Origin of the sequence: Hydrogenimonas sp. (assembly GCF_029932565.1) — a bacterium.
Classification (GTDB): Bacteria; Campylobacterota; Campylobacteria; order Campylobacterales; family Hydrogenimonadaceae; genus Hydrogenimonas.
This window is the reverse complement of sequence record NZ_JAOZPV010000006.1, coordinates 1-44,308: the sequence shown is the minus strand read 5'-3', so window position 1 is coordinate 44,308 and position 44,308 is coordinate 1. Positions and strand designations below refer to the sequence as shown.

General features: G+C 51.3%; 48 protein-coding genes and 1 pseudogene. 14 read left to right on the top strand and 35 right to left on the bottom strand.

All coding sequences use genetic code 11. From position 1 onward, the window contains the following. Positions 1 to 12 precede the first annotated feature (12 nt). From Q1K24_RS01900 to purL, 4 genes and pseudogenes are all read right to left on the bottom strand, one after another. Positions 13 to 225: a hypothetical protein gene (locus Q1K24_RS01900; protein WP_366903404.1), complete on the bottom strand. Its 213-nt coding sequence runs from the start codon at positions 223 to 225 to the stop codon at positions 13 to 15. A gap of 146 nt (positions 226 to 371) precedes the next feature. Continuing rightward, positions 372 to 479, bottom strand: a pseudogene (locus Q1K24_RS09755) (hypothetical protein); the annotation flags it as partial. A gap of 66 nt (positions 480 to 545) precedes the next feature. After that, complete coding sequence (locus Q1K24_RS01895; protein WP_300365108.1) at positions 546 to 1,364, bottom strand: hypothetical protein; 819 nt, start codon at positions 1,362 to 1,364, stop codon at positions 546 to 548. 46 nt (positions 1,365 to 1,410) lie between these two features. Beyond that, entirely contained in the window at positions 1,411 to 3,621 is a 2,211-nt protein-coding gene (purL, locus tag Q1K24_RS01890) for a phosphoribosylformylglycinamidine synthase subunit PurL (protein ID WP_300365105.1), read from the bottom strand. A 305-nt stretch (positions 3,622 to 3,926) separates the two neighbouring features. Between purL and Q1K24_RS01885 the strand changes: the two genes are divergently transcribed. After that, a complete protein-coding gene (locus Q1K24_RS01885) occupies positions 3,927 to 4,145 on the top strand; it encodes a cold-shock protein (protein ID WP_283242318.1) in 219 nt (72 codons plus the stop codon). A 48-nt stretch (positions 4,146 to 4,193) separates the two neighbouring features. Here Q1K24_RS01885 and Q1K24_RS01880 read toward each other — a convergent pair whose 3' ends face one another. The 9 genes from Q1K24_RS01880 to Q1K24_RS01840 all read right to left on the bottom strand — a co-directional run bounded on the left by Q1K24_RS01880 (position 4,194) and on the right by Q1K24_RS01840 (position 11,773). Then, positions 4,194 to 4,799 carry a hypothetical protein gene (locus Q1K24_RS01880; protein WP_300365102.1) on the bottom strand — a complete coding sequence of 202 codons (606 nt, stop codon included), beginning with the start codon at positions 4,797 to 4,799 and terminating at the stop codon, positions 4,194 to 4,196. Further along, complete coding sequence (glmS, locus tag Q1K24_RS01875) at positions 4,792 to 6,591, bottom strand: glutamine--fructose-6-phosphate transaminase (isomerizing) (RefSeq protein WP_300365099.1); 1,800 nt, start codon at positions 6,589 to 6,591, stop codon at positions 4,792 to 4,794. Before glmS ends, Q1K24_RS01880 begins: the two co-directional genes overlap by 8 nt. Before the next feature lie 68 nt (positions 6,592 to 6,659). After that, positions 6,660 to 8,003, bottom strand: a complete 1,344-nt coding sequence (mnmE, locus tag Q1K24_RS01870; protein ID WP_300365096.1) for a tRNA uridine-5-carboxymethylaminomethyl(34) synthesis GTPase MnmE — start codon at positions 8,001 to 8,003, stop codon at positions 6,660 to 6,662. Beyond that, the gene (locus Q1K24_RS01865) at positions 8,000 to 8,863 is read right to left on the bottom strand and encodes a Jag N-terminal domain-containing protein (RefSeq protein WP_300365093.1); all 864 of its coding nucleotides are present in this window, start codon (positions 8,861 to 8,863) and stop codon (positions 8,000 to 8,002) included. The genes mnmE and Q1K24_RS01865 overlap by 4 nt, the downstream gene beginning before the upstream one ends. Beyond that, positions 8,863 to 10,455, bottom strand: a complete 1,593-nt coding sequence (gene yidC / locus Q1K24_RS01860) for a membrane protein insertase YidC (protein WP_300365117.1) — start codon at positions 10,453 to 10,455, stop codon at positions 8,863 to 8,865. The genes Q1K24_RS01865 and yidC overlap by 1 nt, the downstream gene beginning before the upstream one ends. A gap of 5 nt (positions 10,456 to 10,460) precedes the next feature. Further along, positions 10,461 to 10,802 (bottom strand): membrane protein insertion efficiency factor YidD, encoded by a 342-nt coding sequence (gene yidD / locus Q1K24_RS01855; protein ID WP_300365090.1) that lies wholly within the window; start codon positions 10,800 to 10,802, stop codon positions 10,461 to 10,463. Positions 10,803 to 10,811: 9 nt separating this feature from the next. Beyond that, a complete protein-coding gene (gene rnpA / locus Q1K24_RS01850; RefSeq protein WP_300365114.1) occupies positions 10,812 to 11,138 on the bottom strand; it encodes a ribonuclease P protein component in 327 nt (108 codons plus the stop codon). Beyond that, positions 11,138 to 11,272, bottom strand: coding sequence for a 50S ribosomal protein L34 (gene rpmH, locus Q1K24_RS01845; RefSeq protein WP_201353057.1), 135 nt, complete (start codon positions 11,270 to 11,272; stop codon positions 11,138 to 11,140). Before rpmH ends, rnpA begins: the two co-directional genes overlap by 1 nt. A gap of 123 nt (positions 11,273 to 11,395) precedes the next feature. Beyond that, the gene (locus Q1K24_RS01840) at positions 11,396 to 11,773 is read right to left on the bottom strand and encodes a hypothetical protein (protein WP_300365087.1); all 378 of its coding nucleotides are present in this window, start codon (positions 11,771 to 11,773) and stop codon (positions 11,396 to 11,398) included. A gap of 162 nt (positions 11,774 to 11,935) precedes the next feature. On the opposite strand from Q1K24_RS01840, the gene Q1K24_RS01835 reads away from it, so the two are divergent. From Q1K24_RS01835 to Q1K24_RS01820, 4 genes are read left to right on the top strand one after another with little or no spacing between them, the layout of a single operon-like run. Further along, positions 11,936 to 12,631 (top strand): family 16 glycoside hydrolase, encoded by a 696-nt coding sequence (locus tag Q1K24_RS01835; protein WP_300365084.1) that lies wholly within the window; start codon positions 11,936 to 11,938, stop codon positions 12,629 to 12,631. Beyond that, positions 12,628 to 13,656, top strand: a complete 1,029-nt coding sequence (locus Q1K24_RS01830; RefSeq protein WP_300365081.1) for an extracellular solute-binding protein — start codon at positions 12,628 to 12,630, stop codon at positions 13,654 to 13,656. The genes Q1K24_RS01835 and Q1K24_RS01830 overlap by 4 nt, the downstream gene beginning before the upstream one ends. 1 nt (position 13,657) lies before the next feature. Continuing rightward, the gene (locus Q1K24_RS01825) at positions 13,658 to 15,190 is read left to right on the top strand and encodes an ABC transporter permease subunit (protein WP_300365078.1); all 1,533 of its coding nucleotides are present in this window, start codon (positions 13,658 to 13,660) and stop codon (positions 15,188 to 15,190) included. Then, entirely contained in the window at positions 15,187 to 15,825 is a 639-nt protein-coding gene (locus Q1K24_RS01820; RefSeq protein WP_300365075.1) for an ABC transporter ATP-binding protein, read from the top strand. The genes Q1K24_RS01825 and Q1K24_RS01820 overlap by 4 nt, the downstream gene beginning before the upstream one ends. A gap of 50 nt (positions 15,826 to 15,875) precedes the next feature. Here the strand turns inward: Q1K24_RS01820 and Q1K24_RS01815 are convergent, their stop codons facing one another. Both Q1K24_RS01815 and Q1K24_RS01810 read right to left on the bottom strand, forming a co-directional pair. Continuing rightward, complete coding sequence (locus Q1K24_RS01815; protein ID WP_300365072.1) at positions 15,876 to 16,604, bottom strand: hypothetical protein; 729 nt, start codon at positions 16,602 to 16,604, stop codon at positions 15,876 to 15,878. Between the two features lie 250 nt (positions 16,605 to 16,854). Further along, positions 16,855 to 19,431 carry an AAA family ATPase gene (locus Q1K24_RS01810; RefSeq protein ID WP_300365069.1) on the bottom strand — a complete coding sequence of 859 codons (2,577 nt, stop codon included), beginning with the start codon at positions 19,429 to 19,431 and terminating at the stop codon, positions 16,855 to 16,857. A gap of 309 nt (positions 19,432 to 19,740) precedes the next feature. Between Q1K24_RS01810 and Q1K24_RS01805 the strand changes: the two genes are divergently transcribed. From Q1K24_RS01805 to Q1K24_RS01780, 6 genes are all read left to right on the top strand, one after another. Then, positions 19,741 to 21,063, top strand: a complete 1,323-nt coding sequence (locus Q1K24_RS01805) for a S41 family peptidase (protein WP_300365067.1) — start codon at positions 19,741 to 19,743, stop codon at positions 21,061 to 21,063. Further along, positions 21,060 to 21,773, top strand: a complete 714-nt coding sequence (gene purC, locus Q1K24_RS01800) for a phosphoribosylaminoimidazolesuccinocarboxamide synthase (RefSeq protein WP_300365064.1) — start codon at positions 21,060 to 21,062, stop codon at positions 21,771 to 21,773. The genes Q1K24_RS01805 and purC overlap by 4 nt, the downstream gene beginning before the upstream one ends. A gap of 5 nt (positions 21,774 to 21,778) precedes the next feature. Then, positions 21,779 to 22,021, top strand: a complete 243-nt coding sequence (gene purS, locus Q1K24_RS01795) for a phosphoribosylformylglycinamidine synthase subunit PurS (RefSeq protein WP_300365061.1) — start codon at positions 21,779 to 21,781, stop codon at positions 22,019 to 22,021. A gap of 98 nt (positions 22,022 to 22,119) precedes the next feature. Continuing rightward, complete coding sequence (gene purQ / locus Q1K24_RS01790) at positions 22,120 to 22,791, top strand: phosphoribosylformylglycinamidine synthase subunit PurQ (protein ID WP_300365058.1); 672 nt, start codon at positions 22,120 to 22,122, stop codon at positions 22,789 to 22,791. Positions 22,792 to 22,794: 3 nt separating this feature from the next. Continuing rightward, the gene (locus tag Q1K24_RS01785; RefSeq protein ID WP_300365056.1) at positions 22,795 to 23,949 is read left to right on the top strand and encodes a hypothetical protein; all 1,155 of its coding nucleotides are present in this window, start codon (positions 22,795 to 22,797) and stop codon (positions 23,947 to 23,949) included. After that, positions 23,927 to 24,634 (top strand): lysophospholipid acyltransferase family protein, encoded by a 708-nt coding sequence (locus tag Q1K24_RS01780; protein ID WP_300365053.1) that lies wholly within the window; start codon positions 23,927 to 23,929, stop codon positions 24,632 to 24,634. Before Q1K24_RS01785 ends, Q1K24_RS01780 begins: the two co-directional genes overlap by 23 nt. A gap of 8 nt (positions 24,635 to 24,642) precedes the next feature. Here the strand turns inward: Q1K24_RS01780 and Q1K24_RS01775 are convergent, their stop codons facing one another. Further along, a complete protein-coding gene (locus Q1K24_RS01775; protein ID WP_300365050.1) occupies positions 24,643 to 25,227 on the bottom strand; it encodes an isochorismatase family protein in 585 nt (194 codons plus the stop codon). A gap of 65 nt (positions 25,228 to 25,292) precedes the next feature. Between Q1K24_RS01775 and Q1K24_RS01770 the strand changes: the two genes are divergently transcribed. After that, positions 25,293 to 26,633 carry a nicotinate phosphoribosyltransferase gene (locus tag Q1K24_RS01770; protein WP_300365047.1) on the top strand — a complete coding sequence of 447 codons (1,341 nt, stop codon included), beginning with the start codon at positions 25,293 to 25,295 and terminating at the stop codon, positions 26,631 to 26,633. Here Q1K24_RS01770 and Q1K24_RS01765 read toward each other — a convergent pair. The 19 genes from Q1K24_RS01765 to Q1K24_RS01675 all read right to left on the bottom strand — a co-directional run bounded on the left by Q1K24_RS01765 (position 26,622) and on the right by Q1K24_RS01675 (position 42,189). After that, entirely contained in the window at positions 26,622 to 27,509 is an 888-nt protein-coding gene (locus Q1K24_RS01765) for a translation initiation factor eIF-2B (RefSeq protein WP_300365111.1), read from the bottom strand. The genes Q1K24_RS01770 and Q1K24_RS01765 overlap by 12 nt on opposite strands. Positions 27,510 to 27,512: 3 nt before the next feature. Beyond that, positions 27,513 to 27,716 (bottom strand): hypothetical protein, encoded by a 204-nt coding sequence (locus Q1K24_RS01760; protein WP_300365044.1) that lies wholly within the window; start codon positions 27,714 to 27,716, stop codon positions 27,513 to 27,515. A 150-nt stretch (positions 27,717 to 27,866) separates the two neighbouring features. Continuing rightward, on the bottom strand, positions 27,867 to 28,814 hold the full coding sequence (locus tag Q1K24_RS01755) for a WD40 repeat domain-containing protein (RefSeq protein ID WP_300365041.1): 948 nt from the start codon (positions 28,812 to 28,814) through the stop codon (positions 27,867 to 27,869). A gap of 71 nt (positions 28,815 to 28,885) precedes the next feature. Continuing rightward, the gene (locus Q1K24_RS01750; RefSeq protein WP_300365039.1) at positions 28,886 to 29,593 is read right to left on the bottom strand and encodes a GGDEF domain-containing protein; all 708 of its coding nucleotides are present in this window, start codon (positions 29,591 to 29,593) and stop codon (positions 28,886 to 28,888) included. 89 nt (positions 29,594 to 29,682) lie between these two features. After that, positions 29,683 to 30,306: an ATP-binding cassette domain-containing protein gene (locus Q1K24_RS01745; protein ID WP_300365036.1), complete on the bottom strand. Its 624-nt coding sequence runs from the start codon at positions 30,304 to 30,306 to the stop codon at positions 29,683 to 29,685. A gap of 39 nt (positions 30,307 to 30,345) precedes the next feature. Beyond that, positions 30,346 to 31,581 carry a glutamate-5-semialdehyde dehydrogenase gene (locus tag Q1K24_RS01740; RefSeq protein WP_300365034.1) on the bottom strand — a complete coding sequence of 412 codons (1,236 nt, stop codon included), beginning with the start codon at positions 31,579 to 31,581 and terminating at the stop codon, positions 30,346 to 30,348. A gap of 1 nt (position 31,582) precedes the next feature. Continuing rightward, positions 31,583 to 32,485 carry an NAD(P)H-dependent glycerol-3-phosphate dehydrogenase gene (locus Q1K24_RS01735; protein ID WP_300365031.1) on the bottom strand — a complete coding sequence of 301 codons (903 nt, stop codon included), beginning with the start codon at positions 32,483 to 32,485 and terminating at the stop codon, positions 31,583 to 31,585. A 46-nt stretch (positions 32,486 to 32,531) separates the two neighbouring features. Beyond that, positions 32,532 to 33,242 (bottom strand): NAD-binding protein, encoded by a 711-nt coding sequence (locus tag Q1K24_RS01730; RefSeq protein WP_300365028.1) that lies wholly within the window; start codon positions 33,240 to 33,242, stop codon positions 32,532 to 32,534. Further along, entirely contained in the window at positions 33,214 to 34,809 is a 1,596-nt protein-coding gene (locus Q1K24_RS01725) for a potassium channel protein (RefSeq protein WP_300365025.1), read from the bottom strand. Before Q1K24_RS01725 ends, Q1K24_RS01730 begins: the two co-directional genes overlap by 29 nt. Then, the gene (gene gatB, locus Q1K24_RS01720; RefSeq protein WP_300365022.1) at positions 34,806 to 36,242 is read right to left on the bottom strand and encodes an Asp-tRNA(Asn)/Glu-tRNA(Gln) amidotransferase subunit GatB; all 1,437 of its coding nucleotides are present in this window, start codon (positions 36,240 to 36,242) and stop codon (positions 34,806 to 34,808) included. Before gatB ends, Q1K24_RS01725 begins: the two co-directional genes overlap by 4 nt. After that, positions 36,229 to 36,819, bottom strand: coding sequence for a thiamine phosphate synthase (locus Q1K24_RS01715; RefSeq protein WP_300365019.1), 591 nt, complete (start codon positions 36,817 to 36,819; stop codon positions 36,229 to 36,231). The genes gatB and Q1K24_RS01715 overlap by 14 nt, the downstream gene beginning before the upstream one ends. Then, positions 36,794 to 37,084 (bottom strand): hypothetical protein, encoded by a 291-nt coding sequence (locus tag Q1K24_RS01710; RefSeq protein WP_300365016.1) that lies wholly within the window; start codon positions 37,082 to 37,084, stop codon positions 36,794 to 36,796. Before Q1K24_RS01710 ends, Q1K24_RS01715 begins: the two co-directional genes overlap by 26 nt. A 12-nt stretch (positions 37,085 to 37,096) precedes the next feature. Further along, positions 37,097 to 37,777, bottom strand: a complete 681-nt coding sequence (locus Q1K24_RS01705; protein ID WP_300365013.1) for a F0F1 ATP synthase subunit A — start codon at positions 37,775 to 37,777, stop codon at positions 37,097 to 37,099. A 69-nt stretch (positions 37,778 to 37,846) separates the two neighbouring features. Then, complete coding sequence (locus Q1K24_RS01700) at positions 37,847 to 38,581, bottom strand: TIGR02757 family protein (protein WP_300365010.1); 735 nt, start codon at positions 38,579 to 38,581, stop codon at positions 37,847 to 37,849. Continuing rightward, positions 38,574 to 39,833 (bottom strand): RNA polymerase factor sigma-54, encoded by a 1,260-nt coding sequence (locus Q1K24_RS01695; RefSeq protein ID WP_300365007.1) that lies wholly within the window; start codon positions 39,831 to 39,833, stop codon positions 38,574 to 38,576. The genes Q1K24_RS01700 and Q1K24_RS01695 overlap by 8 nt, the downstream gene beginning before the upstream one ends. Beyond that, positions 39,830 to 40,552, bottom strand: coding sequence for an LPS export ABC transporter ATP-binding protein (lptB, locus tag Q1K24_RS01690; protein WP_300365004.1), 723 nt, complete (start codon positions 40,550 to 40,552; stop codon positions 39,830 to 39,832). Before lptB ends, Q1K24_RS01695 begins: the two co-directional genes overlap by 4 nt. Further along, entirely contained in the window at positions 40,545 to 40,964 is a 420-nt protein-coding gene (gene tsaE / locus Q1K24_RS01685) for a tRNA (adenosine(37)-N6)-threonylcarbamoyltransferase complex ATPase subunit type 1 TsaE (RefSeq protein WP_300365001.1), read from the bottom strand. Before tsaE ends, lptB begins: the two co-directional genes overlap by 8 nt. Then, complete coding sequence (gene trpD, locus Q1K24_RS01680; RefSeq protein ID WP_300364998.1) at positions 40,961 to 41,944, bottom strand: anthranilate phosphoribosyltransferase; 984 nt, start codon at positions 41,942 to 41,944, stop codon at positions 40,961 to 40,963. Before trpD ends, tsaE begins: the two co-directional genes overlap by 4 nt. After that, on the bottom strand, positions 41,941 to 42,189 hold the full coding sequence (locus tag Q1K24_RS01675; protein WP_300364996.1) for an RNA-binding S4 domain-containing protein: 249 nt from the start codon (positions 42,187 to 42,189) through the stop codon (positions 41,941 to 41,943). Before Q1K24_RS01675 ends, trpD begins: the two co-directional genes overlap by 4 nt. Before the next feature lie 134 nt (positions 42,190 to 42,323). Here Q1K24_RS01675 and Q1K24_RS01670 point away from each other — a divergent pair, with 134 nt between their 5' ends. Further along, positions 42,324 to 43,460, top strand: a complete 1,137-nt coding sequence (locus Q1K24_RS01670) for an ABC transporter permease (protein ID WP_300364993.1) — start codon at positions 42,324 to 42,326, stop codon at positions 43,458 to 43,460. After that, positions 43,457 to 44,242 carry an ATP-binding cassette domain-containing protein gene (locus tag Q1K24_RS01665; protein ID WP_300364990.1) on the top strand — a complete coding sequence of 262 codons (786 nt, stop codon included), beginning with the start codon at positions 43,457 to 43,459 and terminating at the stop codon, positions 44,240 to 44,242. Before Q1K24_RS01670 ends, Q1K24_RS01665 begins: the two co-directional genes overlap by 4 nt. Positions 44,243 to 44,308 lie beyond the last annotated feature (66 nt).

The following is a 44,308-nucleotide window of genomic DNA, read 5'->3' as shown; positions in this document are numbered from 1 at the left end:
CTGGATTTTTGATCATCTCTTGTCTTTCTGGCGTTCGAACAGCATGAGGCAGCTCACAATCTGCTTCTCTTTCTTTTTCCTTTGGTACTGCATCACCCACCTGGGATGCGGCAAAGCTTCGATAGCATCGAAAAAGTTGCAGCGTTCATTGAGCTTTTCGAGGTAGGCTTTGTTTTTGCCTTTGCCCACGCTGGCGATACGACGGTCGACATGGGGGTATGCCATCTGTTTTTCGATACTCTCGACGACGAGTCACGGCAGGCCGTCGGCTTCGAAGTGTACCAGTCGCAGGGCGTTGCTCTCGATCCCCTCGCGCCGGGCGAAAAAGTCCCGTTCGACCGGTTCGTCGCGCCAGCTGAGAATCGGGCGGCGATGGTGCTGTGGGGATTGACGAAGGCGGTGGCCATATACTCGCCCTGGTGCACCAAGGCTGCCACTTCATCGGGCTCGGTGTAAAGAGTGTCGGGAAGTTCGTTGCAGTAGAGCCACGGGGGAGCGCCGGGTCAGGAGCTTCCGGGCGGAGCGTTTGGAGAGGTCGACCTTTTTCATGGCGTCGGCTGCGAAGCGGTACCTAAGATTTCCGCTTCGATCGACTCCATATGTTCCCCGTTGAAGGGGCTTAACCCCACCCGCACCAGATAGTTGTCAAGCAGGATGAGCCCGTCCAGGAAATTGTCAAGTCGGCCTGTGTTGTTGAAATCTTCCGGTGCGAAAGCGGGGAACCTCTTCATCACCGCTTCGGGCGTCGCCTCCCCTTTTTTCCAGCCGCCCGCTTCCAGGAGGGTGTCCAGAAACCACAACACGCCCGCCGAAGCGTCGATGTCGCTCACTTTTTTGAACCCTACCGGATAGATCGCCATCCTTCCCATATCGGGCTCTTCCGACACCTCGAAACCGAGGCGTAGCCTGCGCATCCGTTGGGCCGGCTCGTAGTGGGAAAGTTTTTCGAGAGCTCTTCGGTAACGGTGTTCGAACTCCTCTTTCGAGACCTCTTCGATGCGTTCGGAAGCGTTCTGCTCTTCCACATAGAGTACTCCCTCCCCCAGAAAGTAGCTTCGATACAGCCATCCGTCGGCCACGACTTCCACCTCTTTGCTGCCGGGGTCGTATTTACCCACGAGCTTCAACCGGGTATGTTTCGCGCTGTAGGGGTAGATCTCATAGTAGCCGTCCACGCTGCCGTTGGCATCGAACCGAAGCACGACGAAGTCGTAACTGTTGAGTTTGTCGAAAGTTTTTTCGTCCATCAGATCGGGATCGAGGGGAAGAAAGGTTTCGTTGGCATAGTAGCGTATCTCCTCTCCTGCGGGGGTTTCGACCCGCAGGAGAGCCATGGCAAAGAGTGAGAGAAAAAAAAGACGCATAACTTTCATGGCTCGTTGAATGGGCGTCTCCAAGGGAGAGAGTCCCTCAGATATCCTGCTCGATGATGCGCTGGAAGGTGTTGAAGTAGATATCGTTCAATCTCTCCATCGGCATCGCGATATCGTTGACCTTGAGTGTATCGCCGCCGACGGTGCCCACCTTTTCGCACTTCAGACCACGCTCGGCCGCCATGTTCGCCACGGTTTCGACATTTTCGGGGGCCACCTCCAGCAATGCGCGGGAGAAGCTTTCGCTGAAGATATTGACAGCGTCACCCAGATCGGCTGCCACGCTCGCACCTTTGCCGCCCACGGCCGCCATTTTCGCGACGGCGATAGCGAGGCCACCCACATTGAGATCTTTGGCGGCTTTGAGGAGCCCTTTTTTGTTGGCTTCGATAACCAGATCCCACAGAGCCAGCTCTTTGTCGTAATCGATCGCCGGCAGCGTTCCGCCGGTCGTTTTGAAGAGCTCCTTGAGATAGATGCTGCCACCAAATTCCCTGCGGGTTTCCCCGATAAGCAGCAGCGCATCGCCCTCTTCCTGGAAAGCGGAAGGCAGTACCTTGTGCTGGTCATCGTTGACGCCGACCATTGCGATCGTCGGCGTCGGGAAGACGCTGACACCGTTCGTTTCGTTGTAGAGCGAGACGTTACCGCCCGTAACGGGAGTGTTGAGCTTCGCACACGCCTCCTTGATCCCTTCGCACCCCTGGGCGAACTGCCACATCACTTCGGGGTTTTCGGGGTTGCCGTAGTTGAGGCAGTCGGTGATCGCGAGCGGACGTGCACCTGTCATCGCCACATTCCGGCCCGACTCGATCACTGCAGCGGCCGCGCCCCCTTTCGGATCGATATAGCAGTAGCGCGGATTGCAGTCGGAACTCATCGCGATGGCCCGGCCGTTCTCCTTGACACGGATCACCGAACCGTCCAGGTCGCCGCCCTTTTTCACCGTATTGGTCTGGACCATCGAGTCATACTGCTCGTAGACCCACGCCTTGTCCACGACTTCGATCGACTTGACAATCGTTTCGAACGCCTCCTGGTTCGACGGAAGCTCATATTTGTCAATATCAATTTCCGCGATCTCGTCCAGATATTTCGGGCGAGCCGTCGGACGGTCAAGTACCGGAGCCTCCTCGCTAACCGGGTCGACGGGTACTTCCGCCACCTTGTCACCATGCCAGTAGAGCTCCATGAGCCCCGTATCGGTCACTTCGCCGATGACGGCACAGTCGAGCTCCCACTTCTCGAAGATTTCGATGATCTTCTCTTCGGTCCCTTTGCGTGCACAGATCAGCATACGCTCCTGCGACTCGGAGAGCATCAGTTCGTATGGGGTCATCCCCTCTTCCCGCATCGGGACTTTGTCCAGATCCATCCGCATGCCGCTGCCGCTTCGCCCCGCCATCTCGAAGGAGCTGGATGTCAGCCCTGCGGCACCCATATCCTGAATACCGACGACATAGTCGGTTTTGAAGAGTTCGAGACACGCCTCCAGCAGCAGTTTTTCGGTAAAGGGGTCGCCAACCTGAACCGTCGGACGCAGGCTCTTGGACTCTTCGGTGAAACTGTCGGAGCTCATCACTGCGCCGCCCAGACCGTCGCGGCCCGTCTTGGAGCCGACATAGATGACCGGGTTGCCGACACCCTCCGCTTTGCCATAGAAGATTTCATCTGCTCTGGCGATACCAAGCGTAAAGGCATTGACCAGGATATTGCCGTTGTAACTGTCGTCGAAAAAGGTTTCGCCACCCACCGTCGGGACACCCATGCAGTTGCCGTAACCGCCGATACCCGCGACGACACCCCGCACCAGGTGGCGCTGATAGGCGGCACTCTGGTCGTCGCCGCGTACACGCCCGAAGCGAAGCGCATTCAGATTCGCCACCGGCCGGGCACCCATCGTGAAGACGTCGCGCAGTATGCCGCCAACGCCGGTCGCCGCGCCCTGATAGGGTTCGATAAAACTGGGATGGTTGTGGCTCTCCATTTTGAAAACCGCAGCGTAACCGTCTCCGATATCGATGACTCCGGCATTCTCGCCCGGTCCCTGAATCACCCAAGGCGCTTCGGTCGGAAAACCGCGGAGATATTTTTTGCTCGATTTGTAGCTGCAGTGTTCGCTCCACATGGCACTGAAGATGCCGATCTCCACCATATTTGGAAGACGGCCGAGAATCTTCTGAATGTGCTCGAAATCCTCTTCGGAAAGTTTGTGCGCCTTCAATATTTCGGCAATATCCTGTTGCATACGGGTACCCTTGCAGATGAAATGTAAAAGTTGGTGTGATTATAGTCTAAGAGTGCTTGTTGTTTGATGAAAAAGATTGGGAGAAGAGGAAAATTTCAGAAATTCCGATGCGCCGCTCTCCTTCTGAAATGTATAATTTTGAAAAAGCTTGCTATTGGCAGATGTTTCAGCTATACTTCACCTCAAGAAAGATGATTTCGATTCTCGTCTTTGTGTGTGACCGTTCTACCTCGACCCTTCGAATTAGAGTTATAACCCGCAAAACAGCTTCAATCCTTTCGAATTTTTTATAAAAGGGGTATCTCATGGCAGATATTATCAACGGAACCGTCAAATGGTTCAATACGGAAAAAGGGTATGGTTTCATCCAGCCTGAAGATGGCGGCAAGGATGTTTTTGTACATTTCCGTCAAGTCAACCACACCGGTTTCGGCCGCGTCGAACTCAACGAAGGTCAGAAAGTGACGTTTTCAATCGGCCAGGGCGAAAAAGGTCCTCAGGCAGAGAACGTAACTCCGCTTTAATCGACAAAGGGGGCAGCGCCCCCTTTTCCTCCCCTCCCCCTCTTTCCGTCACATATCTTTATTGATCAAAATATCCAATTCGAACAGCTTTTGATCCCATCGGCTCAACGGCACCTCCGAATCGTCTTCTTTGACAACATGATTCAAAACTGTCGCCCCCTCGCTCGCTTTCCCTTCAATGAGACACTGCGTCACAATGTTCTGCAATGATTCATTCAGCGGATAGAGCAGCTCCAGGTCGCTTTTGCCTTTGAAAATTGCCAAAACACGAAGTGGAGCACCATTCGCCTGCACCCCTTCCAGAATCTCCATCTTGTCGTTTTTTGCAAGGCTCTCCACACTGCCGAGTCCGAATACCGCTCGCACCACGGCATCTGTCGCTTTGCCAAAGGTATAATTCTCCGGCATCGAAACCCTTTCATCCACAAGCGTATACCCATTAAACAGTGTCGCGAACGTCCGATCGATCGAAAGTGCATCGGCGGTACGGTGTCTCCTTTCGATCCGTTTCAACGGCAGTACGAGGCGGCAATCGCCATATCTCAGAAACATGCTGCTTTCCGTAAACGTGACGGGAGCGATGCTTCTGCTGCTGAGGCGCCACAGAATGGCAACCGCCAATACGACGAGAGCCAGTATGATCCACTTACTCAACAGTGACACTTTTTGCGAGGTTGCGGGGCATGTCGACATCGTTGCCCAGACGTATCGCGATCTCCATCGCGAGCAGCTGTTCGACAACCATCATTTCGAAAAATTCAAGCATCGGATGTTTGTGCGGATGGGTTAGGATGAAATCGTCCGCCAGATCGAACATTTCAGGAGATATCGAGAGTATCGTCGAATCGCGTGCACTGAGCTCTTCGACATTGCTTTTTGTTTTGTCGTAGAGCAGCGTTCTGGGCATCAGTGCGATCGTGAAAAGCTCGGCGTCCGCGAGGGCGATCGGGCCATGTTTCATTTCGCCTGCCGGATACCCTTCTGCGTGAAGATAACTGATCTCCTTGAGCTTCAACGCACCTTCCAGCGCCAACGGGAAAAAGATGTCGCGGCCGATAAAAAAGAAGCCGTGACCATGCAGATAGCGTTTTGAGAGGCGTTTGCACTTTTCGTGCACATCGAGAGACTTCTGAAGCACTTTGGGCACGTAACTCATGTATCGGAGCTCTTCGCGCATCGTATACTCCGCGATCGTTCCCTGTTTTTTGGCGAAGAAAAGCGTCAGCATCCAAAGCACCATGACCTGCGTCGCGAAGGCTTTCGTACTGGCAACCCCCTTTTCGATTCCGGCACGTGTCAGAATGGTCGCATCGGCAAGACGTACGATGGAGGAGTTGTCCACATTGCAGATGGCCAGTGTCCTCAGCCCCGCATCTTTTGCCATTCTGAGCGCTTCCAGTGTATCGGCCGTTTCACCACTCTGACTGATGACAATAAAGAGCGTGTCATCGGTCAGAAGGGGCTCTTTGTATCGGAATTCGCTGGCGATTTCGACATTGACCGGCATCTTTGCCTGCCGTTCGAAGAGATAGCTCGACGTCAGCGCCGCGTGGTAACTGGTCCCGCAGGCACAGATTTTGATCCGTGAAATATTTTCAAGGAACGTGTCGTCAAGTTCGTCGAATACGATGTCATTGTCCAGCACCCGCCCGATCATCGTATCGCTGACCACCTGATACTGTTCGTATATCTCTTTTTCCATGAAAAAGCGGTAGCCGCCCTTCTGGGCAGTCAGTTTGTCGCCCGAAAGGGGTACGAAGCCCAGAGCGATCGGTTCGGCATGGATCTCTCCGGACGTCGCATAGCCGATCGTACCGTCCTCCATATAGGCCACCTCTTCCGCCTCGCCGATCAGCGGTGCATCGGAGGATGCGAAAAAGACTTCGTTGCTGCTGTTTCGTCCGATAATCATCGGTGAGCCCTTCCGGGCGAAGAAAATCGTATCGGGAGCTTTCTGTGTAATGAGAAGGACGGCATAGGCACCGTCGAGCTGATCGATCGTCGCTTTGAATGCTACGAAAAGATCACTGTAGCGGTTCATCTCTCTTTCAAAAAGGTGGACGATCACCTCCGTATCGGTCTGGCTCAGAAAATTGACACCCAGATCCTCGAGCATCTCCTTGATTTCACGATAGTTTTCGATAATACCATTGTGAACGACATAGCTGTATTCACCCATATGGGGATGGGCATTGAGTTCGGTCGGCTTGCCGTGCGTCGCCCAGCGGGTATGCCCGATGCCGACACCGGGGCCCTCCGTTTTGAAATTTTTCGTCTTCTCATCAAGATTGGTCAGCTTTCCTACCGCTTTGAAGGATTGAATATGCCCCTCCTGCATCACCGCGATGCCAGCCGAGTCATATCCGCGATACTCCAGTTCGCGCAACCCTTCGATCAATTGGCTTTTAATCTCTCTTTTACCGATATATCCGACTATTCCACACATAAAATATCTCCTCTATTTTCTCAAGACACAATAGCATCGGCGAATATCTTCAAATGTTCATGATTTCGTTACTTGCCAAGGCAGAATTCACCAAACATTTTATCCATAATATCGTTAAAATCCACTGGTTTCGAAATCGAACTGATCGCCTTGATCGCATCGTTCAGATGGAAGGCGAACAGTTCGAGCTCTCCCATCTCAAGAGGTTGTTTCGCCTGGCTGATCGCCCTTCTGGCCTCTTTTACCGCTTCGATCTGCCGGCTGGAAATGAGAAGAATTTCATCGCCCTGCGCCATATGGGAGAGTCTCTTTTCGAGCGCATCGATCATCTCTTCCCCCTTTTTTTCGCGTGACAGAAAGAGCGGGCTGTACGTTTCAATTTTCGCGATATCCAGTTTGCGCGGCAAATCGGTTTTGTTGACGACGACAATCATCTCTTTCTCTTCGGCATATCGTTCGATAAGTGTGAGAATCTGCTCATCCTCTTCATCCCACTGCCTGCTGGCATCGAACATCGCGATCACGATATCACTCTGTTCGATCGCGGCCACCGATCGCGCGATGCCGATCTTTTCGATCGTATCGGCCGACTCACGAATGCCTGCCGTGTCGACGATTCGTACCAGATGGGTACCGATACGGATCTGCTCCTCTATCGTATCACGGGTTGTTCCCGCCACCTCGCTCACGATGGCACGTTCGTAATTGAGCAGTGCATTGAGCAGAGAACTCTTTCCGACATTCGGTTTGCCGATGATTGCAACCTTGAAGCCTTCGATCAGGCCGCGTCTTCGTTCACTCGATCGCACGATGGTTTCGATCTGCTCCTCCATCGTTTCGAGCTGATGCAGCAGATTGTCGACCAGATCCGCCGGAAGATCCTCTTCGGCATAGTCGATCGTGACCTCGGCAAATGCGACGGCACGAATCAGTTTGTCACGCATCGTATCGACAAATGTTTTGAGCTCTCCCTTCATCTGCCGTGCCAGAATTTTGGCGGCATCTTCGCTTTTGGCTTCGATCAGTTTGGCGATCGCTTCCGCCTCCGTCAGATCGATCCGACCGCCAACGAACGCACGTCTGGTAAACTCACCGGGTTCCGCCAGTCTTGCACCGTATGCCAACACCGTACGCAATATCTCCTCCGCCACGATCGATCCGCCGTGACACTGGAATTCGACGACATCTTCGGTAGTGAAACTGTGGGGAGCCTTGAACCAGATGACGATGGCTTCGTCGATCAGTTCATCATTGGAATCATACAGATTGCAAAGATGGGCATGACGGGGTATCAAAGAGGATTTGTTGGTAAGTTTCCGTGCAATATCGAGTGCACCGCCTCCGCTGAGACGCACGATAGCGACCGATCCCACCCCACTGGCGGTGGCAACGGCCGCTATGGTGTCGCTCACTTGCGCTCCATAAACTCGTTGACAATAATGTAACGGCCACCTTCGCGATTGGTTCGCACAGCCACATATTTGTCCGGGAAGTAATCCCGAAGCCGCGTCAATGCGATCTGGACGAGAATACCGTCAAGTACTTTGGTCTGCCCCCGTCCCTCGTTTTCAATACGCTCGATGACCGGCTGGAGATAGTTCTCGATCATCGCTTCCTGATTTTGCAAAAATTCCGCAATTTCGAGCCGAACCTTGTAGCCATATTTGCTGTGAATCCAGTTGTAGAGAAGATAGGCGAGCGCTTTGTAGCGATACCCCTCTTTGCCGATCAGCAGCGCCGCGTCGTTGCCGTGAAACTCCACAAGAACCGTTTCATCGTTGAAAACCGACACCCTGATGGGTTCGATATCGAAACAGGCGTGTTCGAAAAGATCGTTGATATCCGTTTCGATCTCGGCCACGACAGTCGTGATATCCGGGGTTTCCGTATAGAAATTTCCAAAAATCTCATCATCCCGCTTCAGTGAAAACTCTTTTTTCGGCTCCTTGTTTTCAACTCGCTCTGTTTCCTCGGCAACCGGTTTGGCAATTTTTTCTTCCGTCTCGGCACGGGTCTCTACAACATTTTTGACTCTCTCCCTGGGCTCGGAAGAGGCTTTCTGTTTTCGCCTTTTTGGCATCTCGCCTTTGTTTCTGTTTCTCTTTTTTGACGGCATTGCCGCAACGATGATGGCCGACTTCCGTCCAAATCCCAAAAACCCGCGGGAGGGGTTTTGCACGACCTGTATATCGAGTTCGGTAATCGAACAGGAAAACTCTTTGGCAGCCTCCGCATACGCCTCTTCAAGAGTCGAAGCTTCGAACCTTTTCATTACTCAGCCTTTGGCTGCTTCTCGAGCATGCGATTGATCATCAGCTGCTGTGCGACAGAGAAGATGTTGTTCGTAAGCCAGTAGAGTACGAGACCCGCCGGGAACGTGACGAAGAAGAAGGTAAAGACGATCGGAAGCCATTTGAAAATCTTCTCCTGCATCGGGTCGGTAAAGTTGCTCGGTGTCACCCGCTGATGCAGCCACATCGATGCACCCATCAGAATCGGCAGAACGTAATAGGGGTCCATCACGGAGAGATCCTGAATCCATAGAATCCATGGTGCCCCTTTGAGCTCGATCGCATTGAGGAGAACACGGTAGATGGCAAAGAAGACCGGGATTTGCAGAAGCATCGGCAGACAGCCACCCAGCGGATTCGCTTTGTGCTTCTTGTAGAGCTCCATCATATGCATGTTCATCTTCTGCGGATCGCCCTTGTATTTCGCCTGAATCTCCTTGATCTTCGGCTGCAGCTGTTTGAGACGGTGCATCGATACCATCCCTTTGTAGGTAAGCGGATAGAGAATCAGACGGATCAGCAGTGTCAGTGCTACGATCGTCCATCCCCAGTTGGGAATGGAACTGTGCAGCCACATCAGCACTTTGAACATTGGAGCGGCGATGAAGGTAAACCAGCCGAATTCGATAATTTTCGTCAGCTCCGGATGGATTTTCTGCAGAATCTTGTACTCTTTCGGACCGATATACCCATGCAGAGTCCTGGATGCACCCTCTCCCTTGATGAACAGAATCGGATTCTCTTCGGCATCTTTATTGACGACAACATCCATGCCGTTTTCAAAATCGTAAAATGCTGTCGCATAGTAGCGGTCGAACGCGACGGCGATGCGCGCTTTTCGGAACGCTTCGGTTCCCTTCGCATCCCCGTCGTCGATGATCGTCAGTGTACCGTCCGCCTCTTCGATCATGACACCGTGGACCGTGTAGTTGTCGATCCGAAGATCCGGGCGGTAACCCGGAGAGATGAAGTAGGGTTTCGGTTCGCTCATCGTGATCGCGACATCGTAATGGTGATCCGGATAGATCGTAATCTTTTTCTCGACAACGAATCCGTTCAGATTCTGGGTAAACGTGATGACTTCCGGCTTCTCGCCGCTGACATCGAGTTTCGAGACGGAAACCGCATAGGGCGTATTGAAAGCGAGTTCGTTGAGCTGCGGATCACTGAAGCGGATTTCAAGAGGTTTCGGAATACGGGGATTGTTGAAGAGTTTGAGCTCTTCCCCCTCTTCCGTGCGATATTGGATATCTTTCAGATAGATCTGCGATATCCGGCCGAGTGCATCGAACTCGATGGTCGCATTCGATGTTTCAACCGTCGCGACAACACCGCTGAGCAGGCCATTGACCGATTTTTTCTGTACTGCCGGTTTCGTCGGCTCGGGTTGAGTCACGGCAACAGGAGTTGCAGCTGTTTCATTTTCGGCAGATCTCTCTTTGACCGGAGCGGTCTGAACTGTTTTGTTCTGATCCGCCAAATGTTTCGGTTTGGGCATAAAAAAGTAGTCGTATCCGATAAAAACAAGCAGGGAGAGCACCGTTGCGATGACAACGCGTGTCTGGGTATTCATATTTTCTAACACGATGGGCCTTTCGAAAAAGTATTTTTGATAACTCTGCATCCATCCCGTTCCGGAACATACCAATAGGTGATGGTGGGTATAGTGCCGTCTGATCGGTTGGGTGAAAAATGTTTACAGGAGATTTTCGGATAGTCGATTCCGCCGTCGAAGAGCTGGTTGCATCGGAGTATCCGGAGGGTTGTGGAAAAAATCGCTTTGAAAATGTTTGGATTGGTTTCGATCTGCCATTTGGCATATTCGGAACAGGTCGGATAGTATCGGCAGCTTCCAAATCCCAGCAGTGTCAGATACTTCTGGTAAAACTTCAAAGATCCCGATAATGCCTCTCTGATCATCTCATAGCCTCATTGCCCAATATCCAATCGTTTGATGGCCCGCCTGAAAGCCTTTTCCAGTTCGCTGAAAGGGACGTTGAGTACCGGCGGCTTGGCCACCAGAACATACTCACCATCTTTCAGCAGCGGCACCATTTTTAAAAAAAGTGCCCGGAGCCTCCGTTTGGCCCGGGCCCGCTTGACGGCATTGCCGATCTTTTTGCTCGCGACAAAACCGACTCGGCATCTCTTGGAGTCCGGTACCGCAAACAGGACAAACGCTTTGTCGTGCCAGCGTTTGTCGGATTTGTAAACTCTGTTGAAGTCGGCGGTACGCTTGAGGGACTCGTAATGGATTAAACCGCCAATCGTTTACGACCTTTTGCACGGCGGGCGTTGATGATTTTGCGTCCATTCTTGGTTTTCATGCGTGCGCGGAAACCGTGTGTTCTTTTCCGCGGTGTGTTGTGCGGTTGATAGGTTCGTTTCATCTATCTGTCCTTCTATAAAATTTAGCCCGTAATTTTAATTAAATTTCGCTTAATAGGAGATTAGAAAAGTATCGCATATTGCGCCTTCAGCCAGATTGCACCCATGCTTTGCACGGCATCGGCTTACGAAAAGAGAAATATCAGACTTCCCGCAAAGACAAGCAGAATGTTCGCGATCGCATAGGTCCCCGCATATCCCAGAGCCGGCAACGGGGAATCGGCCTCCTTCAGAACGACACTGAGCGACGCCCCGCTCGTCATGGCTCCCGTCAATGCACCGAGAAGCGGGACGGCAAATATGAAAAAGAACCCGACGGCCTGGGCACTGGGACCGAAGCGGTAACCGTAATGGCCGAAAACAATGCCCACGAACAGTACGCCAGCAACCGGACCGAGTGAAAAACCCTTCACGCCCACTTTTCCCACGAGATAGCCGAACCCCAGAATTATGAAAAAAAGCAGTCCGTTATGACTCTGCAGCAGATCCGCGAACCAGTGCATTTGGCTCCTTCTTCCAAATTTCAACACATTTTCATATATAGTAGCATTAAAACCCGAAAATCTTTTTGATCTCATTATCTTACGGGAAGAAATTCTGCTATCATATTTACACTCCGGATGCACGATCAACACAGCGGATACCGGAGAGAAAGGAGATGCAAGATGGTCGGTAATGTTTTTCTCATTTTTCTGTCGTTGCTGTTTCTTTTTCACACTCCTGTGCTCGGTCAAGCCGACTCGCGAAAGAGGAGCGATCCGTTTCAACTTTTCGTTTCATTCGACGATATCCCGGCCGGGAAACTGCCGCAGGGCTGGAAAACCGGTGCGACCAATGCACGTGGTGGCACATCGGTATGGGAAGTCTCTGAAGAGCGGTATGCACCATCCGGCAACCACGTATTGACCATGAGAAGAGCGGCCCGTCTCTCTGGCAGCACTTTCAATCTCTGCTGGACCGACCACATCCCTTTTTTGAACGGTTCCATCGAAGTCCGTTTCAAAGCGGTTGCCGGAAAAGTCGACCAGGGCGGCGGCATCATCTGGCGGGTTCAGAACGATTCGAACTATTACATTGTACGGTTCAATCCTCTCGAAGAGAATTTTCGTCTCTATGTCGTCGAAAATGGCAGACGCTCGATGCTGGCGACTGCAGACATTCATCTGGCACCCGAAAAATGGCATCACATCCGCATCGTTCATCATGACGACGAAATATCATGCTATCTTGATGGAAAACCGTTGCTTACGAAAACCGACCGTCGCATCACGAAGGCCGGAGGCGTAGGACTCTGGACAAAAGCGGACGCCGTGACCAGTTTCGACAATTTTTCGCTGACCATGAAGAAGGAACGACCATGAAAACGCGGGATTTGATTATCGGTATCGTCATTCTCGTCGTCGCACTTCTGCTTTTCTGGAAGAGTGGACAGGAGATGACGGAAAAGAGGCCGGTCGTGGTGGTTTATGTCTCCGAAGACCGCGTTTTTTCCGAACCGATTCTGAAAGATTTTGAAAAGGAGACAGGCATTACTGTCAAAGCGGTCTACGATACGGAAGAGGCCAAAAGCACCGGCGTCATGAACCGTCTCATCGCCGAAAAGTCCAATCCCCAGGCAGATGTCTACTGGGCCAACGAGCCAATCCGTGCCGAAATACTCAAACAGAAAGGAGTATCAGCCCCCTACCTCTCTCCCAACGCGAAGGAAATTCCGAAGATATTCAAAGACCCCGACGGTTTCTGGACCGGTTTCTCCGCACGGGCGCGTGTTCTCATCGTCAACAGCGGTATCAACGAGAGGCCCGAAAGCATTCTCGCCTATACCGAAACCCGATGGCGCGGAAAAAGTGTCATCGCCAATCCGCTGTTCGGTACCACGACAGCCCATATCGCAGCGCTTTTCACATATTGGGGCGACGATAGAGCCGATGCGTTCATGCGCGCGATGAAGCGCAACGGCGTAGCACTATCCACCAGCAACGGAGAGAGTGCAGACTTCGTCGCTGCCGGCAGGTACGCCTTTTCCCTTGTCGACAGCGACGATGCCGTCAATCGGATACGGCAGGGGCGCCCCGTCACGATGGTCTATCCGGATCAGAAACCCGATGAACCGGGCTGCTTCATTGTCCCCAATGCGGTTCTGCTGATCAAAGGGGCACCCCATCCGAAGGAGGCCAGACGACTCGTCGACTACCTTCTTTCGAAGGAGACCGAGCACAAACTCGCCTTCGCCGATTGTGCGCAGATTCCACTGCATCCCGATGTCGAAATACCGGAAGAGTTGCAACCGATCGATACGATCCGTATCATGCAGGTCGATTACGCGAAGGTGGCGGCGAAACTGCTCGAAATCCAGCCCTACCTGAAACGATGGGTATCGGAGTGAAATGCGTCTCTTTTTAGCGTCCATCGTTTCGATTCTGTTGTTCATCGGCATCGTTCCGATCCTGGCGATGCTTATCAAAGCATTCATGCCGGATGATACGATCCCATCGCTCTTCGGTTCGATGCAGACATGGATGCTGATGCGCCACAGCGTCATCCTGGCGTCGTTGGTGACCGTATCGACCTTCCTGCTCGGCATTCCCCTGGGTATTTTTCTCGGAAAAACCGATCTGCCCTTTCGGAGATTTTTTATCTTTCTTTTTCTGATTCCCCTCCTCGTTCCGCCCTACATCATCGCCGTGGCATGGAGCGATCTGTTTCAGATGAGCGGTCTGCCCCTCCACTGGCTTTCGGGTCTTCCGGGTTCGTTGTTCATACTTGTGAGCGTCTATCTTCCTCTGCCCATGCTTCTGACCATGATTTTTTTACACACCGTCCACCCTCATCTCGAAGAGGCGGGACGGCTTGTCGCCACGTGGCCTCTTACGTTATGGAGAGTCACGCTTCCGTTGATCCGACCTGCACTTTTACTGGCTGCACTCCTCGTTTTTCTACTCGCTCTCGGAGAATTCAGTGTACCGATGTATCTGCGCTATAACGTCTATGCCGTCGAAAGTTTTACACAGTTTTCCGCCTTCTACAATTTCGAAGCCGCAACAGCGGCGGCCATACCGCTCGTCCTCTTTGCCGCACTGTTGACGGTTGCGGAAAACCGTTATCTGCGAAATCGAATCGCCATACCCCGTCACTTTGCGCAGAAAAACGAGTTTCTCCGGATCACTCTGGGCCGAAACAGATGGTCCGTACTCACGGGGATGGCATGCCTGGCCGCCATCTTCGTCGCCATGCCCATCGGCTCTCTTCTCCTGCAGGCCGGCGGTATAGATAGCTATCTGCGGGCCCTTCATGTAGCCGGTGATGCACTGCTGCGGTCATTTTTCTACGCTTTTGTCGGTGCTTCCGTTCTCACTTTTTTCGGTTTTTTCACCGGTTATCTTTTTCTAAAAAAACCTTTTTACGCTGCACGCACCATCGACCCTTTGCTGCTCTTCCTCTTCACACTGCCCGGTACCGTGATCGGTATCGCCCTTATAACATTCTGGAACACGCCGTCAACCAACATCGTCTATGCCACGACGTTGATCGTTCTCTTCGGTTACCTCGCCAAATACACCGCCCTGACCGCCCGCATCTCTCTCGCAACTCTGGCGATGGTCCCACCCTCGATGGAAGAGGCGGCACAGATGACGGGCGCCGGCTGGTTTCAACGGATGATCCATATCGTTATCCCGTTGACCCGGCATGGAATCCTGGGTGCATGGGTGGTAGCCTCTCTTTTCATACTTCGCGACATTTCCATCACAATTCTGCTCTATCCACCCGGGCACGATACACTCCCGGTGAGAATCTTTACACTGATGGCAAACGGATCGCCACAGCTCATTGCATCGCTCTGTATCGTTATGATCGCCGCCGTCGTGGTTCCGGCAGCGGTAGCCTGGGGATGGTTTCACTACTGGGGAACAAAACGATGAAGATCGTCCGCTTCGAACAGGTTACATGTCGATACGACGAGCAGACGATACTCGACACGTTCTCTCTCGATGTGGAACAGGGCGAACGTCTTGTCATTCTCGGTCCATCCGGTTCCGGCAAGACGACACTGTTGAGGCTCCTTGCCGGTTTCGTCGCCCCCCACCGTGGTACCATCTATATCGAAGAGAATGCCGTATCGCGCGATGGCCGGATTCTCGTACCTCCGGAACAGCGTCAAATCGGTATGGTCTTTCAGGATCTGGCACTCTGGCCCCATATGAATGTGGAAGAGAATATCGGTTTCGGGCTGAAGATCAAGGGTGTCGGGACAACCGAACGCAATCGTCGCGTCGATACCATTCTGAAGCTCGTCGGACTGCCTGATTTTCGGAAAAAGAGACCCTCCGAACTTTCAGGTGGCGAACAGCAGCGTGTGGCTCTGGCCCGCGCCCTGATACTCGAACCGAAAATCCTCCTGATGGATGAACCCCTTTCAAGCCTCGACGAGTCGTTGAGCCGACACCTCGCACACGAAATCGTCCACCTCCAGGAAAAATTCGGCTTCACACTCCTCTATGTCACACACCGGAGTGAGGAAGCCCGAATCGTCGGTACCCGCCAACTCGAAATTTGATCAGAGAAGAAGCCGTGGCCATTGGATCATATTCCAACAGATCGAATTGCTCACCGCATTCCAAACACATACTCCCAATAATTGACCGTTTCACTGATCGGACCTTTTAGCTCGGAGGTGAGATTCATCTCGTCAAAAAGCCCACGATAGATCTCGATCATATCACGCTTCTGCTGATCATCCCGATCCGATACCGACTCCATTGCGTCGTTGATCTGCTCCTTCCAGTAGGAGAGACGTTCACCTCCCTTCTCCTGTTCGATCGAAAGAAATTTTCCCAATGCGTTTTTCGCATCACTTTTCATCCGTTCCCGCATCTCATCCAGATGATTCCCGCATATTTCGGTGAAATCCGCATGATCGCTGCCAAAACCGTAGAGTCTCTCTTCCAACCGAAACAGATCGTTCATCTCGCTGCAATAGGTTTCCAGATCATGTACAGTTTCGGAAACAATCAAAGGGATACCGATATAGGGGACGGTTTTCATCTTGAGTTGCGACGCTTTTTTCTCGTAGGCAGCTCTGTATCTCTGTATAGCTTGATGCTCATACTCAAGAAAGGCTTTTCTCTGCCGTTGCAGTTTCGCATTGAGCATACTGTTTTTCTTTTTCAGATAGCGGTTTTTACTCAGCAGTTTTTCGTTGCGCGATTTTAAATAGGCCACTTCCGATCCATCATCTTGGCTCAATGTCCGGATATTGTCTGTTTTCAGATACAGGTAACCGGCAAAACCGAAGAAGAGAACAACAAGCGATAGATATACTGCATTCCATTTCATGGTCAGCCTTCGGGAAGGGTTTTAACCTATTTTACACTAGAACCCATCTCAAAAATCTTTATAGGCGGGAATGACACGCAAAAGGTGCGATGGCAAGGCGGAAGGCAGAGGGTATAGCCAAAACTACATTCAAGCTTTTCAACGAGGCCAAGGAGCTTTTTAGATAGCTTCTAAAGAGTTTAAAGGAAAGTTTTTTGGGAGAGGTGGCAAAACCGGGCCATCTGCCGGCTTTGCCATGCTTGTTTGAAGATTACGGATTGATGTGGACAACGATTTCGTCGTTCTCCACATCGAAGACGACACTGTCGCCCTCTTTGATCCGGTCTTCGAGAATGAGTTCGGCCAACCGGTCTTCGACGAGTTCGTAGAGAGCACGCTTGAGCGGCCGTGCGCCATAGACAGGATCGAAACCGGCTTCGGCGATACGCTCTTTCGCCGCTTCGGCGAGTGTGACAGTTATATCACGCTCTTTGAGTTTCTCCTGAATGCTTCTGAAGAGAATATCCACAATTTTCGTGATGGCACCCTTGTCGAGCGGGTTGAAGATGATGATATCGTCAAGCCGGTTCAGGAACTCGGGCTTGAAATACATCTTCAACTCATCCTTGACCGCTTTTTCACGATCTTCCGGATCTTTGAACTCCATGATTTTGTCACTGGCTATGTTCGACGTCAGAATGATGATCGTATTCCTGAAGTCGACCGTGACCCCTTTGTTGTCGGTCAATCGGCCATCGTCGAGCACCTGCAGGAGCACATTGAAGACATCCGGATGCGCCTTTTCGATTTCGTCGAAGAGGATGACGCTGTAGGGCTTGCGGCGAACCGCTTCGGTGAGCTGTCCGCCCTCTTCGTAACCGACATATCCCGGAGGTGCACCGACAAGGCGGCTCACCGCATGCTTCTCCATATATTCGCTCATATCGATTCGGATCAGCGACTTCTCCGTATCGAAAAGGAATTTCGCCAACGTCTTGGCAGTCTGTGTTTTGCCCACGCCGGTCGGTCCCAGGAAGAGGAAGCTTCCGATCGGTCGATTCTGCTCGCTCAGACCCGCCTTGTTGCGCTTGATGGCGCGTGCTACCGCTTTGATCGCCTGCTCCTGTCCGACGACATCTTCGGCCAGAACCTCTTCGACATGCAGAATCTTCTCTTTTTCGCTCTGCAGCATCTTCGTCACAGGAATCTGTGTCCAGCGGCTGACGATTTTCGCGATCATCTCCTCGTCGACCGCATTCTTGAGCAGTGTCCCCTCTTTCTGCATGCGTTCCCACTGTTCGTCGAGCTGTTTCAATTGCTCATCGAGCTGCGGAATCTTGCCGTATTCGATCTCGGCGGCTTTGTTGTAGTCGCCGTTTCGTTTCGCCATCTCCGCTTCACTGCGCAGTTTGTCGATTTCCACCTTGATCTGCGCGATATCGTTGAAAACCTTCTTCTCCGTTTCGAACTGCGCTTCGAGCTTCCGTTTTTTCTCTTCGAGGTCGGCCAGCTCCCTTTCGATCTCGCCGAGGCGCGTTTCGTTCTTTTTCGACTCTTCCATCATCAACGCCTCTTTTTCGACCTGCAGCTGACTGATTTCACGTTTGACACGGGCCAGTTCGGTCGGCTCGCTTTCGATCTGCATCTTCAGCTCCGCGGCAGCTTCGTCGATCAGGTCGATCGCCTTGTCCGGCAGGTAGCGGTCGGTAATATAGCGCGCCGAAAGTTTCGCCGCCGCGACCAGCGCACTGTCCAGAATCGTGACGTTGTGAAACGCTTCGAGGCGCTCGCGCAATCCACGAAGAATCTGAAGCGCCTGGTTGATGCTCGGTTCGTTGACATACACCGGCTGGAAACGCCGCTGAAGCGCCGCATCTTTTTCAAAGTACTTGCGGTACTCTTTGAGTGTCGTCGCACCGATGGTATGCAGCTCTCCGCGGGCCAGTGCCGGTTTGAGCATATTGGCTGCATCCATGCTCCCCTCGCTCGCACCCGCGCCGACAATCGTATGAATCTCGTCGATGAAAAGGATGACGTCGCCGCTCTTTTTCACCTCTTCGATCACAGCCTTGAGACGGTCTTCGAACTCACCACGGTATTTCGCACCTGCGATCAAAGCACTCATGTCGAGAACGATGACACGTTTGTTCTGAAGACTCAGAGGGACTTCCTTGTTGACGATACGCTGTGCCAGCCCCTCGACGATGGCGGTTTTACCCACTCCCGGCTCACCGAGAAGAATCGGATTGTTCTTGGTTTTACGAATCAGAATCTGCATAAGACGCTCGATCTCCTCGTCCCGGCCGATAACCGGATCGAGTTCGCCCTCGATCGCCCTTTTGTTCAGATCGATACCATACTTCTCCAGCGCTTCCAGCGTCTCGTCGGCTGTCTGGCTTTCGATTTTCTTGCCGCCACGGATCGCTTCGAATGTCTTGCGAAGCTCCATCATATCGAGATATTTGCCAAGGACATCTTTGATCTGGGGATGATCGAGATTGGCCAGCAGCCAGGTATCGACGGCCAGATACTGATCACCCTGCTTCGCCATCAGGCCTTCCGCTTTCTGCAACGACTCCTGCAATGCACGGGAAATCTTGATGCTCTCTTTCGTAACGGTCGAAACTTTCGGCAGCCGATCCGCCACACTCTTGGCTTCCAGCTCGATGGGTGCTTTGTCGACATTCATACGGTTCAATGCCTGATTCAGCACACTTCCACTGTTCGTCAGCAGCGCCCAGACAAGATGGGCCGGTTCGACTTCCGGGTTTTTGTTGTGCAAGGCAAGACTCACACCCGATTCAATCGTCTCCGTCATCTGGTGGGTCAGTTTTTCAAAAATACTCATTACAACTCCTTTTTTTCCAACACTCTGTTTTTTTTATAGACAAAGTTACTTCAATTGATTGGAATATCCTATCGCAATCTCTCATACGCGTCTGCAACTTGAGTCACACATCCGGATATTCCGACTAATTTGAGGCATTATAACAACTTTAGTCTGATGGTGTCAAGTTTCTTTACCTCTTTTTTCTTAAGATTATAGCATTGGCTCGAATAAGGGCGTTGAAAAACAGAGGATTTTATTTATCCATATTTCAGAGACAACCCACTATAATATCATCCATAAAATTTATAGAAACAACGGATTTGGATAATGAAGAAAAAAAGAGGATATATTGCGGCGGGATTTCTCTCGACAGTTGCGGCACTGACGCTAGTCACGTCACCCAACCTATTCGCGAAAGGTGACAACAACACGACAGTCTCCAAACTCGAAGCACTGACGAAGTTCACACAGGTCATCGGAACTGTCGAAAAGTACTATGTCGACGATCTGACGATCAACGACATCATCAACAAGGCAATCAAGGGTTTGATGGCCAATCTCGATGCCCACTCCTCCTTTTTGGACGAAAAGAGTTTCAAAGAGATGAAAATCCAGACCAGCGGTGAATTTGGCGGTCTGGGCGTCACCGTCGGCATGCGGGATGGCGCACTCACGGTCATCGCACCGCTCGAAGGCACACCGGCATTCAAAGCGGGTCTCAAAACCGGCGACATCATTCTCAAGATCAATGACAAGTCGACGCTCAACATGACGCTCGACGAGGCGGTCTCTCTGATGCGGGGCAAACCAAAAACCAAAATTATGCTGACGATCGTTCGAAAAGACGAACCGAAACCGATTGTCGTCACGATCATCCGCGATATCATCAAAATCCAGTCTGTCTATACCAAAAAAGTGGACAAGGAGATTCTCTATATCCGTGTCGTTTCTTTCGACAAGAAGATTGTCAAAGATATCAAAAAAGCGCTGATGGAAAATCCGAGTGCCAAAGGACTCATACTCGATCTTCGCAACAACCCGGGCGGTCTGCTCGATCAGGCTGTCGGCCTGGTCGATCTTTTTGTCGACAAAGGTGTCATTGTCTCCCAGAAAGGACGGATCAAGGATGAAAACGAAATTTTCAATGCGACATCGAAGGGAACCTTCAAGCATATCCCGATCGTCGTACTGATCAACGGTGGCAGTGCCAGTGCCAGCGAGATCGTCAGCGGTTCGCTGCAGGATCATCGACGCGCCGTACTCGTCGGTGAAAAGACTTTCGGCAAAGGAAGCGTTCAGATCATCATGCCGATCAACAAAATCGAAGCGCTGCGCCTGACGATCGCCCGCTACTATCTGCCGAGCGGACGAACCATTCAGGCAGTGGGTGTCACGCCGGACATCATCGTTCCGTTCGGAAAAGTGACTGTCGAAGAGGATGGCTTCTCGATCAAAGAGTCCGAACTGAAAGAACATCTGAAAAGCGAACTCGAAAAGATCGACGGCAACGGTGCCGACAAAACGAAAACCAAAAAGCTGACTCCGAAAAAAGAGAAGATCATCACAAAAGAGGATCTATACAATGACAATCAGCTGAAAGAGGGTGTGGATATTCTCAAAGCACTTATCATAACGCAGGAGAAAAAATGACGAAGAAAGAACTGTTATACGAGGGAAAGGCGAAACGGCTGTTCCTGACAGAAGATCCGAATCTGTTGATTGCGGAATTCAAAGATGACCTGACCGCTTTCAACGGCGTCAAGCACGACCAGGAAGCCGGCAAAGGCGCACTCAACAACAAAATCAGCACCGAACTTTTCAAACTTCTCGAAAAAGCCGGTGTTCCGACACATTTTGTCGATATGCCCGACGACAACCATATGCTCGTCAAAAAAGTCGACATCATTCTGATCGAGGTCGTCGTCCGCAACATCGCCACCGGCAGTCTCACGAAGCGTCTTGGCATCGAAGATGGAACGAAACTCCCTTTCGCACTCGTCGAGTTCTACTACAAACGCGACGATCTGGGCGATCCGCTCATCAACGACGAACACTGCATCATTCTCGATCTCGTCAAGAATGAAGGTGACCTCGAGGAGCTCAAGCGTCTTGGTCGCGAAATCAATACCATTCTCAAATCGTTCTTTGCCCGAAAAGGGCTCAACCTCGTCGATTTCAAAGTGGAGTTCGGATACGACAGTAAAGGCAACATCATACTGGCAGATGAAATCAGCCCAGACAGCTGCCGATTCTGGGACATGGAGTCGGGTGAAAAACTCGACAAGGACCGCTTCCGCCAGGGACTTGGCAATGTGAAAGTGGCCTACGAAGAAGTTCTTAAACGCATACTGGGAGAATGAAAAACATGAAAGCAATCGTCAATATATATCTAAAACAGGGCGTTCTCGATCCACAGGGAAAAGCGGTCCATCACGCACTCGATTCCCTTGGTTTCGGCAATGTTTCCGACGTACGCGTTGGAAAACAAATCGTCCTGGATATCGATGCATCCTCCATGCACGAAGCGGAAAAAGAGGTCGAAAAGATGTGTGAAACCCTTCTGGCGAATACCGTCATCGAAGATTACAGCATCGAGATCATTCAATGAATATTGTGAAATTGTCACATTTCACTCTTTCCGAAAGCATCGCTTTACCGAGAAGAATTTCTTCGGGAATCCGTTCTCGAAGAGAGGAGATTAATTAAATGAATATAACAATCCTGCAGTTTCCCGGCACCAACTGCGAATTCGATACCAAATATGCGTTTGAACGGCTGACGCAGAATGTCTCGATCATCTGGCATGAAGAAGAGATGATTCCGGCCAATACGGATCTCGTCGTCGTCCCTGGGGGCTTCAGCTATGGCGATTACCTGCGCAGTGGAGCCATTGCACGTTTCAGTCCTATTATGAAAGCGGTCAAATCCTTTGCCGAGAACGGCGGCTATGTCCTTGGAATCTGCAACGGATTTCAGATTCTTCTCGAAAGCCACCTTCTGCCCGGAGCGATGAAGCGAAACGAAAATCTTCATTTTGTATCGAAACACCAATATCTCAAAGTCGAAAACAATGAAAACCGCTTTCTTCGAAAATGCAAAGTGGGAGATCTGCTCAACATACCAATCGCCCATGCCGAAGGCAACTACTACATCGACGACGACCGCCTCAAAGCACTTTATGACAACGGACAGGTCCTGTTGACCTATTGTGACGAAAGCGGCAATGCCGACAATCCGAACGGATCGGTCGACAATATCGCCGGCATCTGCAACAAAGAGAAAAACGTGTTCGGATTGATGCCGCATCCGGAACGGGCGATGGAGACTATCCTCGGATCGATTGACGGCATAAAGATGTTGGAAGGGTTTCTCGCTTAAGTGGTGATGCGTCTTCTTTTTCTCTTTTTTCTGAGCTGGAGCTATCTCGCTGCCTATACGACAATCGAAAACGAACCCCCGGTCTATATCGACCCTGCAGAGGATGAGATACCACTTTACAATGTCGATGAGGAACTTCGGGGTGAAGATTCCGTCGAGCAGCCGAAGCCAACGGAGCGACTGATCTATCTGACAATCGAAAAGGTTCCGAAAAAGATCTATGTCGGTCAGATTTTCCCGGTTACCATCAAGATCACCTCGTTGAAAAAACATCTCCCCTATCTCATTGAACTCGAAGGTGGGCGAAACATCAAGGCGATCCGGGAGTATGAATATATACGGCCCCATGCGATCAACCACCTGACCTACTATTTCAAAGCGACAGGCAGTGCCATCAAACTACCGGCCTTTGTCGTGCACTATGAGGACAGCGACAGAGTTTACAGAACCGAAAGTATCACACTCAACGCCGTCCGTCTCAATCCCCCCAAAGACTTCAGCGGAATACTTGCGAAAAAGATGGAGCTGATCAACTACCAGGCATCCTCATATGAAGAGGGTGACAATATCCTTGCCCTGCAGATGCTCATCGCATATGGCAATACCGATGATTTCCGGCTTCCCCATGCACGAAAGCAGGGAATCGATTCGATGGAGGGCGATTTGAACGCCACCACACTTCTCTATTATGCTGTTTATCCTTCCGATATCGAACAGATCGAATTCAGTTATTTCAATGTCACGAAAAACCGATACGAAAGATTTCAGGTTCCGATTATCGTCAAGCGCAGCAGCGTCAGCACCCAATCCAATCTCGATCCGCAGGCCAGCGAATTTACAAAATTCAAAATCGCGGCAACGGCCACTTTGATGCTGATCTGGCTGATACTGTGGATACGCCGCAAAGGATGGATCTATCCCATTTTGATCGGCCTGGCAGGGGCATATCTGGTAACCTATCTCATTCCGCTGAAAAGCGTATGCATCAAACCGGAAACGACGATCTATCTGCTTCCGACGGAGCAGAGTACCCCGTTCATGCGTCTCTATCAGGAGACGACTGCCAAAGAGATGAACCACAACAGTCGGTACACGAAAATTCAACTGCCAAACAACCGAATAGGATGGGTCAAAAATGAAGATCTTTGCTCGTATTAGATTCTACTACTCCGCTTTCGTCATCTCGACGGTCGTCACGATCATGATCATTCTTCTCAATCTTTTTCCGAAACACAAAGCATCGATACTGCACTTTTGGAACAAAGTGATGCTGTTTTTCCTGGGAGCCAACCTGGAAGTGGTCGGTAAGCCGGATGAGAGAGCACAGCTTTATCTGATCAACCATCAGGGCATCGTCGACATCATCACACTCGAGGCACTGCTTGACAAAAATCTGCGATGGGTTGCGAAAAAAGAGCTCTTCGCGGTGCCCTGGTTCGGCAAACTCCTCAGCAGTGGCGAGATGATCAGTGTCGACAGGGAAGACCGAAGAGGCCTGATCAAACTGATGAAAGATGTCAAAGAGTCACTCGAAGTGCTGCATAGGCCGGTCGCCATCTTTCCGGAAGGCACACGCTCGAAAAATCAAAGCCTGCTCGAATTCAAGGAAGGGGCGAAATTTATTGCCGAAAAATTCGGTCTCATCGTTCAGCCGGTTGTCATACTCGGAAGCAAAAGTGTCGTCAACGAACATGAAAAAATATCGATCGGCGGCGATCTGAAAGTCATTTTTCTTCCCTCTGTCGATGTCGCCAACGCACCGAAAGAGTGGTACGACAATCTGCGTATAGAGATGCAAAAAACGATCGACAGCGAGTACGACACCCACACGATCAGCCGCTGACGATTTTTTTATACCAACTCCTCGAACGTGCAAAGAACGGCACCTTTTTGCATCATCGCATCGATCGCCTTTTCGGAATCCCCCGGTTGCAGATCGACCCCTTTGACGGCATCTTCGAGAAGAACCGTTCGAAAACCGAGATGTTCGGCACCGAGAAGCGTGTGTTTGACGCAATAGTCGGTTGCCACCCCGCTAACGAAAACTCTCGAAATACCTCGTTCGAGCAGCAGACTTTCGAGCGGCGTTCCCTGAAAGCCCGAGTAGGCATCAAAATCTTCCGATACACCTTTGGATATGATAAAACGGTTGTCGGAGGGAAGCAGAAGCCCTTCTGCAAACTCCGCGCCCTCCGTATCCTGCCGACAATGCTCCGGCCAGATCCCGCCGTTTTGTTTGAAAGAGAGATGTGTAGAAGGATGCCAGTCACGTGTGAAATAGATGGGACGATCCAGTTTCACAAAGTGATCGATATATGCGTTGACCGTGGAAACGATTCCGTCCGCATCGGGGACCGCCAGGGCTCCCCCCGGCATGAAATCTTTCTGCATATCGACAACGATCAGCGCATCTCTTTCAGTAATCCGGATTTTCATCGGCAGCTCCTTCACCGAACATTTTCCCATTATTGTACAATACCTTAAACAGTATAGGGTAACGGATGAAATACGGATTTGTCAACGAAGAGAATATGAGCCTGCTGACCGACCTGTATGAATTGACGATGGCCCAGGTCTATTTCGACGAAGGAATGCACCATCTCGCAACATTCGATTTTTTCGCGAGACGATCGAAACATCGCACCTATCTCGTCAGTGCCGGCCTCGAACAGCTCCTCGCCTATCTCGAATCGGTCCGTTTCACACGGGAAGATATCGACTATCTCAACCGAACCGGCAGATTCAGCAGCGACTTTCTCGACTATCTGAAAACGTTTCGTTTCACAGGCGACGTCTACGCGGTCGACGAAGGGGAAATCCTATTTGAAAACGAGCCTTTCGTGCAAATCGAAGCCCCTCTGATCGAAGCGCAGATTATCGAAACTTTTCTGATCAACACGATGCAGATTTCGATACTCGTCGCAACGAAAGCCCTGCGATGCTACAGTGTGGCCCAGGAGACCGGACTGGTCGATTTCGGGCTGCGGCGCGCCCATGGAACCGATGCGGGCATGAAGGCCGCCCGAAGCGCCTACATCGGCGGTTTCATCGGAACGTCCAATGTCCTTGCAGGAAAACTTTTCGACATACCCGTTTTCGGCACGATGGCACACTCCTACATCCTCGCTCATGAGACGGAAGAAAAAGCGTTCGAACACTTTGCGAGAAGGTATCCGGACAACTGTATTCTGCTTGTCGATACCTACGATACGGTCGAAGGGGTCAAGCGTGCCGTCGAAACGATCCGCCGATCGGGCATGAAGAGATTCAAAGGCGTCCGACTCGACAGCGGCGATATTCTGGCACTCTCCAAAGCGACACGCAGGATTCTTGACGAAGCAGGATTCCGCGATGCAATGATCTTCGTCAGTGGCGGACTCAACGAATACACGATCAAAAGACTGCTGGACAAGGGTGCGCCGATCGACGCATGGGGCGTGGGAACCAAACTGGTCGTTTCGGCGGACGAACCCTATCTCGACTGCGCCTACAAACTGGTCGAATACGACGGACGGCCTGTAATGAAATTCAGTCCGGGAAAGCTCACGCTTCCAGCGAAAAAGCAGGTTTTCAGAACCTACCGGGACGGGAAAATCTCGAAGGATACGATCGCACTGCATGACGAAAGAGTGGATGGCAGACCTCTTCTGCGTCAATACATGTCGGAGGGCAAAACCGTTCTGCCGCTTCCCTCGCTTGAAACGATACGGGAAAGAGCAATCGAGAATCTGCGGCAAATCCCGGACTCCCTCAAAGCAATCGAGACCGATGAACGATTCACACCGACAGTCAGCGAGAGACTCGCCCACCTGGTCGAGACAATGAAAAAATCATCCCACTGAATGTTTCAATAGTGGATGAAGCGGATTTCTCTCACAGATATTGCGTATATCACAGCCATTTAATACGGCACTCTCCATTACCACCATATCCTCTTTGCGAAGCGGTGTTCTATCGAAATAGAGATTGACGACATTGAAACAGCCATCCTCCTTTGCAATCTCACCCGCCTGCTTCAACGGCTCCGAAATCTCTTCGATTTCGTATGGCCAGAACTTCTCTTCGGTTGCGAGCACTGCAAATGCCACACCCCGGTCACGGGCAGCCAGTGCAATCGGATAGGTTCCCATTTTATGCACGAGACCGAAACTGCCGATGCCGTCCGCACCGACCAGAACGAGATCCACCTCGTTCATCATATGACCGGCGGCCGCATCGATAACCACCGAAACCTCGATCCCGGCTTCGCAGAGTCTCCTGGCGAGCAAAAGCCCCTCCCTGCCGGGTCGTGACTCCGTACATACGACACGGAACCGTCTGCCGCGTTCGGCAGCTGCAAGCAGTGTATCACACACCAGCGAACTGTAGGAGTGGGTCAGAATGCTCTTCGCGCCTTCCATCTGTTTCACGCCTTTTTCCATAACCAAATGGGCGGCATCTTCCATCGACGCGAGAAAATCGTCACAATAGGAGTTCACGGCATCCGGATGGTCGTCCCGATCGAGCTGATACAAGAGCCGGTTGGATACATTGAATAGGGAGGCCATCATAGGACGAACCGCCGCGATCTGCCGTGCAGCGGCTTGCAACTCTTCTCTCGACAGTCCGTATGAAACCGCCTGCCTGATCGCCAACAAAGCTTTTCGTGTCAGAAAGGTCGCACCATGTACCGAATCGGCGCGAATTTCTGCGATCACCTTCTCGATTTGGCTATTCATCACCTACGAGGAGATCTCTTTGTCTCTCCGTGCATCCAACTCTCTTTTCAACCGTTTAATCTCCTTTTTGAAGCGTTCCATCTCCTCGACAACCAATGACTCTTCAAAATCGTTTTCGGCCCACTCAAGTTTCTCTTTCTCTTTTTTATAAGCCTTTTTCAAGATTTCGATGGTCCGTTCCAACTCTTCATCACTCACTTTTTCCATCTTCCCTTCCTATCGATTGTTGACTGACATCATATGCCGGTCGCATTTGCAAAATCAGCATACTTTCTCGCTTATAAAGCAGAGTACGCATGTGCCATATTGTATCAAATCCGAAAATCGGAAACGGTGGTGGAACACCTTTCACAGCACCTATCGAGACAGATTCCAGAGATAGACGGAAGGACCCTTCTCCGAACTGAGTATCCGTTTTTCATCGAGAAAACGGATTTGATTGACAACGGCTTCGTGCCCGACGAGCCGGTCCGTCTCTCTGCCCGTTTCGACATCGAAGAGTTGCAGAATCTGGGCATCGCCTTTGAGATAGACGCCCGTTCTGCCTTTCGGGCTGACACCGACACAATAGACCGGGAAATCGGTCCGGATGACATAGTTGCCTCTCTCCCGAAAGACACCGACTTTCCTATCATTTCCTCCGGTTACGATCACCTTGCCGCCCATCGCCACGTGAAAGACATTGTCCAGATGTTTCGAAGGCAGTAAACGGACCACTCTGCCGCTCTCTGCATGGATAATGCGTACGGCTCCGCTCTCGTCCGACATCATCACGTGTTTGCGGTCGGCACTCATTGCCATATCGCCGATGGCCATGTCAGCGGGCTGTTTGTTATACAGCGGTGCCCGTTCTTCGATGCTGTAGCGAATGAGTTCGGAACCGAAGGTTCCAAGCACCATATGCCCTTTCTCCGAAAATCGTGCCTCTTTGATGATCAATCTGTCGGATGCTTCGACAATGGGAATGAGTCTCAGATTGTCAAAAAGCCAGACGGCGCGGAAACCATTCTCAACGATGCCGTTGATGAGGATCTGCCCTCCATGGACATCCACACTCAGAATCCGGACCGGTACTCTCTCGCCCCGTCCGTTTTCAACCGGTTCCAGAACAATCTGATAGATTAAAGACATCGTTGTCAGATCGAAGATATCGACGGTACCGCGATCGGTCGCGATAAAAAGTCTGTTCTCCTCCGCGACAAAATCATTGACAAATCCATTGACCGTAAAAATGGCGACAGAGTGAATATCTCGTGCATAGAGAAGTGGCAATAGGAAGAGGAAAGAAAGAAATATTTTTTTCATATACAATTATACAAAAAAATTATCTATCCAGCTCTTCCCTTCCCTCCCATTCAGATCTATTGCCGTGCAAATCATCCGGATGTTTCTTTCTCTTCTTCCTCCTCTTCTTCTTCATACTTTTTATCCCACTCCGATCCGAAACGGTCAAGCACGACGAAACGGCTCTCCTGTTTGGATCGTCGCATCGCCTCTTCCGCGTTTCGTATCAATATATTTGCCTTGCCCTGGCTGCCAAATATGGAGCAGGCACCAAAGGCAAAATTGGGTTCGATCGCCGGGCCGCCTTTTTTGAAGTGAAAACGCATACCCCGCAACCTCCGCTCTATGCGTCGTCTCACTCTGCGAATATGTGCAATCCCGCATCCGACCAGCAATACATAGATGGCAGACCCGTCAAAACGCCCTACCACATCCCCTCTTTTCGTATTTTCCCGTATCATCTCCGCCGTCATTCGCAGCACCGTATCGCCACCTTTTAAAGAGTATCGCATATTGATGCCGTCGAGTCCTGCAATTTCGACGATCAAGAGAGAAATGGGCTCTCTCTTTCTGGCACATTGCCGTACCCGCGTATTGGCAAGACGCAGAAAACCCTGTTTGTGATAGAAACCCGTGACCGGATCTATTTTACGAAGGTAGGAAATCTCCCGTTTCGCCTGTGTAAGCTCATCTTTCAGTTTGTTTCGCTTTTTATGCGAACGCAGCATGACTCCATTGGCTAAAAGGGAAGCCACCAACACTCCCTCGCCCGCCAGTAGATAGATATCGGAAAAGAACATGTAGACCCCTGCGGCATAATATCTGTTATAAATCGTGCAATATTATATCGCAAAACCGGGAAATACTTATAATTGTGCAGAATCGTTAATTATGCAAGTGTTACAATACGGTCACTGCACCATCGCGCCAGGTCTCTGTCGTGGGTAATCATCAAAATACCGACTCTGTCGAGTGTTTTCAGAAGGAGTTTCATGACATCAAGCTGGATAAGGTTGTCGAGGGCGGAGGTGGGTTCATCGGCAAGGAGCAGTTTCGGCTTCATCAGGAGCGCACGCAGGATGGAAGCGCGCTGCAGCTGCCCGCCCGACAGTTCGTGCGGAAGTTTTTGAAGCAGATTGTATTCGAATCCCATCTGTTCACAGAGTCTCTCGACACCCGCCAACTCCGCGACATCGGCAATCTGATTCTCGACGGTATAGGTGGGATGGAACGAGCTGTACGGATCCTGAAAAATCTGGGAAAAGGTGGCTTTTTCGATCGTGCCGGCGAAGGGTTTGAGATTGCCCGCGATCAGTTCGAACAGTGTGCTCTTTCCACTCCCGCTCGGACCCAGAATCGTCACGATCTCCCCCGCTTTCAGAGTCAGTGAAAAACCCTCGTAAAGGAGTTTCTCTCCCGAATAGCCGAATGTAAGATCGCGGATATCGAGTACGACCTCTTTTGTGTGCCGGGTGTTGAGTGTTGGATGTTGGGTGTTTGACGCAGGTTTCACAATACCCTCACCGCCCACTACCCAATTCAGTACCCATTTTTATTCACGTATCTGGCCGTCGCCGTAGATTTTGTACTTGTAGGTTGTCAGATCGTTGATGCCCATCGGCCCGCGTGCATGGAGTTTGTTCGTACTGATGCCGACCTCCGCACCAAAACCGAACGCGCCGCCGTCGGTAAAACGGGTCGAGGCATTGACATAGACACAGGCCGCATCCACTTCGTTCAGGAACTTCTCCGCTGCCCGATGGTTGTTGGTCACGATCGCTTCGCTGTGACCGGATCCGAACCGCCGAATATGGGCGATCGCTTCGTCGAGATCTTTGACTACCCTGACAGAGAGTGTATTGGCAAGATACTCGGTGTCGAAATCCTCTTCCGTCGCCGCATCCACGTCGATGATGGCTCGCGTTTCTGCATCGCCCAGCAGTTTTGTCGCTTCGGCATCGAACGCTGTTTTGAGTTTCGGAAGGATCGCCGCCGCGATCGCTTCGTCGACGATCAGCGTCTCCATCGCGTTGCAGACACCGGGACGCTGGCATTTGGCATTGATCGAGATACGGATCGCTTCCTCGATATCCGCATCGCTATGAATGTAGGTATGGCAAAGTCCTTTGTCATGCTTGACGACGGGAACCGTCGCATTCTCGTTGACGAAACGGATCAGGGCCTCGCCGCCGCGCGGAATGATCAGATCGACATATCTGTCCATTTTGATCAGTTTCGCGACCCCTTCGCGGCTCGCGTCGGGAAGCAGACTGATAAGCGATCCGGGGAGCCCCTCCTCTTCGAGCGTCTTCTGAATGATCTTCGCAATCGCCTCATTGCTCTGCTGCGCCTCTTTGCCCCCTTTGAGAATCGCGACATTACCGCTTTTGAAACAGAGTGCCGCCGCATCGCTCGTAACGTTGGGGCGCGATTCGTAAATGATACCGACAACCCCGATTGGAATCGAAACCTTTTCGATACGCAGACCGTTGTCGGTCATCCAGCCGTCCAGCACACGACCGACCGGCTCTTTCAGCGCGGCGATATCCCGAACCGCCTGTGCCATCCCGGCGATCCGCTCTTCATCCAGATAGAGACGATCCATCAACGCCGAAGAGAGGTTGTTGCGTTCTCCCTCCTCCATGTCGAATTTGTTATGTTCGATAATCAGCGCATCGTTCGCCACCAGCGCATCGGCAATCCTGTTCAGTACCCGATTTTTCACTTCGCCACTCAGCGTTGCCAGAACCGATGCGGCATCCCTGGCCTCTTTCAAATAGGCTTCCATATCAGCTCCTTCTGTGTGATAGTAGATCTTTCAGACTCTCTTTGATGCTCTTTCCCTGCAAAATTTCATAGACTTCATTTGCTATCGGCAGATAGATGTCATTGTTGACGGATATCTTGTGCAACGCTCTTGCAGTCCCGACACCTTCGGCCACTTCACCCAGTTCTTCGAGGATTGCATCGAGGGTTTTCCCTTCCGCCAAACCGAGGCCAACACGATAATTCCGCGACAACCGGCTGTTGGCGGTCAAAAAGAGATCACCGGCACCGCTCAATGAAAGAAACGTCTCCTCCTTGGCACCGTAATAGGTACCGAAACGCGCCATTTCGACAAGTCCTCTCGACACGATCGCCGCCTTCGCGTTTTCACCAAGCTGCAACCCTTCACAGATACCGGCCGCGATTGCAATGACGTTTTTATAGGCACCTCCCACTTCAGCTCCAACAATATCCGTACTGGTATAGGTCTTGATGAAATCGGGGAAAAAACCGCTCCACTCTTCAGCCAGAATCCGGTTATGACTGTTGATTACAAGAGCGGTCGGAAGCGACTGCATCACCTCTTTGGCAAACGACGGGCCGGTCAGATAACAGAGCTGCGACGGAGAGAGATACTCTTCGAAAATTTCGTTCATGAACGCACCCGTTTTGGCATCGATCCCCTTGGAAGCGACAAGCAGAGACTGCGACTCACCAAAATCGCTGTGTTCGTCCAGCCAGCTCCGTATCGCCTGGGCCGAAATGGCGATAACGATGAAATCACGTTTCAACGCATCATCGAGTGAGACGAAATTCGGAATGTCGCGTGGCCGCCGCGACGTAATGACGACATCGCACTGCTGTCTCAACGCATGCGCGAGCGCCTGCCCCCATTTGCCCGCTCCGACTACCGCTATTTTTTTCATATCAATACCGCCATTCTGGTTTTTCCCTTTCGATACATTCCGGAGATCATGATGGCCCCGTCAGTTTTTTGTAAAAGTTTTCGAGTGCATGACTTTCACCCAGAAGAACCAGAATATCCCCTGCATCGAATTTGTGATCGATTCCACGGGATACGAAGATGAAATCGTCACCCATCTCTCTGTCCGTAATACCGACCAGAATCAGATCAAACGCTTTGAAATCGATATCGTGCACATATTTGCCTTCGAGAAAGGAGTGGAAAGGAATTTCGATCTCTTCGAGGCTGATGCCATTGTCGACGAAAATGACCTCGTCGAGTACGCGGGTGACAGCCGGCCGCGTGATAATGTCGACGATGCGATTGGCACTCGCTTCGTAGATATCGATCACTTTGTCGGCCCCGATGAACTTGAGTTTTCTCGTATTCTCCGCAGATGTCGAAATCGAGATGATCGTGGCATTTTTCGTCATACTTTTGAGCGAAAGCACAAGGAAGATATTCATTGCCATCTCGTCCATCGCACAAAAGAGTATCTTTCCCTCGAGTCCCAGGTCGATCAGCTCCTGGTCTTGTTTGAAATCGGCCGTGAACGATTTGACGATACCGTGATCTTTCGCATCCTGAATCAATTCGTCGGCCTGCTCGACAACCGTGATCTTCGAAAAATAGGGTGACAACATCTCATAGACACGATGGCCCAGTTTTCCATATCCGAAAAGGATGATCTCACGACGCTCTTTTTTTGTATCGAACACTCTGTTCCATCCTTCCCTTGAAATCGGCGATACTGACATTGTAGCCCATGACGACCAGAATATCATGGGCATGCAGTTCCGTATCTTCCGGTGGATTGAAGATGACGTAATGGCTCATCTTTTCGTTGGGGCTCAGCGGTTTCAGTACCGCCAGAAGAACCAGTCTCGATGCCCCAAAATCGAAATCCCCGACTTTCGCTCCGTCCAGGAACGATCCCCGTTTCACCTCCACCTCGTCGATACGAGCCGATTTTTTCCTCGTCAGAATCGCCTGCAGCGCATCAAACGCCACCGGTTGTCCAATGTAGACCGCTCCCAGCATGCCGGCGATCTCTTCGGGCATGATCAGATGGTTCGCACCGGCCAGTTTCAGCTTCGTCGCGACACTCTTTTCGCTGCATCGCGCGATGATCTCGACGGTGCTGCAGAGGCTTCGGGCGTTGATCGTGATGAATACGTTGATAATGTCGTTGTGGGTCACGGCGATGACCGATTTGACACTCTCACAGAATTTCAGTTTCAGCAGCGTATCGCTTTTCGTCGCATCCGCATGCAATACACGATGCCCGTCGAGTTCCGCTTTCTGGACCTTCGATGCGTCATTTTCGATCACGAGAACCCGTTCGCCCTGTTTGCGCAGCTTGTTCGAGACAATCTGGCCGATCTTTCCGTATCCGCACACGAGATTCAGATCTTTCGTCTTGGCGACCTGGTTCAGAACGCGGGTCTGCTTGATCTCGGGAAGTTTCTCCCCGAACGCCGAGACGATGATCGATGTCAGGAACGTGATGGCGCCGAGTCCCGTGATGATCACAAGTATCGAAATGAAGCGCCCTTCGGTCGTGACCGGCGTGATATCACCGTACCCGACGGTCGTCACCGTCACGACCGCCCAGTAGATCGCGTCGAAAAGCGACTGGATGTTCTGGTTCTGTCCGGCTCCTTCGAAGACGTAGATCATCATCGAGGCGATCAGCGTGAAGAAGGAGAGCAGCAGGAAAAGGGCATAGAGTTCGATCTTTTTGTTGCGCAGAATCTCGAAAAACTGCAGGAGGCTTTTCGAGTAGCGCAGCATCTTGAAGGCACGGAAAAGTACAAAGACACGCAATACCCTGATTTCCCGATAACTCGGCAGAATCGCGATCAGGTCGATGATGGCGGGAATCGACGTCATGTACTCCCACTTCTGGGAGGCTATCTCGGAGATCACTTTCCTGAAAGAGAAGGGTTTTTCGAAAAATTCCGACTCTTCGTACTGGGCGATAATCACTTTGTGCATATCGCTGTGAACCCAGAGCCGCAACAGATACTCGACAATGAAAATGATCGTGACGACATAGAAATCGTACCACTCAAGCCAGTAGGCCACATGCTCGCGAACGTCGACAACCAGAATGATGACGCTCGAAAGAATGACGAACACCATAAAGATGTCGAAATATTTTTTGTATTTGTAATCGTCGTTGTTGAGCAGATTGTTGAAAAAGCGCTTCGTACGTTTGTAGTACGGTGCGCTCTCCAGGAAATAGGAAAAAGAGACGAGATATCTTACAATTAGCTGTTTCAACGGTTCAAACGCTCTTTCAGCAGTTGGTTGACCTTGGCGGGATTTGCCGAACCTTTGGAGGCTTTCATAACCTGGCCGACAAAGAAGCCGAAGAGCTTCTCTTTTCCACCACGATACTCGTCGACTTTCTCCTGATTGGCCGCGAGCACCTCGTCGATCATGGCATAGATGGCACTGTCGTCACTCACCTGCTTCAGTCCGAGTTTTTCGATCGCTTCATCCACATCCGAATCTTCATGCTCGAAAAGATAGTCGAGAACATCTTTTCCGGCTTTGCCGCTGATCGTGCCATCTTCGATCCGCTTGACGACACGCGCCAGCTGTTTGGCCGTAACAGGCGAGGTTTCAACCGTTACGCCCCCTTTCAATCTTCCCTGCAGTTCGATCGTCAACCACTTGACCGCCTCTTTCGGACTGGCACCCTCTTCGATCATTGTCTCGAAGTAGCGGGCCATTTCGACTTCCGACGTGATGACGACGGCATCGTACTCGCGAATGCCGAACTCTTTGATATATCGTGCCCGTTTTTCGTCCGGCATCTCGGGGATCCGTTTCGCCTCTTCGATCATCGCGTCGTCAAGAATGACCGGGAGAAGGTCGGGCTCCGGAAAGTAGCGGTAGTCGGCACTCTCTTCCTTGCCCCGCATCGAACGGGTTTCACCCTTGTTCGGATCGAAGAGTCGCGTCTCCTGCCACACCTCGTCGTCGTAGACGCCATCTTCCCACGCCTCGATCTGACGCTCCACTTCGTATCCGATCGCCTGATGGATAAACCGGAAACTGTTCATGTTCTTGATCTCGACCCGTGTATAGAGTTTTTCGTCCCCTTTCGGACGGATCGAAACGTTGACGTCGCATCGGAAGGACCCCTCCTGCATGTTCGCGTCACTGATACCCAGATAGCGCACGATCGCATGCAGTTTTTTGAGATAGCGCACCGCTTCGTCAGCACTGCGCATGTCGGGTTCACTGACGATTTCGAGAAGCGGCGTACCGGCACGGTTCAGGTCGACCAGCGAGTGGTCCCCCTCGTGGATGTTCTTCCCCGCATCCTCCTCCAGATGCGCCCGGGTAATGCCGATACGCTTCTGGCTCCCATCATCGAAATCGATCATCAAATGGCCATTCTCCACGATCGGAATCTCGAACTGGCTGATCTGATACCCTTTCGGCAGATCCGGGTAGAAGTAGTTTTTCCGATTGAATATCGACTTGCGATGCACGGTCGCCTCGATCGCGTTGCCGAACATCATCGCTTTTTTGACCGCCTCTTTGTTCAGAACAGGCAGTGCACCGGGAAGCCCCAGACAGACGGGGCATGTGTGGACATTCTGCCGATCGGCGAAACTGGTGGCACAGTTGCAGAAAATTTTCGTTTTTGTATTGAGCTGGACATGGATCTCCAGTCCGATAACGACTTCAAATGCACTCATTATCTATGTTTCCTTGCGAATAATTACAAAAATAGCGAATCGACGCGAAACCGTCGGTTCCCGCCTCTTCGACGGCCGCTATCTGCTTCTCCGTCACGATGCCGCCAAGTGCGAAGATTTTGATAGATATTTTATCTTTAATTTCTTTTAACTTCTCTAAACCTTGCGGTGGGCCCTTTCCGGGTGTCGGAAATATCGGGCTGAAGGTGATCGCATCGGCACCGAGCGCTTCACTCCGTTTGGCCTCCTCGAATGTGTGGGTGCTGACGACTGTCCAGAGCCCTAGCCTTTTGGCGGTTTCGATCCAATCCATTCTGTCGGAAGGAAGGTGGATGCCGTCCGCCTGCAATTCGGCCGCCAGATTGACATCGGTATGAAGCAGAAACTGCGTGTTGGGAAAGCGGGGTTTGAGCGACAGAAACTCCTTCGCCAGCGCTTCATAATTGTCGCTGCGTTTGTCCCGGAGAGAGATGAGATCGATGCATTTGGCAGAGAGTACCTGATCGACAGAATCTTTTAAAACGGAGGGGTTCGAAGAGTAATAGAGCGGATCAGTAATGGCGTAGCGAAGAATCATCGGTCCTCTCCAGTGAGGCCTTGATCTTTTTGAGCAGATATGTCTGATGTTTCAGTTCACGGTATTTGTCAAATTGCAGGGCAGCCACTTCCAATAGGACGACAAACAGCAGGCCGAACAGCGAACCGACCAAACCCGCCATGAATGCGATGACGACTCCGAACGGAAGGAAGGACCAGAAAAGAAAAACGGCGCCCAGAAGAACAATCGCCCAGGCAGCGCCCAGAAGAAAACTGACAACGGTTTCGGCGATTGTTCGTTTCAAACGGTTCCCTGATTACAGAGTTTCCTCTTCGAGCATGACGGCTCCCGCAAGATAGACATAGGTCAGAATCATGAAAATGAATGTCTGCAGCAGTGCGGAAAATGCGAGTAGCAGGAAGGCCGGCAGCGGTACGATCCACGGTGCGAGCATCAGAAGGACCCAGAGGAAAAGGTCGTCGCCTTTGATGTTACCGAAGAGTCGGAAAGAGAGCGAGATGATACGCGACAGGTGCGAAACGATTTCGATCGGAAACATCAGCGGTGCGAGCAGTTTGACCGGTCCCATAAAGTGGGCGAAATAGTGCACAACACCATTTTTTCGAATACCTTCGAAGTTGTAATAGACAAATACGATTAATGCGAGCGGAAGGGTCATGTTGATGTTGCTGGTCGGCGATTCGAACCCGGGAATGATACCGATAACGTTTGCGATAAACACGATGATACCGATCGTTGCGACCAGCGGAAGATATTTATTCGCATTGGTTTCACCGATGACGTCGCGTCCCATCGCGATCGTGCCCTGCAAAAAGGCCTCCATCACGTTTTGTGTGCCGGTCGGGACAAGTTTCAGAGATTTGGTTGCCATCTTCGCCAGTACGAGGGCCAGCAGTGCCGTCAACAGAACGTGGGCGGTAAAGATGAACCCGTGAGAGTGGTTGATTGCTCCAAAAAAGGTAAATACACCTTCCATTCGGCTTCCTTTGTCATAAATTTGTGCGATTTTAACATAACATCCATTAATCAGGGTTTAATGATGGGCTTATGTAACTCTCTTTTCCTGCCCCATCCGGTAGAGCGCGAAATCGTATTTGACAGGGTCGTGCGGACAGATTGTTTTCAAGCATTCCGTCAGCTCTACTGCTGCTTTCCAGTCGTACGTTTTACGTTTCAGACACCCTATCTTCCGGCTTACATGGAAGGTATGCGTATCGAGCGGAATAATCAGATCGGCCGGATTGACACCTCTCCAGCGTCCAAGATCGAGCGCATCGTCACGGACCATCCACCGCAAAAACATCATCCATCTTTTGTACGGGGAAACGGGTTTGCCATCTTTCGGTACACGGCCGATGAGAAAACGGTACCCCCTGCTCTCATAAGGATTGGTGTGTTCGAACAGATCGATCAACGCGAAAACCCCCTCGATGACGGAAGACTCTTTTGTATATCCTTCCATGAACACCTCCTGCATCGTACCGCGCCCGAGGCGCCGAAGCGTCAGAAAGATCTGTACGATATCGTCGGTCGACTGAAAACGGTAATAAGCCTCCATACGGGTCCGGATGGTCATTTCATCCGCATCGAGCAGAGAAAAGTCCAGCGAATCGAGAAACTGTACTATTTTGTGCGCATTGCCGTAACCGAAGAGTGCACAGAGAAGTATCGCACGGTCGTCGTCCTGTTTCGCAGCGACCAGAAGCGGATCGGGCCGCTCCATAGAAAGTTCGCTGCGATCGTTACGCTTCGCCGCCTCCGCTTCCAGCCGCTCACGCAAGCTGGTAAAATCGTTTGCGTTCACTCGATCCGCCGATCTGCATCTGCTTGCGATATTTGGTAACGGTACGCCGTACCATCTTGACACCGAATTTTTCTTCGATCATTTCGAGCAGTTTCTGGTCGCTGAGCGGTTTGTTCCGGTCCTCCTGCGCGATGACATCCGCGATGAATTTTTTGATGGACGCATTGCTGACATCTTCATCCAGGCCCGACGTAAAAAACGCTTTCATCGGAAATATTCCACGATCACACATCAGGTATTTGTTGGCAATGGCACGCGAAATCGTCGAAGGATTGTGCTCGAACTCTTCGGCAATATCTTTCAGTTTCATCGGCCGGATATCACCACCCTGAAAAAATTCATACTGAAACTCGACAATCATCAGCCCGATTTTGTAGAGGGTCGCCTTCCGCATCTGCAGCGCATCAATCAGATCCCGTGCCTCCTTGATTTTTTTCCGAACAAACCGATGGTCCAGATCGGCCTCCCCGATCATGATATCGGGATAAAAATTGTCGTTGATTTTGACTTCGATACTGTTTTGCGTCTGAAAAATAACCAGATCGGGAATGGCCGGCGGAGACTCTTCGAGTGTGTCGATTGCCGGAGGATTTTTGAAGCGGCGGATCACCCCGATCGCATCGGCATAACGGGGATTTTTCTTGAATCGTCTCAAATCTTCGAAGTTTTCGAGCATCTCGGCGACGAGAGAGTAAAGCGGCTCTTCCACGTCGCTCTGGCGTAACTGGAAAAGCATCGCTTCGGCTGCATCGACTGCACCAACCCCCGGAGGATTCAGATAGGCAAAACGCTGACGGACTTTCTCGATCTGTTCGGCAGAGACACCGAAACGTTCGCCGAGTCTCTCCAGGCTGCCTTCAAAATATCCCTCATGGGATATCTCTTCGATAATGGCATACGCGATCGTTTCGCTCTGCGGAGTCGGGAAAAGGGGCGCATTGATCTGCTCATGAAGAAGTTCATAGAGCGACTGGTTGTGAATCGTCAGTGCCTCGATCGCTTCGGCACTGCTCGAACGGTCACTTTTATACAGGACCTTTTTGGTGAATGTCGTGGAGAACTGCTCTTCAAATCCGGAACGCACCTCCATATAGGGGTTCTCTTTTTCATACTCTCTGAGCTGTTCTTCCAACTCGTCGAGACCGGACTGGAGTATCGGCAGCCAACTGCGCAGAGTACTTGAAAGTTTGGTTTTTAGACCCGTACTCTGCGTCTGGCGCAATCTCATAGTGTAAAATGCTCTCCCAGATAGTGTTTGATGACATCCGGATGACTCGCGATCTCTTCGGATGACCCTTCCGCCATCAGGGTGCCTTCGTGCATGACATAGGCACGATGACAGATACCGAGCGTTTCCCGGACATTGTGATCGGTAATGAGCACTCCGATATCGAGTTCCAGCAACTGGCGTATGACATTCTGTATATCGATAACCGCAATCGGATCGACACCGGCAAACGGTTCATCGAGGAGGAGAAATTTCGGTTTGGTCACCAGTGCCCTGGCAATCTCGGTACGACGTCTTTCACCACCGCTGAGTCGGATTCCCTTCCGGTTCCGGATCGGTTCGATGTTGAAAAGCTCGAGAAGGTTCTCAATGCGTTTTTCGGCACTCGTTTTATCCAGTTTCGCCGCTTCCGCCGCGATCAGAAGATTCTCCTCGACGGTCAGCTCTTTGAAAATACTCGATTCCTGCGGGAGGTAGCCGACACCGAGCTGTGCGCGGGTATGGAGCGGTTTTTTCGTCACATCGTCGTCATCGATATAGACATGTCCTTCGCTCACCGGTATCAGCCCGCAAATCATATAGAACGTCGTGGTTTTGCCGGCGCCATTCGGTCCGAGCAGGCCAACGACCTCTTTTGTCTTCAAATCGAGTGTGACACCTTTGACAATCGTATGTTTCTTGATGATTTTCGTAAGATTTTCCGCTTTTAAACTATGCATCTGTTGTAATCCTGTAACGGCGGCCGTTTTCTATGGGTGTTATCTCGATCACGGCGGTTGTAAAACCATGCGCTTTCAAAAAATCTTCCAGTGCTTCATCTCCCCACTCGATCAAATGCCATCCCGGCTCTTCGAGACTCTCCAGCAGTCCCATCGACAAAAATTTCTCATTCGGGCACTGATAGAGATCGTAGTGGTAGAGACCATTCTCATAGATCTGCTGAATCGAAAAAGTAGGAGAGGTCACATCTCTTTCGCACCCTTTCGCCTTCGCCAGCGCTTTGACGAGCGTCGTTTTGCCTGCCGCGAGATCCCCCCGCAGAAAGATGACTGCACTCTCCGGAAGCATCTGCCGGATCCTGTCCGCTACCTTGTCGAGCTCATCGAGTGATGCGTCGATTACTTCGGTCATAACGTGTTGGATACCCGAATAATTTTTTCAAGTACGGATTTGGCTCTTCCGGAATCGATGGTTTCGCGGGCGATTTCGAGCCCCTCTTCCAAATCGTGCGCCTTTCCGTCGACGACGAGCGCACCGGCCGCGTTGATCAACACGATGTCCCGTTTGGGTCCATGCAACGATCCTGCAAGAATATCTCGCGTGATCTTCGCATTCTCATCGGCATCGCCTCCTGCGATGGCTTCCAGCGGTGCATGGTCGATGCCGTAACTGACAGGATCGATCACTTCCAGTTCCAGGTGCCCCTCTTCCAGAAACGCGGCATCCGTCGGTGCACCCAGAGAGATTTCGTCCAGGCCGTCACGGCTGCTGACGACCATCGCCCGTCTGGAACCGAGCCGTTTGAGCGCTTTGGCGATTTTCGGTACGAACGAAGGATCGAATACCCCGACAAACTGCTTTTCGACGCCGGCGGGATTGCTGAGAGGCCCGAGAATATTGAAAATAGTGCGGTGGGCAATCGACTTTCGAATCGGCATGACGAACTTCATCGCCGGATGGTGGTAGATGGCGAAAATAAAGGTAAACCCGCACTCTTCAAGCATCCTCACCTGTTTTTCCGGTGGAAGATCGAGCTTGATTCCGAGGGCTTCGAGCATGTCGGCACTGCCCGACCTGCTCGTGATCGAACGGTTGCCATGTTTGGCCACATAACATCCCGCCCCGGCAAGAAGCAGTGAAACAGTCGACGAAATATTGAAACTGCCGCTCTTGTCGCCTCCCGTTCCGCAGTTGTCGATCAGTTTGACCCGCAGCTCCTCGGGCACCGGGAGCTTGACCGAATGCGCCCGCATCACTTCGGCCGCCGCCGCGATCTCGTCGGTCGTCTCTCCGCGCTCAGCCATCTCGATCAAAAATTTCCGGGCCTCCTCTTCATCCATCAATCCGAGAAAAAGACGTTCGAATGCCGTTTTCGCTTCACTGTATGTCATGCCAACTCCTGCACATACTCTTCTTTCGCGCTTTTTGGAATCGTTTTGGTCGTTGGAATCTTGAGCACTTTGTACCGTTTCGCACCCTTGAGATAACGTATCTCGATTGTATCACCTATTTTTACATCTTTGCTCGGTTTTGCCTGAACATCGTTGATGAACACGACGCCGCTTTTGACCATATCCTGGGCAATGGTTCGACGTTTGACAAGATTGACGCTGCTCAAATATTTATCGATTCTCAATAACCGCTCCGAAATAGTTTGATCTATTTTATCCATTCGTTGATTAAAATCAGGTTTATCGGATGCATCTCCACCCGACATGGCCGGACAGAGAGCTAATACCCATTTAAAGGGAGCTTGGATAAAATCGAACCATGGACAGCGGAACATTTGTGCATATCGATGTCGATCGGGAACATGCAACGCTCAAAATAAAAGGAAAATGGCGGGTTGAACGACTCGATCATATCGAAGCCGAATTCCAGCGCATCGTTCCGAAACTGAAAGAGAAAAAGAGCATTCTCTTCGATACTTCCGGAATCGAAGAGATCGATACGGGTGCCATGGTCTTCTTCATTTCGATTCGGGAACGACTCAAGAAAACCTCCCGCGTTCATGTCATCCGCTCTACACCGGAATTTTGCCATATGTTCCGGCTCGTCAAACGCTACAACCGTCCGGTGCCAGCCGCCAAAGAGCCATCTTTCGCTCTGCTCACAAATTTTTTATATAGTATTGGGGAGAAGACGTTCTCTATGCTGGAGGATTTCATTCTCTTCCTCAATTTTCTGGGAGCGGCAACCATCGCATTTTTCTATAGTGTGATACATCCCTCGAACATCCGATTCAAAGAGACATCTTCAAACATTTTCAAAGCGGGTACGACCGCCATACCTATCGTTGCGCTCAGCTCCTTTCTCGTGGGCATCGTCATCGCCTACCAGAGTGCCGTCCAGCTTGAAAAATATGGTGCCAACATCTTCATCGTCGACATGATCGGCATATCGATACCCAGAGAATTGGCGCCGCTCATTACCGCCATCATCGTCGCAGGTCGCAGCGGCTCCTCCTATACAGCACAGATTGGTGTGATGAAAATTACCGAAGAGATCGACGCGATGAAAACGATGGGATTCGAAATTTACCGTTTCGTTGTCCTGCCCCGCATATTCGCCATGATCGTCGCACTTCCCCTGCTTATATTTTTCGCCGACATGATCGGAATCTACGCGGGGATGATCATCGCGAAGGCTCAACTCGGGATCAACACGACACAATTTCTCGACCGCCTTCAGAACGCCGTTGAAGTCAAACACTATCTTGTCGGAATTTTCAAAGGTCCCTTTTTCGCATTCATCATCGCCGCCATCGGCTGCTTCCGCGGGTTTCAGGTCTCAGGCAATACCGAGAGTATCGGTAGGTACACGACGATGAGCGTCGTCAATGCGATCTTTCTCGTTGTTGCTATCGATGCACTCTTTTCGGTTATCTTCACGGAGCTCGGCATATGAGTGACAAGGTGGTCATTTCGATGCGCGGTATCGAAACCCGTTTCGGTGAGAAAGTGGTACACGAAAATGTCGATCTCACCGTTTATGAAGGGGAGATCTTCGGTCTGCTCGGAGGGAGCGGTTCGGGCAAAACGACGCTGATGCGGGAGATGATCATGCTCCTAAAACCCGCTGCCGGAAAGGTGAACGTACTGGGCTATGATCTCGACAACATTTCGCGTGAAGATGCGCACATCCTTAGAACGAAATGGGGTGTGCTTTTTCAATTCGGTGCCCTTTTCACATCGCTGACCGTCGCCGACAACATCGCAGTATGGCTCAGAGAATACACCACCATTTCCGAAACGATGATCCGGCAGATCGTCCATACCAAACTCGAAATGGTCGGTCTTGCACCGAGTGTCGGGAATCTCTACCCGGCAGAATTGAGCGGTGGCATGATCAAACGGGCAGGGCTTGCACGTGCTCTCGTCATGGACCCGAAACTCCTCTTTCTCGACGAACCCACATCGGGTCTCGATCCGGTCAGTGCCGAAGCGTTCGACAACCTCATCACCGAACTGCGACACCTGCTGGGACTCACGATCGTCATGGTCACCCACGACATCGATACGATTTTCAATGTCGTCGACCGCATGGCCGTTTTGGGAGACAGGCACATCGTCGCAGAAGGGTCGCTGAAAGAGATTTTGAAGAACGACCATCCTTTCATTCGCCAGTTTTTCGGAGGAAACCGCGCCAAAGTGCGTATCAAAGCCATGGAAATGGAGTCCTCTTCATGAACGCGGTTCATCTGCGCGTGAGCCCGCTGCTGAAGCGAACGCAGAGGGAGAAGCGTCAAGCCGATG

Bases quoted from the DNA above. Each gene is read 5' to 3' on its own strand.
- Q1K24_RS01900 (WP_366903404.1), bottom strand. From the start codon at position 225: ATGGCATACCCCCATGTCGACCGTCGTATCGCCAGCGTGGGCAAAGGC.
- Q1K24_RS01895 (WP_300365108.1), bottom strand. From the start codon at position 1,364: ATGCGTCTTTTTTTTCTCTCACTCTTTGCCATGGCTCTCCTGCGGGTC.
- purL (WP_300365105.1), bottom strand. From the start codon at position 3,621: ATGCAACAGGATATTGCCGAAATATTGAAGGCGCACAAACTTTCCGAA.
- Q1K24_RS01885 (WP_283242318.1), top strand. From the start codon at position 3,927: ATGGCAGATATTATCAACGGAACCGTCAAATGGTTCAATACGGAAAAA.
- glmS (WP_300365099.1), bottom strand. From the start codon at position 6,591: ATGTGTGGAATAGTCGGATATATCGGTAAAAGAGAGATTAAAAGCCAA.
- Q1K24_RS01865 (WP_300365093.1), bottom strand. From the start codon at position 8,863: ATGAAAAGGTTCGAAGCTTCGACTCTTGAAGAGGCGTATGCGGAGGCT.
- yidC (WP_300365117.1), bottom strand. From the start codon at position 10,455: ATGAATACCCAGACACGCGTTGTCATCGCAACGGTGCTCTCCCTGCTT.
- yidD (WP_300365090.1), bottom strand. From the start codon at position 10,802: ATGATCAGAGAGGCATTATCGGGATCTTTGAAGTTTTACCAGAAGTAT.
- rpmH (WP_201353057.1), bottom strand. From the start codon at position 11,272: ATGAAACGAACCTATCAACCGCACAACACACCGCGGAAAAGAACACAC.
- Q1K24_RS01840 (WP_300365087.1), bottom strand. From the start codon at position 11,773: ATGCACTGGTTCGCGGATCTGCTGCAGAGTCATAACGGACTGCTTTTT.
- Q1K24_RS01835 (WP_300365084.1), top strand. From the start codon at position 11,936: ATGGTCGGTAATGTTTTTCTCATTTTTCTGTCGTTGCTGTTTCTTTTT.
- Q1K24_RS01830 (WP_300365081.1), top strand. From the start codon at position 12,628: ATGAAAACGCGGGATTTGATTATCGGTATCGTCATTCTCGTCGTCGCA.
- Q1K24_RS01825 (WP_300365078.1), top strand. From the start codon at position 13,658: ATGCGTCTCTTTTTAGCGTCCATCGTTTCGATTCTGTTGTTCATCGGC.
- Q1K24_RS01820 (WP_300365075.1), top strand. From the start codon at position 15,187: ATGAAGATCGTCCGCTTCGAACAGGTTACATGTCGATACGACGAGCAG.
- Q1K24_RS01815 (WP_300365072.1), bottom strand. From the start codon at position 16,604: ATGAAATGGAATGCAGTATATCTATCGCTTGTTGTTCTCTTCTTCGGT.
- Q1K24_RS01810 (WP_300365069.1), bottom strand. From the start codon at position 19,431: ATGAGTATTTTTGAAAAACTGACCCACCAGATGACGGAGACGATTGAA.
- Q1K24_RS01805 (WP_300365067.1), top strand. From the start codon at position 19,741: ATGAAGAAAAAAAGAGGATATATTGCGGCGGGATTTCTCTCGACAGTT.
- purC (WP_300365064.1), top strand. From the start codon at position 21,060: ATGACGAAGAAAGAACTGTTATACGAGGGAAAGGCGAAACGGCTGTTC.
- purS (WP_300365061.1), top strand. From the start codon at position 21,779: ATGAAAGCAATCGTCAATATATATCTAAAACAGGGCGTTCTCGATCCA.
- purQ (WP_300365058.1), top strand. From the start codon at position 22,120: ATGAATATAACAATCCTGCAGTTTCCCGGCACCAACTGCGAATTCGAT.
- Q1K24_RS01780 (WP_300365053.1), top strand. From the start codon at position 23,927: ATGAAGATCTTTGCTCGTATTAGATTCTACTACTCCGCTTTCGTCATC.
- Q1K24_RS01775 (WP_300365050.1), bottom strand. From the start codon at position 25,227: ATGAAAATCCGGATTACTGAAAGAGATGCGCTGATCGTTGTCGATATG.
- Q1K24_RS01770 (WP_300365047.1), top strand. From the start codon at position 25,293: ATGAAATACGGATTTGTCAACGAAGAGAATATGAGCCTGCTGACCGAC.
- Q1K24_RS01765 (WP_300365111.1), bottom strand. From the start codon at position 27,509: ATGAATAGCCAAATCGAGAAGGTGATCGCAGAAATTCGCGCCGATTCG.
- Q1K24_RS01760 (WP_300365044.1), bottom strand. From the start codon at position 27,716: ATGGAAAAAGTGAGTGATGAAGAGTTGGAACGGACCATCGAAATCTTG.
- Q1K24_RS01755 (WP_300365041.1), bottom strand. From the start codon at position 28,814: ATGAAAAAAATATTTCTTTCTTTCCTCTTCCTATTGCCACTTCTCTAT.
- Q1K24_RS01750 (WP_300365039.1), bottom strand. From the start codon at position 29,593: ATGTTCTTTTCCGATATCTATCTACTGGCGGGCGAGGGAGTGTTGGTG.
- Q1K24_RS01740 (WP_300365034.1), bottom strand. From the start codon at position 31,581: ATGGAAGCCTATTTGAAAGAGGCCAGGGATGCCGCATCGGTTCTGGCA.
- Q1K24_RS01735 (WP_300365031.1), bottom strand. From the start codon at position 32,485: ATGAAAAAAATAGCGGTAGTCGGAGCGGGCAAATGGGGGCAGGCGCTC.
- gatB (WP_300365022.1), bottom strand. From the start codon at position 36,242: ATGAGTGCATTTGAAGTCGTTATCGGACTGGAGATCCATGTCCAGCTC.
- Q1K24_RS01715 (WP_300365019.1), bottom strand. From the start codon at position 36,819: ATGATTCTTCGCTACGCCATTACTGATCCGCTCTATTACTCTTCGAAC.
- Q1K24_RS01705 (WP_300365013.1), bottom strand. From the start codon at position 37,777: ATGGAAGGTGTATTTACCTTTTTTGGAGCAATCAACCACTCTCACGGG.
- Q1K24_RS01695 (WP_300365007.1), bottom strand. From the start codon at position 39,833: ATGAGATTGCGCCAGACGCAGAGTACGGGTCTAAAAACCAAACTTTCA.
- lptB (WP_300365004.1), bottom strand. From the start codon at position 40,552: ATGCATAGTTTAAAAGCGGAAAATCTTACGAAAATCATCAAGAAACAT.
- tsaE (WP_300365001.1), bottom strand. From the start codon at position 40,964: ATGACCGAAGTAATCGACGCATCACTCGATGAGCTCGACAAGGTAGCG.
- trpD (WP_300364998.1), bottom strand. From the start codon at position 41,944: ATGACATACAGTGAAGCGAAAACGGCATTCGAACGTCTTTTTCTCGGA.
- Q1K24_RS01670 (WP_300364993.1), top strand. From the start codon at position 42,324: ATGGACAGCGGAACATTTGTGCATATCGATGTCGATCGGGAACATGCA.
- Q1K24_RS01665 (WP_300364990.1), top strand. From the start codon at position 43,457: ATGAGTGACAAGGTGGTCATTTCGATGCGCGGTATCGAAACCCGTTTC.